General features: G+C 72.8%; 45 protein-coding genes. 16 read left to right on the forward strand and 29 right to left on the reverse strand.

Going from position 1 to position 46,000, the window contains the following annotated elements; genetic code table 11:
* Positions 1–79 precede the first annotated feature (79 nt).
* From trpC to hisI, 6 genes are all read right to left on the reverse strand, one after another.
* Positions 80–886: an indole-3-glycerol phosphate synthase TrpC gene (gene trpC, locus EBN88_RS06930; protein WP_122182927.1), complete on the reverse strand. Its 807-nt coding sequence runs from the start codon at positions 884–886 to the stop codon at positions 80–82.
* A gap of 228 nt (positions 887–1,114) precedes the next feature.
* Complete coding sequence (locus tag EBN88_RS06935; RefSeq protein WP_122182928.1) at positions 1,115–1,528, reverse strand: DUF2752 domain-containing protein; 414 nt, start codon at positions 1,526–1,528, stop codon at positions 1,115–1,117.
* Positions 1,529–1,591: 63 nt separating this feature from the next.
* Entirely contained in the window at positions 1,592–1,894 is a 303-nt protein-coding gene (locus tag EBN88_RS31655; RefSeq protein ID WP_233580508.1) for an HGxxPAAW family protein, read from the reverse strand.
* 126 nt (positions 1,895–2,020) lie between these two features.
* Positions 2,021–2,656: a TIGR02234 family membrane protein gene (locus EBN88_RS06945; RefSeq protein WP_122182929.1), complete on the reverse strand. Its 636-nt coding sequence runs from the start codon at positions 2,654–2,656 to the stop codon at positions 2,021–2,023.
* Positions 2,653–4,206: an anthranilate synthase component I gene (locus EBN88_RS06950; protein ID WP_122182930.1), complete on the reverse strand. Its 1,554-nt coding sequence runs from the start codon at positions 4,204–4,206 to the stop codon at positions 2,653–2,655. Before EBN88_RS06950 ends, EBN88_RS06945 begins: the two co-directional genes overlap by 4 nt.
* 65 nt (positions 4,207–4,271) lie before the next feature.
* Positions 4,272–4,649, reverse strand: coding sequence for a phosphoribosyl-AMP cyclohydrolase (gene hisI, locus EBN88_RS06955; RefSeq protein ID WP_122182931.1), 378 nt, complete (start codon positions 4,647–4,649; stop codon positions 4,272–4,274).
* A gap of 89 nt (positions 4,650–4,738) precedes the next feature.
* Between hisI and EBN88_RS06960 the strand changes: the two genes are divergently transcribed.
* The 3 genes from EBN88_RS06960 (at position 4,739) to EBN88_RS06970 (ending at position 8,064) form a co-directional block, all read left to right on the forward strand.
* Positions 4,739–5,374, forward strand: coding sequence for a TIGR03085 family metal-binding protein (locus EBN88_RS06960; protein ID WP_122182932.1), 636 nt, complete (start codon positions 4,739–4,741; stop codon positions 5,372–5,374).
* Positions 5,374–6,321: an NUDIX hydrolase gene (locus EBN88_RS31660; protein WP_122182933.1), complete on the forward strand. Its 948-nt coding sequence runs from the start codon at positions 5,374–5,376 to the stop codon at positions 6,319–6,321. Before EBN88_RS06960 ends, EBN88_RS31660 begins: the two co-directional genes overlap by 1 nt.
* A gap of 189 nt (positions 6,322–6,510) precedes the next feature.
* Positions 6,511–8,064: a PstS family phosphate ABC transporter substrate-binding protein gene (locus EBN88_RS06970; RefSeq protein ID WP_122182934.1), complete on the forward strand. Its 1,554-nt coding sequence runs from the start codon at positions 6,511–6,513 to the stop codon at positions 8,062–8,064.
* Between the two features lie 171 nt (positions 8,065–8,235).
* Here the strand turns inward: EBN88_RS06970 and EBN88_RS06975 are convergent, their stop codons facing one another.
* Positions 8,236–8,484, reverse strand: coding sequence for a helix-turn-helix domain-containing protein (locus EBN88_RS06975; RefSeq protein WP_122182935.1), 249 nt, complete (start codon positions 8,482–8,484; stop codon positions 8,236–8,238).
* A gap of 393 nt (positions 8,485–8,877) precedes the next feature.
* Here EBN88_RS06975 and EBN88_RS06980 point away from each other — a divergent pair, with 393 nt between their 5' ends.
* From EBN88_RS06980 to EBN88_RS06995, 4 genes are all read left to right on the forward strand, one after another.
* On the forward strand, positions 8,878–10,188 hold the full coding sequence (locus EBN88_RS06980) for an ABC transporter substrate-binding protein (RefSeq protein WP_122182936.1): 1,311 nt from the start codon (positions 8,878–8,880) through the stop codon (positions 10,186–10,188).
* Between the two features lie 121 nt (positions 10,189–10,309).
* Entirely contained in the window at positions 10,310–11,272 is a 963-nt protein-coding gene (locus tag EBN88_RS06985; RefSeq protein WP_122182937.1) for a carbohydrate ABC transporter permease, read from the forward strand.
* The gene (locus EBN88_RS06990; RefSeq protein WP_122182938.1) at positions 11,269–12,177 is read left to right on the forward strand and encodes a carbohydrate ABC transporter permease; all 909 of its coding nucleotides are present in this window, start codon (positions 11,269–11,271) and stop codon (positions 12,175–12,177) included. Before EBN88_RS06985 ends, EBN88_RS06990 begins: the two co-directional genes overlap by 4 nt.
* Before the next feature lie 6 nt (positions 12,178–12,183).
* The gene (locus EBN88_RS06995) at positions 12,184–12,822 is read left to right on the forward strand and encodes a hypothetical protein (RefSeq protein ID WP_147472669.1); all 639 of its coding nucleotides are present in this window, start codon (positions 12,184–12,186) and stop codon (positions 12,820–12,822) included.
* A 19-nt stretch (positions 12,823–12,841) separates the two neighbouring features.
* Here EBN88_RS06995 and EBN88_RS32345 read toward each other — a convergent pair whose 3' ends face one another.
* Together EBN88_RS32345 and EBN88_RS07005 are read right to left on the reverse strand one after the other, a co-directional pair.
* The gene (locus EBN88_RS32345; protein WP_122182940.1) at positions 12,842–13,852 is read right to left on the reverse strand and encodes an LppU/SCO3897 family protein; all 1,011 of its coding nucleotides are present in this window, start codon (positions 13,850–13,852) and stop codon (positions 12,842–12,844) included.
* Positions 13,853–14,063: 211 nt separating this feature from the next.
* The gene (locus EBN88_RS07005; RefSeq protein ID WP_122182941.1) at positions 14,064–15,017 is read right to left on the reverse strand and encodes a LysR family transcriptional regulator; all 954 of its coding nucleotides are present in this window, start codon (positions 15,015–15,017) and stop codon (positions 14,064–14,066) included.
* Between the two features lie 111 nt (positions 15,018–15,128).
* Here EBN88_RS07005 and EBN88_RS07010 point away from each other — a divergent pair, with 111 nt between their 5' ends.
* Genes EBN88_RS07010 through EBN88_RS07020 form a run of 3 tightly spaced genes read left to right on the forward strand, consistent with a single transcriptional unit; the run spans position 15,129 to position 18,591 of the window.
* Complete coding sequence (locus tag EBN88_RS07010; protein ID WP_122182942.1) at positions 15,129–15,833, forward strand: succinate dehydrogenase cytochrome b subunit; 705 nt, start codon at positions 15,129–15,131, stop codon at positions 15,831–15,833.
* A complete protein-coding gene (locus tag EBN88_RS07015; RefSeq protein ID WP_122182943.1) occupies positions 15,830–17,851 on the forward strand; it encodes a fumarate reductase/succinate dehydrogenase flavoprotein subunit in 2,022 nt (673 codons plus the stop codon). The genes EBN88_RS07010 and EBN88_RS07015 overlap by 4 nt, the downstream gene beginning before the upstream one ends.
* A complete protein-coding gene (locus EBN88_RS07020) occupies positions 17,848–18,591 on the forward strand; it encodes a succinate dehydrogenase/fumarate reductase iron-sulfur subunit (protein ID WP_122182944.1) in 744 nt (247 codons plus the stop codon). The genes EBN88_RS07015 and EBN88_RS07020 overlap by 4 nt, the downstream gene beginning before the upstream one ends.
* 41 nt (positions 18,592–18,632) lie before the next feature.
* On the opposite strand, the gene EBN88_RS07025 is transcribed toward EBN88_RS07020, so the two are convergent.
* The 3 genes from EBN88_RS07025 to EBN88_RS07035 are packed head-to-tail and all read right to left on the reverse strand — an operon-like array spanning position 18,633 to position 21,780.
* Positions 18,633–19,547, reverse strand: coding sequence for a carbohydrate ABC transporter permease (locus EBN88_RS07025; RefSeq protein WP_122182945.1), 915 nt, complete (start codon positions 19,545–19,547; stop codon positions 18,633–18,635).
* Positions 19,548–19,552: 5 nt separating this feature from the next.
* Positions 19,553–20,467 carry a carbohydrate ABC transporter permease gene (locus EBN88_RS07030; protein WP_122182946.1) on the reverse strand — a complete coding sequence of 305 codons (915 nt, stop codon included), beginning with the start codon at positions 20,465–20,467 and terminating at the stop codon, positions 19,553–19,555.
* A complete protein-coding gene (locus EBN88_RS07035; RefSeq protein WP_122182947.1) occupies positions 20,464–21,780 on the reverse strand; it encodes an ABC transporter substrate-binding protein in 1,317 nt (438 codons plus the stop codon). Before EBN88_RS07035 ends, EBN88_RS07030 begins: the two co-directional genes overlap by 4 nt.
* 249 nt (positions 21,781–22,029) lie before the next feature.
* Between EBN88_RS07035 and EBN88_RS07040 the strand changes: the two genes are divergently transcribed.
* The gene (locus EBN88_RS07040) at positions 22,030–23,088 is read left to right on the forward strand and encodes a LacI family DNA-binding transcriptional regulator (RefSeq protein WP_122182948.1); all 1,059 of its coding nucleotides are present in this window, start codon (positions 22,030–22,032) and stop codon (positions 23,086–23,088) included.
* A 44-nt stretch (positions 23,089–23,132) separates the two neighbouring features.
* Positions 23,133–25,049, forward strand: coding sequence for a glycoside hydrolase family protein (locus tag EBN88_RS07045; RefSeq protein ID WP_122182949.1), 1,917 nt, complete (start codon positions 23,133–23,135; stop codon positions 25,047–25,049).
* Between the two features lie 200 nt (positions 25,050–25,249).
* On the opposite strand, the gene EBN88_RS07050 is transcribed toward EBN88_RS07045, so the two are convergent.
* The 3 genes from EBN88_RS07050 to EBN88_RS07060 form a co-directional block, all read right to left on the reverse strand.
* Positions 25,250–25,747, reverse strand: a complete 498-nt coding sequence (locus EBN88_RS07050) for a hypothetical protein (protein ID WP_122182950.1) — start codon at positions 25,745–25,747, stop codon at positions 25,250–25,252.
* A 323-nt stretch (positions 25,748–26,070) separates the two neighbouring features.
* Positions 26,071–26,328, reverse strand: coding sequence for a WXG100 family type VII secretion target (locus EBN88_RS07055; RefSeq protein ID WP_147472670.1), 258 nt, complete (start codon positions 26,326–26,328; stop codon positions 26,071–26,073).
* A 130-nt stretch (positions 26,329–26,458) separates the two neighbouring features.
* Entirely contained in the window at positions 26,459–27,304 is an 846-nt protein-coding gene (locus tag EBN88_RS07060) for an NmrA family NAD(P)-binding protein (protein ID WP_122182952.1), read from the reverse strand.
* 101 nt (positions 27,305–27,405) lie between these two features.
* On the opposite strand from EBN88_RS07060, the gene EBN88_RS07065 reads away from it, so the two are divergent.
* Positions 27,406–28,302 (forward strand): AraC family transcriptional regulator, encoded by an 897-nt coding sequence (locus EBN88_RS07065; protein WP_122182953.1) that lies wholly within the window; start codon positions 27,406–27,408, stop codon positions 28,300–28,302.
* Positions 28,303–28,733: 431 nt separating this feature from the next.
* On the opposite strand, the gene hisF is transcribed toward EBN88_RS07065, so the two are convergent.
* The 8 genes from hisF to hisD are packed head-to-tail and all read right to left on the reverse strand — an operon-like array spanning position 28,734 to position 34,524.
* A complete protein-coding gene (gene hisF, locus EBN88_RS07070) occupies positions 28,734–29,504 on the reverse strand; it encodes an imidazole glycerol phosphate synthase subunit HisF (protein WP_122182954.1) in 771 nt (256 codons plus the stop codon).
* Positions 29,504–29,911: a Rid family hydrolase gene (locus EBN88_RS07075; RefSeq protein ID WP_122182955.1), complete on the reverse strand. Its 408-nt coding sequence runs from the start codon at positions 29,909–29,911 to the stop codon at positions 29,504–29,506. Before EBN88_RS07075 ends, hisF begins: the two co-directional genes overlap by 1 nt.
* Entirely contained in the window at positions 29,908–30,675 is a 768-nt protein-coding gene (gene priA / locus EBN88_RS07080) for a bifunctional 1-(5-phosphoribosyl)-5-((5-phosphoribosylamino)methylideneamino)imidazole-4-carboxamide isomerase/phosphoribosylanthranilate isomerase PriA (RefSeq protein ID WP_233580511.1), read from the reverse strand. Before priA ends, EBN88_RS07075 begins: the two co-directional genes overlap by 4 nt.
* A gap of 5 nt (positions 30,676–30,680) precedes the next feature.
* On the reverse strand, positions 30,681–31,328 hold the full coding sequence (hisH, locus tag EBN88_RS07085) for an imidazole glycerol phosphate synthase subunit HisH (protein ID WP_122182956.1): 648 nt from the start codon (positions 31,326–31,328) through the stop codon (positions 30,681–30,683).
* A gap of 4 nt (positions 31,329–31,332) precedes the next feature.
* The gene (locus tag EBN88_RS31170) at positions 31,333–31,491 is read right to left on the reverse strand and encodes a hypothetical protein (protein WP_199742286.1); all 159 of its coding nucleotides are present in this window, start codon (positions 31,489–31,491) and stop codon (positions 31,333–31,335) included.
* Positions 31,488–32,078, reverse strand: coding sequence for an imidazoleglycerol-phosphate dehydratase HisB (gene hisB / locus EBN88_RS07090; protein WP_122182957.1), 591 nt, complete (start codon positions 32,076–32,078; stop codon positions 31,488–31,490). The genes EBN88_RS31170 and hisB overlap by 4 nt, the downstream gene beginning before the upstream one ends.
* The gene (locus EBN88_RS07095; protein ID WP_122182958.1) at positions 32,075–33,190 is read right to left on the reverse strand and encodes a histidinol-phosphate transaminase; all 1,116 of its coding nucleotides are present in this window, start codon (positions 33,188–33,190) and stop codon (positions 32,075–32,077) included. Before EBN88_RS07095 ends, hisB begins: the two co-directional genes overlap by 4 nt.
* On the reverse strand, positions 33,187–34,524 hold the full coding sequence (gene hisD / locus EBN88_RS07100) for a histidinol dehydrogenase (protein ID WP_122182959.1): 1,338 nt from the start codon (positions 34,522–34,524) through the stop codon (positions 33,187–33,189). Before hisD ends, EBN88_RS07095 begins: the two co-directional genes overlap by 4 nt.
* Before the next feature lie 93 nt (positions 34,525–34,617).
* On the opposite strand from hisD, the gene EBN88_RS07105 reads away from it, so the two are divergent.
* Together EBN88_RS07105 and ybaK are read left to right on the forward strand one after the other, a co-directional pair.
* Complete coding sequence (locus EBN88_RS07105) at positions 34,618–35,400, forward strand: LON peptidase substrate-binding domain-containing protein (RefSeq protein WP_122182960.1); 783 nt, start codon at positions 34,618–34,620, stop codon at positions 35,398–35,400.
* A 17-nt stretch (positions 35,401–35,417) separates the two neighbouring features.
* Positions 35,418–35,906 (forward strand): Cys-tRNA(Pro) deacylase, encoded by a 489-nt coding sequence (gene ybaK, locus EBN88_RS07110; protein WP_122182961.1) that lies wholly within the window; start codon positions 35,418–35,420, stop codon positions 35,904–35,906.
* An 896-nt stretch (positions 35,907–36,802) separates the two neighbouring features.
* On the opposite strand, the gene EBN88_RS07115 is transcribed toward ybaK, so the two are convergent.
* From EBN88_RS07115 to dnaE, 6 genes are all read right to left on the reverse strand, one after another.
* Positions 36,803–37,468 carry an ABC transporter permease gene (locus tag EBN88_RS07115; RefSeq protein ID WP_122182962.1) on the reverse strand — a complete coding sequence of 222 codons (666 nt, stop codon included), beginning with the start codon at positions 37,466–37,468 and terminating at the stop codon, positions 36,803–36,805.
* 91 nt (positions 37,469–37,559) lie between these two features.
* Positions 37,560–38,423 carry an ABC transporter permease gene (locus EBN88_RS07120; protein ID WP_122182967.1) on the reverse strand — a complete coding sequence of 288 codons (864 nt, stop codon included), beginning with the start codon at positions 38,421–38,423 and terminating at the stop codon, positions 37,560–37,562.
* A gap of 29 nt (positions 38,424–38,452) precedes the next feature.
* On the reverse strand, positions 38,453–39,469 hold the full coding sequence (locus tag EBN88_RS07125) for an ABC transporter ATP-binding protein (RefSeq protein WP_122182968.1): 1,017 nt from the start codon (positions 39,467–39,469) through the stop codon (positions 38,453–38,455).
* A 108-nt stretch (positions 39,470–39,577) separates the two neighbouring features.
* Positions 39,578–40,783: an NYN domain-containing protein gene (locus EBN88_RS07130; RefSeq protein ID WP_122182963.1), complete on the reverse strand. Its 1,206-nt coding sequence runs from the start codon at positions 40,781–40,783 to the stop codon at positions 39,578–39,580.
* Positions 40,784–41,249: 466 nt separating this feature from the next.
* Positions 41,250–41,483, reverse strand: a complete 234-nt coding sequence (locus tag EBN88_RS07135) for a hypothetical protein (RefSeq protein ID WP_122182964.1) — start codon at positions 41,481–41,483, stop codon at positions 41,250–41,252.
* Positions 41,484–41,603: 120 nt separating this feature from the next.
* Positions 41,604–45,146, reverse strand: a complete 3,543-nt coding sequence (gene dnaE / locus EBN88_RS07140) for a DNA polymerase III subunit alpha (protein WP_122182965.1) — start codon at positions 45,144–45,146, stop codon at positions 41,604–41,606.
* A gap of 371 nt (positions 45,147–45,517) precedes the next feature.
* Here dnaE and EBN88_RS07145 point away from each other — a divergent pair.
* A partial coding sequence (locus EBN88_RS07145) for a hypothetical protein (protein WP_147472671.1) occupies positions 45,518–46,000 on the forward strand: 483 nt, incomplete at its 3' end.

Raw genomic sequence — 46,000 nt, forward strand, 5'->3', positions numbered from 1 at the left:
CGCCGCGCAGCGCGATCCGGCCGACCGCCCGGGCGCGGCGGTCGCGCGGTCCCTCGGCCCGCTCGGGAACCATGGCGCCTCAGCGCCCCTGCCGCAGCGCCGGGTGGGCGCCGGCGGCGACCAGGTCGGCGACGGCGGAGCGCGGGTCGCGCCCGGTGACCAGGGACTCGCCGACGAGCACGGCGTCGGCGCCCTCGTTGGCGTAGGCGATCAGGTCGTGCGGGCCGCGCACCCCGGACTCGGCGACCCGGACGATCCCGCCGGGGATCTCGGGCGCCACCCGCTCGAAGGTGGAGCGGTCCACCTCCAGGGTGCGCAGGTCGCGGGCGTTGACGCCGATGATCCTGGCGCCGGCGTCCACGGCGCGCTCGGCCTCGTCCTCGTCGTGGACCTCGACCAGCGGCGTCAGGCCGATGGACTCGGCGCGCTCCACCAGGGAGACCAGCGCCGGCTGGTCCAGCGCGGCCACGATCAGCAGCACCAGGTCGGCGCCGTGCGCGCGGGCCTCCCACAGCTGGTAGGAGGTGACGATGAAGTCCTTGCGCAGCACCGGGATGTCGACCCGGGCGCGCACCTCGGTGAGGTCGTCGAGCGAGCCGCCGAACCGGCGCCGCTCGGTCAGCACGGAGATCGCGGCGGCGCCGCCCGCCTCGTAGTCGGCGGCCAGCCCGGCCGGGTCGGCGATGGCGGCCAGCGCGCCCTTGGAGGGGCTGGAGCGCTTGACCTCGCAGATGACGGTGACGCTGTCGCCCTTGAGGGCGGCCACCCCGTCCTTCGCCGGCGGGGCCGCGGCGGCGCGCTCCTTGAGCTGGTCCAGGGAGACCCGTGCCTGCCGCTCGGCGAGGTCGACGCGGACTCCCTCGATGATCTCGTCGAGCACACTCACGCGACCGGCCCCTTCCTGTCGGTGTGGGGAGGGCAATCCCCACCGATAGTATCCGCCTCCGGTCACGCCCTCACCACCCGCCCACCGACACCGCACCAACCTGCGCGGACCCGGGAAACCCGCAGGTCAGAGCGGTGGCCACAGCGCGGAGGCGGCGGGTCGTGAACGGCGCCGGCCTGGCCGGAAAGCGACGGTGACGCGCGGGGGCCGGCCTCGCGGGCGGGGCCCTCAGGGGATGAGGAACGCGCCGGGCGGCAGGTTGCGCAGCACGGTGAACGCGGCCACCAGCGCGGCGACGGCCCAGCCCAGCCAGGCGGGGAACGGGAGTTGGGCGGGCAGCCGGCGCCTCGCGCCGGCCAGCGCCGCCGCCAGCCAGACCAGCAGCCCCAGGCCCAGCAGCGCCGCTCCGGCGACCACCAGCGCGTTGGCGTGCCAGGCCGTCGCGAACGCGCCGTGCGCCAGCGCGTGGGTGGCGCGCAGGCCGCCGCAGCCCGGGCAGTGCAGGCCCAGCTCGGTCAGCACCGGGCAGGGCGGGTAACTCCCGGGCACCGTCGGGTCGTTGACCGCGACACAGCCGACCGCCGCGCCCAGCAGGGCGGCGGCGGCCAGAGGGGTTCCCGCGTCGAGGAGGCGTTGCCGCATGTGACCAGTCTCACGGCCGGGCGGCGGGGTCGCGCCCGGGGATGGGCCGGTCGGCGGCCTCGTTCAGCTGGTGGCGGCGGCCTGCCGCTGCTCGCCGGCGGCCGAGGTGGCGGGCTCGTCGGCCGGACCTGGCTGGGCGGCGATGGCCGGCTTGGCGACGCGCACCGGCGCCTGCTCCTGGCCCAGACCCATGGCGCGCATCACGCCACCCACCACGGCCGCCAGCAGCAGCACCACGAAGCTGGCCGCGACGCCCCACGGCTGCGCGACCAGGGTGAAGTAGCTGCCGAGGCCGAACCCGACGAAGGCGATGATCACCGCCGTCCAGGCGGCAGGGGTCTTGCCGTGGTGGTACTGGCCCGCCATGTGCGCTCCTTGAGGAAGAGAGGTCCCGGGGCGCTCACCTTCCGCGCCCGCCGTCCATTGTGACAAACCGTTCCCACTGGTGAGGGTGGGGTGCGTCACCCGGGCCCGGCCGGGGTGAACGGGAGGTCAGGTGGGGTCCTCGCCCCGGTCCAGGGCGCGCCAGATGTCCTCGGGCCGGTCGGGCCCGGGGTCCCCGTCCTCGTCCTCGCCCGCGCGCCGCGTGCCACGCCGGCCGCGCACCTCGCGGCCGCCGCGCTCGTAGCGGCTGGACATCGCCGGCCACTGCCGGCCGTAGCTGAGCGCCAACAGGCCGGCGCAGAGCAGCAGCAGGCCGCCCAGCGCGGAGAACCAGGGCCAGCCGGTGTGACTGACCGAGGTCACCGCCACGTCCGAGATGCCCATCACCTCGGCGGCCGCCCGTTCCAGGGCCTCGGTGTCGCCCGAGCCGAGCAGCGCGGCGCCGATCGCGCCGGCCCCGCTGAGCGCCAGCACGGAGGCCACCACCACCCGGCCGGTGCCGCGCACCGCGAACACCGCGACCAGCGCGGCCAGTCCGACCAGCGCCAGCGCGCTCGGCAGCCCGGAGACGGCGCTGCCGCTGGCCGTCACCGGCAGCTCGGCGCCGCCGCCCTGGGCGTCCCCCTCGCCCCAGGTCTGGCCGGCCGAGATCAGAACGACGGCGGCCCCGGCGGCGCCGCACAGCAGCGCCACGCCGAGTGCGCGGCGCGACGCCCTGGCGCTGTCGGAGGGGTTTCGGGTCACCCTCCCACGCTACCGCGCAGCCTCCCGGCCGTGGCCACCGCCCTGAGGACGGCCGCCGCCTTGTTGGCGCACTCGGTGTCCTCGGCGACCGGGTCGGAGTCGGCGACCACCCCGGCGCCCGCCTGGACATGGGCCACGCCGTCGCGGATCACGGCGGTGCGGATGGCGATCGCGGTGTCCGCGTCGCCGGCGAAGTCGAGGTAGCCGACGCAGCCGCCGTAGACGCCGCGCCGGGTGGGCTCCAGCTCCTCGATGATCTCCATGGCGCGCGGCTTGGGCGCGCCCGACAGCGTGCCGGCCGGGAAGCAGGCGGTGAGGGTGTCGAACGCGGTGCGGCCCTCGGCGAGTTGGCCGGTGACGGTGGAGACGATGTGCATCACGTGGCTGTACCGCTCCACCGACATGAAGTCGACGACCTCGACCGTGCCGGGCGCGCAGACCCGGCCGAGGTCGTTGCGCCCGAGGTCGACCAGCATCAGGTGCTCGGCGCGTTCCTTGGGGTCGGCCAGCAGCTCGGCGCCGAGCGCCGCGTCCTCGCCGGGGGTGGCGCCGCGCGGCCTGGTCCCGGCGATGGGGTGCAGCAGGGCGCGGCCGTCGGTGACCTTCACCAGCGCCTCGGGGCTTGAGCCGACGACGTCGAAGCCGCGCTCGCCCTCCGGACCGTCCTGGCCGCTCTCGCCGTCCTGGCCGGCCAGGCGCAGCAGGTACATGTAGGGGCTCGGGTTGGTGGTGCGCAGCACCCGGTAGACGTCGAGCGCGTCGGCCTCGCAGCGGGTCTCGAACCGCTGGGACGGCACCACCTGGAACGCGTCGCCGGCCCTGATGTACTCCTTGACGGCCTCGACCGCGCCCTGGTACCTCTCGCCGCCGAACCGGGCGGTGAACGGCGGGAGTTCGCTGGGCGGCAGCTCCACCGCGCTCGTCGCGACCGGGCGGGACAGATCGGCGGCCATCCGGTCGAGCCGGGCGACGGCGTCGGCGTGCACCTCGGCCAGCCGCCGGTCGTCGCCGCCGAGCGGCAGGTCGCTGAAGGCGTTGGCGATCAGCAGCACGGTGCCGTCGCGGTGGTCGAGGACGGCGAGGTCGGAGGCGAGCAGCATGGTCAGCTCGGGCAGCCGCAGGTCGTCGACGGTGTCGTCGCCGATGGACTCCAGGCGGCGCACCACGTCGTAGCCGAGGTAGCCGACCAGCCCGCCGGTGAACGGCGGCAGCTCGGGGTCGCGCGGAGTGTGCAGCACACGCAGCGTCTCCCGCAGCACCGCCAGCGGTTCGCCCTCGGTCGGCACGCCGGCGGGCGGCCGGCCCAGCCAGTGCGCCCGCCCGTCGCGGACGGTGAGGGTGGCGGCGCTGCGCACGCCGACGAAGGAGTAACGCGACCAGGTGCGGCCGTTCTCCGCCGACTCCAGCAGGAAGGTGCCGGGGCGGCCGGCGGCCAGCTTGCGGTAGAGCCCGACCGGGGTGTCGCCGTCGGCGAGGAGGCGACGGGTCACGGGGATCACCCGGCGCTCCTTGGCGAGCACCCGGAAGCGGTCGATGTCCTCAGTCGTCATGCCCGGTGAGCCTAGGCGACCCGCGCCGGCCAGGCGACCCGCGCCGACCAGGCGACCCGCGCCGGCTAGGCGACCTGCGCGTTCTCCCCCAGCGGGAGTTGGTCGGCGTCGAAGCAGGTGCGGTCCCCGGTGTGGCAGGCGGCGCCCACCTGGTCGACCCGCACCAGCACGGTGTCGCCGTCGCAGTCCAGGGCCACCGACTTGACGAGCTGGATGTGGCCGGAGGTGTCGCCCTTGGCCCAGTACTCGCGCCGGCTGCGGCTGTAGTAGGTGCAACGGCCGCTGACCAGGGTGCGGCGCAGGGCCTCGTCGTCCATCCAGCCGAGCATCAGCACCTCGCCGGTGTCGTACTGCTGGGCGATGGCGGGAAAGAGCCCGTCGGCGTTCCGCTTGAGCCGCGCGGCGATCCCGGGGTCGAGCCGGGGCGTGGAGGTGCTGGACATGCCCCCATTCTGCCTCCCGTGACGCACCGCTCGGCGGGGCTGCCGCGCGGTTACGCTGCGTTGTCAGTGGGAGGTCCTACTCTGGGGACATGTCTACCCATGCCAAGCGTGAACGCCTGTTGCTCGCCGACCTGTTGGAGTCCTCCGGGCCCGAGGCCCCCACCCTGTGCGCGGGGTGGACCACCCGTGACCTCGCCGCGCACCTGGTGGTGCGGGAGCGGCGGGCCGACGCGGCCGGCGGGATCGTCATCAAGCCGCTGGCCGCCCGGGGCGAGCGGGTGCGCGAGGAGTTCGCCGCCCGCCCCTACGACGAGTTGATCCAGCTGATCAGGACCGGGCCGCCCCGGGTCTCCCCGTTCGCCCTCAAGCAGGTCGACGAGGCGGCGAACACGGTCGAGTTCTTCGTGCACGGCGAGGACGTGCGCCGGGCCCAGCCGGCGTGGAAGCCGCGCTCGTTGGACCCGGTCTTCTCCGACGCGCTGTGGCGGCGGCTGGAGTCCTCGGCCCGGATCATGGGCCGCCGCAGCCCGGTCGGGCTGGTGCTGCGCCGGCCCAACGGGCAGACGGCGGTGGCGCACAAGGGCACCCCGGTGGTGACGGTCACGGGCGAGCCTGGCGAGCTGCTGCTGTTCGCCTTCGGGCGGCAGGACGCGGCGCGCGTGGAGTACGAGGGGGAGGAGGAGGCGGTGGCCCAGGCCGGGTCCGCCCGGCTGGGGCTGGGCTGATGGTCGACCCGGCGCCGGAGCTGGCGGCCGGCGTCACCCTGCCGGTGCCGGAGCCGGGCGAGCGCTGGTGCGTGGGCGCGGTGATCCTGGACGCGGCGGGCCGGGTCTTCGCCCAACGCCGTTCGCCGAGGCGGCGGTTGTTCCCCGACACCTGGGACCTGGTGGGCGGCCATGTGGAGGAGGGCGAGTCGCTGCTGGGCGCGCTCGCCCGCGAGGTGGCCGAGGAGACGGGGTGGCGGCTGCGGCGGGTGGTGCGCTCGCTGGGGGTGTGGACATGGGTCGGGGACGACGGGCGCGGCCCGCGTCACGAGGTGGACTTCGTGGTGGAGGTCGAGGGGGACCTGGGCCGGCCCGCGCTGGAGTGGGAACGGCACCCGGAGTACGGCTGGTTCGGGCCGGCCGAGCTGCACCGGCTCAAGGAGCACAAGGTCTCCGCCGACCAGCTGGTGTACCGGGTGGCGGCGCGCGCCCTGGGCGCTCCCGAACTGCCGCCGGACACCGAGCTGTTGGCGGCGCTGGCCGGGATGGACGCGGCGGGGCGGGCCTGGCTGGCCGGTCCCGGCGGGCTGGACCTCGCGCTGCGACAGGCGCCGCCGGGGCGGCCGGTGCCGCCGGCCGGGCCGCCGTTCGCGGGCCGGGGGGACGGCACGCGGTACCACCTGTCCGGGGGCGCGGTGGTGGCCGTCGCGGCCGACGGGCGGGCGGCGCTGGTGGCCGACACCCTGGGGGAGGCCGTGGAGTTGGCGTTGGGGCTGCCCCACTGGTGGCGGCCCGACGGTGGCGCGAGCCCGCCGGGCGAGGCACCGGTCGGGGCGCCGGGCCGGGCGCCGGTCGGTTGGCTGGGCATCGTGCCGGCGGCGCCGGCGATCCTGCGGGCGCGGCTGGCCGACGCGGTCTCCCGCACGACGCCCGAGCTGGCCGCGGCCGTGGGCGGACGACCGGGGTGAGGCGGGCGCGGGGCTGACGCGGGCGGGGGCGCGCGGCAGGCTTCCGGGAGGGTGACGGGCCGTCTTCTCCTCCGTTCCGACGGGCGGTTGACGCCCCGACCGAGGTCCCGGTTGACGCCCCGGTGAACTCCGGCGGAAGGCTTGCCCACCGGCCCGCACACCCACCGTTTTCGGTCATACGTTTGCCTGGTGGACATCTTCCGGTGGGACGTCACCCTCACCGTCCTCGGTGTGGTGGTCCCCATCTTCGCCGCGCTCTACGAGTTCGTCTTCGTCGGCCGCAAACGCCTCGGCTACCGCGTGCAGATGGACACCGTCGCCAGCGACGAGGTGCACTCCTCCTACGCCGGCGCGCTCCAACGGCTGGAGCGGGACGGCGGCGACCCGTTGCTCGACCCCTCGTTCGTGCTGCTGCGCTTCGAGAACAACGGCGCCACCCACATCGACGAGAGCGACTACGCCGTCCTGGACGACGACCGGGTCGGGATCCGGGTCGTCTTCCCGGGCCGCCGGGTGGCGGGGCTGGTCGTCACCGAGCTGAGCCACGAGTATCTGCGGCCGTCGTTCGAGGGCGACTCGGGGCTCCACGTCAGGGACGGCGTGATCCAGCTGCCCCGGGTCCCGATGAACCGGGGCACGCACTACAAGGTGCTGGCCGCGCTGGAGCGCGAGGAGGGCGAAACCCGGGCGCCAGGAACGGAGTTCGCGCCCCCCAGGGTGATCGGCGGCATCAAGGGCGGCGTCGGCTCCGGCGACATCCCCGAGACCAGGAGCCGCACCGGCATCTCGCTGCCGACCGTGGCGCTGGTCTGCTTCCTGGTGGTCATCATCGTCACCCAGCTCGGCATCTCGCTCTCTGGCGAGGACGAGAACGCCCCGCTGGACTGCGCCTCGGGCGAGTTGACCCTCACCGGCTCCACCGCGTTCGCCCCGGTGCTCAACGAGGCCGCCGACTCCTACGAGTCCACCTGCCCCGATGCCAGGATCACCGTCTCCGCCGGCGGCAGCGCCCAGGGCCTGACCCAACTCGACCGCGCCGGCCGCGAACACCCCGACGGCCACCCGCCGATGCTCGCGTTCTCCGACGGGCCCAAGGACGCGGGCCATCCCCAACTCCTCCCGCGCCCCATCGCGTTCTCCCTGTTCACCCTGGTGGTCAACGAGGAGGCCGGGGTGCTCGACCTCACGCCCGAGCAGCTGCGGGCCGTCTTCGACGGCCAGCTCACCAACTGGACCGAGCTGGGCGGCAACGACGTCCCCATCCGGCTGGTCGGCCGGCACGACGACTCCGGCACCCGCCGGGTCTTCCAACGCCAGGTGCTCGACGGCGACCGCGAGCCGGCCAGCACCTCGGACAACTGCCGGGACCGCGACCCGGGCGCCGACGACCCGGTGATCCGCTGCGAACGGGGCTCCACGGACGACCTGTTGGACGCGGTCGCCGCCACGCCGGGCGCCATCGGCTACGCGGAACTGGGCGCGGCCCTGGACCGCGACGAGCTGCCCCGCGCGCGGATCGCCGGCCACGAGGCGTCCCTGGAGGCGGCCGACCACAGCGCCTACCCGTTCTGGGAGACCGAACTGGCCTACACCTACGGCGAGTTGCCGGCAGACTCGCTGGCCGCGAGCTTCCTGCGCTACCTCACCAACCAGGTCGGCCAGGACCTCATCCGCGCCCACGGCCACCGCCCCTGCGCGGAACTCCAGAACCCGGTCCTGTGCCGACCCCTGACGGACGACTGAGTTCGGGTCACGCCCGAGGAAGCGGGACAACGGTGCACCGGCGCAGTTCCACCACGGACCGCTCGCTGTCAGCCGCTGTCGCGAGAGAGGGCCAACGCCCGTCATGACCGAAGACAGCGCGGCCGGGTCGACCGTTCGACGCCTGGGAATCTCACTCGCCGTGGCCCGCGCTCACTGCCGGTGCCGTTCGTCGTCCGCTGGAGCGGCGAGTCCGCACAGCTCGGGGCGCTGGCGTTCCGCCGGGACGGCCGGGGCATCGGCCACCAGGACGAACGACCTGCGGACCGGGACAGGAACGGTGTGCTGTGGTGCCGTTTCGACGAGGCTCCCGGAAGCGGGGAACCGGTCCCCGGGCGCCAGTTCACCGGAGGTGACTCGGTCCCGCAGCTCGTCGGCGATGCGTCGGGCGCTCTCGGTCATCGCGTTCCTCACTTCCCTAGGGTGGTGGCCGCCGATCACCACCCTCGCACAGCCGCCCGCCGGCTCCCGCGCGGGACGCGACCCGGCGCCGGCGTCCCACCGTTCGATGAAGCGTTTCAGCGAACCGGAACGCCCCGCTCCCCCGCCCGTTCGAGACCCCGGACGAACGGGCCGCCCGGCGGCGCCCCGCGCGGGCCCGCTCGCCGCAGACCTCTTGACGGGAGCGAGTCGACGTTGTCAGACTCCGGGGACCCGAGCGCTCGCCGATACCCAGAGGGCGGGCGCGACGGGGCCCCTTTTCCCATCGCTCAGCCGTGCCTTTTCCCGGCCCTTAAATGAATCGATTCACGGCGGGCCCTTCCCGTTTTGTTCACCGAGCAAGGAGGCTCTTCGATGCCCAACAGGAAGACCGCGCTGAGAGGGCTCGCCGTGGCCCTGGCCGGCGCGCTCACGCTGACCGCCTGTGGTGGCGGCGACGGCGGGAGCGACGACGGCGGAAAGGTCACCCTCCGGTTCACCTGGTGGGGCACCGAGGGACGGGCCGACCGCTACCAGGCGGCGGTTGACCTCTTCGAGGAGCAGAACCCGGACATCACGGTGCAGACCAGCTTCGCCGAGTTCAACGACTACTGGACGCAGCGCAGCACCGACGGCACCTCGGGCGAGCTGCCCGACGTGATGCAGATGGACCTCTCCCGGCTGCTGGAGTACGGCAACGGCGGCCTCCTCTACGACCTCGGCGAGTTCGAGGGCGGGGTGCTGGACACCTCGACCATCGAGGAGGAGCTGCTCGCCTCGGGTCGGGCCAACGAGCAGCTCGTGGCGGTGCCCACCGGCACCAACGCGTTCGCCCTCTTCTACAACCCCGACCTGATCGAGGAGTTGGGCGTCGAACTGCCGGACTGGGACTACACCTGGGAGGAGTACCGGGAGTTCATCCAGGCCGCGAGCGAGGCGGGCGCCGGCCTCGAACCCCGCGTCTACGGCGGCAACGACTACACCATGGTCTGGTGGATGTTCATGCTGCACCTGATCCAGCAGGGCATCGAACCGTTCGCCGAGAACGGCGAGATGAACTTCACCGAGGACGACATGCGCGAGTTCGTCGCGTCGGCCGACCCGCTGCGGCAGCCGGAGAACGTCACCTTCCCGGCCTCCCGCACCGAGCAGCTGCTCCCCAAGAGCGGGTTCACCTCGGGTGAGGTGCCGGTCGAGCTGAACTGGGACAACATGCTCAGCCAGGCGTCCCAGGACGCCGGCAGCGACAACCTCCAGCTGATGCCGCCGCCCTCGGGACCCGACGGTGAGAAGCACCTGTTCTTCAAGCCGACCATGCAGCTGGCGGTCGGGGCGAACAGCGCGCACCCCGAGGAGGCCGCGATGCTGATCGACTTCCTGATCAACTCCCCCGAGGCCGGCGAGATCATCGGCACCGAGCTGGGCATCCCCGCCTCCCAGGAGCGGCTGGACTCGCTCCAGGTCGCGCCGGGCAGCACCGACGAGCGGGTCATCGAGTACGAGCAGCGGCTGCGGGACGAGGGCCATGTCACCGAGTCGGCCCCGTTCCACCCGGAGGGCTTCGGCGCCGTGGAGCAGGAGTACGTGCAGGTGTTGGGCAACGAGTTCGGCTACGGGCGGATGAGCGTGGACGACTTCGTCGAGCGCTGGTTCTCCGAGGCCGGGAACCTGCTGATCACCTCCTGACCCCCCGGCCGCCGGGCCCGCGCCTGGCCCGGCGGCCGCCCGTCCCCCGACGGTTCACGTCCGTCGCCCCCGCCCTCCCGCCGACGTTCTGTCGTCCACGTCATCCGAACGGAAATCGTCCATGTCCCTGACCCAGCAGGCGTCCCGGGCCGCGCCCGGGGCCGGGCCCACGCGCCGGCCCAGCCCGCCCCGATCCCGGCGGCGGGCCGCCGAGACCCGGGCCGGTTACGCCTTCCTCGCGCCCTGGCTGCTGGGCTTCATCGCCCTGACCGCCGGCCCGATGATCGCCTCCCTCTACCTGGCCTTCACCGACTACCACCCGATCAGGGGCGGCAGTTGGATCGGCCTGGACAACTTCGACCGGCTCTTCGACGACCCGCGCTTCCTGGACTCGGTCGAGGTGACGGCGCAGTACGCCGTGATCGGCACGCCCGTCAAGCTGGCCGCCGCGCTGGGCGTCGCGATGCTGCTGAACTCGCGGCGGCGCGGCCAGGGCACCTACCGTTCGCTCTTCTACGCGCCCTCACTGATCGGGGCGAGCGTCTCGGTGGCCATCGTCTGGAAGGCGATGTTCAACGACCAGGGCATCGTCGACGACATCGGCCAGTTCTTCGGGATGCCGGCCGGCGGCTGGGTGGGCAACCCGGACCTGACGCTGCCGATGATGATCCTGCTGGCGGTCTGGCAGTTCGGCGCGCCGATGGTGATCTTCCTGGCGGGGCTCAAGCAGATCCCCAACGAGCTGTACGAGGCGGCGCAGATGGACGGCGCGGGCGCGGTCCGGCAGTTCTTCAGGATCACGCTGCCGATGCTCTCGCCGGTGCTCTTCTTCAACCTGGTGCTGGAGACGATCAACTCGTTCCAGATCTTCGCGTCGGCGTTCATCATCTCCGGCGGGCAGGGCGGCCCGGCCAACTCGACGCTCTTCTACACCCTCTACCTCTACCAGCGCGGATTCGGCCAGGGGCAGCTCGGCTACGCGGCCGCCATGGCCTGGCTGCTGGTGATCGTGGTGGGCATCATCACCCTGATCTTCTTCAGGACCTCCAGGTACTGGGTCCACTACTCGGGGGAGGGCCGATGAGCACGGCGCCGCGACCTGACGGGGCCACCTCATCGGTGGCCCGGAACGAACGCTCCCGGCGGGCGGCGAACCGACGGCGCGGGCGTACCCTCGCCTTCCACCTGGCCTCCTGGGCGCTGGCCGTCGTGGTGCTCTACCCGGGCGTGTGGATGCTGCTGTCCGCGTTCCGGCCGAGCAACCAGATCATCGGGCAGACCGGGTTGATCCCGGACGAGACGACGCTGGACAACTTCCGCAAGGCGTTCGAGGGCATCGGCGGGATCTCGTTCTGGACCTTCTTCGGGAACTCGATGTTCCTGGCGGTGGCCTCGGTGGTCGGCGTCTGCCTGTCCTGCTCGGTCTCCGCCTACGCCTTCGCGCGGATCGAGTTCCCGGGCCGGAAGATCTTCTTCACGCTGATGATCGGCACGCTGCTGCTGCCGTTCCATGTGGTGATCATCCCGCAGTTCATCATGTTCAACGAGATCGGCTGGACGGACTCGTATCTGCCGCTGCTGGTCGGGAAGTTCCTGGCCTGCGACGCGTTCTTCGTCTTTCTGATGGTGCAGTTCATGCGGAACCTGCCCCGGGAGCTGGACGAGTCGGCGCGGATCGACGGCGCCGGGCATCCGAGGATCTTCCTCTCCATCGTGCTGCCGCTGATGCGGCCGGTGTTGGCGACGGCGTCGATCTTCGCGTTCATCTGGAGCTGGAACGACTTCCTGGCCCCGCTGATCTATCTGCGCTCTCCCGACTCCTACCCGCTGCCGCTGATGCTGCGGCAGTACACCGACCAGACCACGGTCTCGGACTACGGCGCGCAGATGGCGGCCGCGGTGCTGGCACTGGTGCCGGTGCTGCTGTTCTTCGTGCTCTTCCAGCGGTACATCGTCGACGGGGTGGCGACCCAGGGGCTCAAGGGCTGAGGCGACGTGACGGATGTGACGGGTGTGACGGCGGTGAACGAGGCGCGGGGCGGGTCCTCCGGCGGCGCGGCCCCCGGCGGGCCGCCGGAGAGGTTCGGGCGGCTGGCGCTCTTCGGCGAGGTGGTGATCGTCGGCGTGGTGGTCGCGGTGCTGGCCGTTCCGCTGGTCACGCTGCTGCCCGCGCTGGCCGCCGGAGTCGCCCATCTGCGGCGCCAGTTGACCGGCCACAGTGTGCGGATGGCCGATCTGGCGCGGGACTTCGCCGTCGCGCTGCGGGAGCTGTGGCCGCTGGCGGCCGGCGCGCTCGGCGGCGCGCTGGTGCTGCTGTGGAACCTGTCCCTGGCCCAGGCCGGGCTGGTGCCGGGGGCCGGCGGGCTGCGGGTGCTGACCTGGGCGCTGCTGCTGGCACTGGCGGTCCTGCTGCTGCGGGTGGCCGCCGCCTGGCGCCCCGGGTGCGAACGGGCGGCGCTGCTGCGGGCGTCGGCGGAGCGCGCGGTGCGCGACCCGGCCGGCTCGACGCTGCTGGCCGTCGGGGTGCTGCTGTGCGGGGTCTTCGTGTGGATGCTGCCGCCGCTGGCGCTGCTGGTGGGCGGCCTGCTGTCCCTGGCGGCGGTGGGCGTCGCGGCCCGGGCGGCGACGGCCTGAGGCCGGGGTGGTCGGGCGGTCAGCCGTTCAGCCAGCGCCAGCAGATCGTGTAGCCGAGGTCGGGGAAGTCCTCGTTCCGCCAGGTCGCCCAGGCGTCCGGGGCGCAGAAGTCCGCGTCCGCGTAGTCGCTGGTGCGGCCGGTGACATAGACGTTGGCCCTCTCGCAGTCGGCGAAAGTGAAGGTGGGTGACTCCACGGAGCCGGTCATCGCGAGGCAGGTGTTGAGGTGGGAACGGCCGGCGTCGTCGGGGTAGTTCATCCGCAGGCAGAGCCGGACGTCCAGCTCGGGCCGCCAGCCGGACACCGTGAAGGAGCGCCCGTAGTACCCCGGCGTCGAACGGTCGCAGTCGTCCCAGGAACTCTCGTTCTCCAGCCGGCCGGCGACCGTGAAGTTGCCCGTCTGGCAGGAGGTCTCCTCCCACCGCGCGTCGTCGCCGGAGCCGCCGTAGACGCAGTCGCCCACGGCGGCGTGGTAGGCGCTGCCCGCGCCGTGCCGGTAGGCCAGACACAGCGTGAGGTCGTAGCCGTCGTAACGGACGGCGCGGTCGAGTTCGGCGCCGTTCACATAGTCCCGGCAGTCCGCGCCGGCCGGGACGACCTCGCGCACCTCGAACACGCCGTCGCCGCAGGTCGCGGGCGCCAGGTCGGGGGCGTCCGGCGTTCCCCCTTCGGCGAGGCAGTCGCCCGGGGCGGCGTCCCTGACGGGGTCGGGCGCCTCGGGCTCGCGGGCGTCGCCGTCCGGGTCGGGCGGCGGGTCCACCGGGTCGGAGGGTGGATCGACGGGGGGCGGAGCGAAGGTCGGGGCGGGCGAAGCGGCGCCGCCGGTGCTGCCTCCCTCGCCGCCCCCGCCGCCCCCGCCGCCCCCGCCGTCCTCGGCGAACGCGGCGAAGATGAGCACCAGGGCGGCGATCAGGGCGATGGCACAGCCGGCACCGCCCCCGTTCGACCGGCGTCGACGGCCCCCTCCCCCGCCGCCTCCCCCGAACAGGCCACCGTCATCGACGAATCCGTCGTCACCACCGTCGCTCACGACCGATCTCCTCCCAGCGCACCCGCGAACTCCCGGGCCCAGCACGGCCGTTAGGCTCCCCCGCTCCATGGTCGCCGCCCTCCACAGGTCCTGTCGAGAGGCGGAGCCTCGGGCCGGCGGACCCGGCCGGGGCTCGCGCCGCCCTCGGCGGCGGGCCGACGTCCGTTCCCGCGACACGTCGCCCCACGCCGCGCCGGGCCGGGGCCGTCCGTCAGGGCCCGGCCGGCCCCAGGCCGCTGTGGGCGAGGATGATCCGCCGCAGCTCGCGGGCCGCCCTGGGCGGGGAGACGTCGCCCCGGTGGGCGAGCGAGATCGTGCGGTTGAGCCCCGGCGGGACGAACCGCGTCGTCCGCAGGCCGGAGCGTTCGGCCACCATGCTGGGCACCACCGCCAGGCCGAGCCCGGCGCGAACGAAGCTCAGCACGGCGTCCATCTCGCCGCCCGCCACGCTGAAGCTCGGCTCGAAGCCGGCCGCGTGGCAGGCCGCCAGCGTCAACTCCCGCAGGTCGTACCCGTGTCGGAACATCACCAGCGGCCGGTCCCGCAGCTCCTCGATCGCGATGGGCCCGTCCGGCAGCGGCCCCCGTTCCACCGCGCCCGCGCCACCCGCACCCGCCGAGCCCGAGCCGGTGGGCGGCACGTCGGCCGGGGGCGAGATCACGACCAGTTCCTCGCGGAGCAGCTCCCGCGTGGCCAGCGCCGGCGCCTGCCCGGTGAGCGGGGTGATCACCAGCGCGAGGTCCAGCTCGCCGGCGGCCAGCGCGCGCACCAGGTCCTGGGAACCGTCCTCGTGCACCAGCAGCTCGATCCCCGGGTAGCGGTCGCGGAAGTCGCGCAGCACGTCGGGCACCAGGCTCGCGCACAGGCTGGGCGGCGCGCCCAGCCGCACCCGCCCGCGCCGCAGCTGCGCGACCTCCTGCACCTCGCGGCGCGCGGTCTCCGTGTCGGCCAGGATGCGGCGGGCCAGCGGCAGCAGCGCCGTCCCGGCGTCGGTGAGCGAGATGTGGCCGCGCGCCCTGTGGAACAGCTCGGCGCCCAACTCCCGTTCCAGCGCCCTGATCTGCTGCGAGAGGGACGGCTGGGAGACATGCTCCCGGCTGGCGGCCCTGGTGAAGTGCCGGGTCTCCGCCACCGCCGTGAAGTACCTGAGCTGCTGGAGCTGCACCCCGACCTCCCTGATCGGCGAGAGACGATCCCTTCGATAGCCGCAGCCTATCGAAAGCACTCGATCTATGTCTTGGACCGATGCCGCCTCCCCTCCCTACCGTCGGGTGCCATGGCACTGGCGACGCGCACCGAACGCCGCCCACCGACCGTGGTGCGGTTGTGGCGTTCCACCATCGGCAAGAAGACGGTGATGGCCGTCAGCGGCGCGATCATGCTGCTGTACCTGGTCTTTCACATGCTGGGGAACCTCAAGGTGTTCTTCGGCCCGGACGAGATGAACGGCTATGCCCACTGGCTGCGCACGATCGGCGAGCCGGTGCTGCACCACGAGTGGTTCCTGTGGCTGGCCAGGGTCGGGCTGCTGGCCGCCGTGCTCGCCCACGGCGTGGCCGCCTACCAGCTGAGCCGCCGCGACCTGGCGGCCCGCCCGGTCGGCTACCGGCACCGGCGGGCCCGGACCAGCTACGCGACCCGCACCATGCGCTGGGGCGGGGTGATCCTCGCGCTGTTCGTGGTCTGGCACATCCTGGACCTGACCACCGGCCATGTGAACCCGAACGGGGAGTCGGGCCGCCCGTACGAGAACGTCGTGGCCACGTTCAACACCTGGTACGGCAACACCATCTACGGCGTGGCGATGGTCGCCGTCGGACTGCACATCCGGCACGGCTTCTTCAGCGCGGCCCAGACGCTGGGCGCCGGCTCGGCCGCCCGGGACCGGGCGCTGCGGCTGACCGCGAACGGGCTGGCGCTGGTGTTGACCCTCGGCTTCCTCGCGGTGCCCGTCGGCGTGATGACCGGAGTCGTGGAATGAGCGGCGGCGCCCGGAGCGGGCCCCACGTGAGAGGACGTGAGACGGTGACCGAGACGACAGGACCCGAGCCCGGCCCCGGCTACGCCGACTACCGGATCGGCGACCCGCTGGTCGACGGGAAGGCGCCCGACGGGCCGATCGAGGAGCGCTGGGCCAGGCGCCGCTTCGAGGCGAAGCTGGTCAACCCGGCCAACCGCCGCAAGCACACGGTGATCGTCGTCGGCACCGGCCTCGCCGGCGGGGCCGCCGGCGCGACGCTGGCCGAACAGGGCTACCGCGTCGTGCAGTTCTGCTACCAGGACTCGCCGCGCCGGGCGCACTCCATCGCGGCCCAGGGCGGGATCAACGCGGCCAAGAACTACCGCAACGACGGCGACTCGGTGCGCCGCCTCTTCTACGACACGGTCAAGGGCGGCGACTTCCGCGCCCGGGAGTCCAACGTGCACCGGCTGGCCGAGGTGTCGGTGGAGATCATCGACCAGTGCGTGGCGCAGGGCGTGCCGTTCGCCCGGGAGTACGGCGGGCTGCTGGACACCCGTTCGTTCGGCGGGGTGCAGGTCTCGCGGACGTTCTACGCCAGGGGGCAGACCGGGCAACAGCTGCTGCTCGGCGCCTACCAGGCGCTCTCCCGGCAGATCGCGGCGGGCAACGTCGAGATGCGTCCGCGCACCGAGATGCTGGACCTGATCGTGGTGGACGGCCGGGCGCGCGGGATCGTGGCCAGGGACCTGGTGACCGGGCGGATCGACACCTACTTCGCCGACGCCGTGGTGCTGGCCACCGGCGGCTACGGCAACGTCTTCTACCTGTCCACCAACGCCAAGAACTCCAACGCCACCGCGATCTGGCGGGCCCACCGGCGCGGCGCCTACTTCGCCAACCCGTGCTTCACCCAGATCCACCCCACCTGCATCCCGCGCTCCGGCGACCACCAGTCGAAGCTGACGCTGATGAGCGAGTCGCTGCGCAACGACGGCCGGATCTGGGTGCCGAAGGAGCCCGGCGACACCCGCGCCCCGGCCGACATCCCGGAGGAGGAGCGGGACTACTACCTGGAGCGGATCTATCCCTCGTTCGGCAACCTGGTGCCGCGCGACATCGCCTCCCGCGCCGCCAAGAACGTCTGCGACGAGGGGCGTGGCGTGGGGCCGGGCGGGCAGGGCGTCTACCTGGACTTCGCCGACGCCATCGCCCGGCTGGGCCGGGACGCCGTCGAGGCCCGCTACGGGAACCTCTTCGAGATGTACCAGCGGATCACCGACGAGGACCCCTACCGGGTGCCGATGCGGATCTACCCGGCGATCCACTACACGATGGGCGGGCTGTGGGTGGACTACGACCTGGCCACCACGGTCCCCGGCCTGTTCGCGATCGGGGAGGCCAACTTCTCCGACCACGGCGCCAACCGGCTGGGCGCCTCCGCGCTGATGCAGGGCCTCGCCGACGGGTACTTCGTGCTGCCGGCGACGCTCGCCGACTTCCTGGCGCGGCACCCGCACGACGAGGTGCCGGCCGACCATCCGGCGGTGACCGACACGGTGGCCGAGGTGACGGACCGGCTGTATCTGCTGCTCTCCAACAACGGGGACCGCTCGCCGGACTCGTTCCACCGGGAGCTGGGCGAGCTGCTGTGGGACGAGTGCGGGATGGCCCGCTCGGAGACGGGGCTGCGCAAGGCGCTGGAGCGGATTCCCGCGCTGCGCGCCGAGTTCTGGCGGCGGGTGCGGGTCCCTGGCAGCGGCGCCTCGCTCAACCAGTCGCTGGAGAAGGCCAACCGGATCGCCGACTATCTGGAGCTGGCCGAGCTGATGTGCCTGGACGCGCTGCACCGCGCCGAGTCCTGCGGCGGCCACTTCAGGGAGGAGAGCCAGACCCCGGACGGCGAGGCGGCCCGCAGGGACGAGGAGTTCTCCTACGCCGCGGCGTGGGAGTTCACCGGCCCCGGCACCCCGCCGGTCCTGCACCGGGAGGCCCTGGAGTTCTCCTACGTCCACCCCACCCAGCGGAGCTACGCGTGAAACTCACCCTGCGCATCTGGCGCCAGTCGGGCCCCGAGGACCCGGGCGCGCTGCGGACCTACGAGGTCGACGGGATCACCCCCGAGATGTCGTTCCTGGAGATGTTGGACACCCTCAACGAGGAGCTGATCGAACGGGGCGAGGAGCCCGTGGCGTTCGACCACGACTGCCGGGAGGGCATCTGTGGGGCGTGCGGGATGGTGATCAACGGCGAGCCGCACGGCCCGGACCGGACCACGACCTGCCAGCTCCACATGCGGCACTTCGAGGACGGCGCGACCGTGGACATCGAGCCCTGGCGGGCGGCGGCGTTCCCGGTGGTGAAGGACCTGGTGGTGGACCGTTCCTCCTTCGACCGGGTGATCGGCTCCGGCGGCTACATCACGGCGCCGACCGGGAGCGCGCCGGAGGCGCACGCCACGCCGGTGCCGAAGGCGGCGGCGGACGCGGCGTTCGAGCACGCGGAGTGCATCGGCTGCGGGGCGTGCGTGGCGGCCTGCCCGAACGGCTCGGCGATGTTGTTCACCTCGGCGAAGGTCGTGCACCTCAACTCCCTTCCGCAGGGCGCCCCGGAGCGGGAGACCCGGGTGCTGGACATGGTGGAGACCATGGACGCCGAGGGCTTCGGCGGCTGCACCAACACCGGCATGTGCACGACGGTCTGCCCGAAGGGCATCCCGCTGTCGTCGATCTCCACCATGAACCGCGAGTATCTGCGCGCCCTGCGCAAGGGCGCGTGACGCCCGGCCGGCGGGACCCCTGTCGCCCCGCCGGCCGGGCGTCAGCCCTTGACCGCGCCGCTGGCCAGCCCCGCGACGTAGAAGCGCTGGAGCGCGACATAGAGCACCACGCACGGCACCATCGCGATCACCGCGCCGGCCGCCAGCAGGCCGAAGTCGACCTGGCCGTAGGTGCCCTGCTGGAGGTTGGCCAGCGTCACCGGCAGGGTGTAGAGGTCCTGGTCGGTGAGGAACGTCAACGCGCCGAGGAACTCCGTCCAGGAGACCAGGAACGCGTAGAGCGCCACGGTGGCCGCGCCCGGGGTGACCAGCGGGCGGAGCACGGAGAGCAGCATCCGCAGGGTGCCGGCGCCGTCCATGTATCCGGAGTCCTCCAACTCCTGGGGCACGGAGGCGAACGCGTTGCGCATCACGAAGACGCCGAACGGCAGGTTGACCGTGGAGTAGAAGAGCACCAGGCCGAACAGCGAGTCGGTCAGGCCCATGGTGTTCATCTGGAGGTAGAGCGGCGTGAGGATGGCCTGGAACGGGACCATCATGGTGAGCACCAGCACGCTGAACAGCCCGCCCCTGCCCCGGAAGGCGAAGCGCGCGAAGCCGTAGCCGGCGAGGGTGGCCAGCAGCGCGGTGAGCGCGGCGGTGGCCAGCGAGACCAGCAGGCTGTTGAGGATGGGGCGGGCCAGCTGGCCCTGGTCGAGCAGGGCGGAGAAGTTCTCCGTCGACCAGTCGAAGAACGTGTCCAGGGTGGGGCGTTCGACGATCACCGCGTTGGACTGGAGCGAGCGGGCCAGCGCGAAGGCCAGCGGCACCAGGAAGACGAGCGCGGCACCGCCCCCGCCCAGCAGGTAGAGGGTCCGCTTCAGCCGGGGCTCGCTGTCCCGACTGACGGCGCGCGGGGAACGTCCGCGCGCGGAACCCGCCCGCGCGGCGGGGCGGTTGGCGACGTTGGTGGTCATGCGGATCAGTCCCTCTCGCGGAACAGCCAGAACTGCACGGCGGTGATGACGGCGATGATCGCCACGAGGATCAGCGACATCGCGGCGGAGGCGCCCAGTTGGAGGTCGATGAAGGCGCGCCGGTAGATGGACATCACCACGGTGGTGGTGTCGGAGCCGGGGCCGCCCTGGGTGAGGATGTAGAACTGGCTGAACGCCAGGAACGAGCCGATCACCGAGATCACCGTGGCCAGCACCAGGGAGCGGCGCACCATGGGGAGGGTGATGTGGCGCTCGGTGCGCCACCAGCCGGCGCCGTCCAGTTCGGCCGACTCGTAGACCTCCCTGGGGATGGCCTGCATGGCCGACATCAGCAGCACCATGGTGAGCCCCGAGGTGCCCCAGACGACCAGGACCACGATCAGCCCGGTGGCCAGCGGCCCGTCGACCAGCCAGGCGGTGCTGCCGTCGGTGATGCCCAGCGCCCGCAGCACCAGGTTGACGCCGCCGCTGTTGGGCTGGGCCTCAAGCAGCATCACGAAGCTGATGGTGGTGAGGCCGATGATGTACGGCAGGAAGAAGATGGTGCGCAGCAGCGTCGAACCGCGCCGGTTGGAGCGCACCAGCACCGCCAGCGTGTAGCCCAGCAGCAGGATCGGGACGGTGACGATCGCGGTGTAGAGCAGGGTGTAGAGGATGGACCGGCCGAACACCGGGTCGGACCAGGCCAGTTCGTAGTTGCGCAGCCCGATGAACTCGTAGTCGCCGATGAGCGGGAAGTCCGTCATCGACATGTAGACGGCGACCACGAGCGGGGTGAAGACGAAGACCACCACGAAGAGCACGGCCGGCAGCACCAGCGCGAGTCCCGTTCTGGCCGGGTGGGTGAGCGATCCGGAGCGGCGCTCCGGCGGTCGGGTCCTGTCGGTGGTGGTACTCACGCGTCCCCCTGTCGCAGGATCTCGTCAAAGCGGGGTTGGGCGGCCGCCAGGGCCCGGTCCACGTTCCCTCCGAAGACGGCCTCGCGGATCATGGCCAGCCAGGGGCCGTCGTTCTGGTTGTAGATGCGGGCGTAGGCAAGGGAGAGCGGGGCGTAGCCGGCGTCCAGTTCCAGCAGCGGGGGCGCCGCCAGCGGGTAGCTCGCGCGGAACTCGTCGGTGGCGGCGTCGGAGCGGACCGGGATGTAGCCGGTCTCGGGGAGGGCGGTCTGCTGCTCCAGTTCCAGGCAGAACCGCACGAACTCCCAGGCGGCGGCCGGGTTGTCGGAGCCGTTGGGCAGGCAGAAGTTGTTGCCGCCGTCGAAGAACGAGCGCCCGCCGTCGGGCCCGGCCAGCAGCCGCACCCCGCACTGGTCGAGGAGTTCCTCCGAGGCGTCGGGGGTGACGATGCCGAAGCCGCAGGGCATCATCCCGATCCGGCCGGCCTGGAACTGGGAGGCCCAGCGGGAGCCGTCGTCGGAGTCGATGGCCGGCGGGGTGAGGCCCTCGTCCCACAGGGCGCGGAGGAACTCCAGGGTGGCGCGCAGCGGTTCGTTGTCCACGATGTTGCCGCGCTGGTCGCCGATCTCGCCGCTGATCAGGTCGGTGCCGGCGGCCCAGACGTGCGGCTGGACGGTGAAGGCCAGCGCGCCGGCGGAGTTGCCGGGGAAGAACCAGCCGTGGATGTCGTCGCCGAGCGAGGAGACCGCGCGGGCCGCCTCAAGATAGCCCTCGAAGGAGCCGGTGACCTGGTCGATGTCCACGCCGGCGCGCTCGAAGAGGCCAACGTTGCACCACAGCGTCGAGTTGTCGCCGAGCGAGGGGGCGCCGAAGTAGCGGCCGTCCCGCTCGACGAGGGCGAGGTGGCCCGGGCTGAGCCGGTCGCGGTACGGCAACTCCTCGATCAGCGGGGTGAGGTCGGCGAAGACGCCACGGTGCACGAAGAGCGCGGAGTTGATGTCGTCGATGTCCACCAGGTCGGGCACCCGGCCGCCCCGGATCGCGGTGGCCAGCTTGGTGACAAACTGTCCGTCCGGAACGGGGGTGAGGTCGACGCGGATGCGGTCCTGGGCGGCGTGGAAGCGGTCGACGATCCGCTGGGCGGTGGGCAACAGGCCGCCGCGCGACCAGAGTTTGACCGTGCCGGACGGCTCGGCCTCGGTGAACTCCGGTCCTGTGACGTCGATCGGCGGTGGCGAGGTGGCGCACGCGCTGAGCAGCGCGCCGGCGGCTCCGGCCCCCATCAGCCTGAGGAACTGTCCCCGGGTGAGCCCCATCGTTGCCCCACTCTCTTCTCCCGGCCGTGTCGTCAGCGATGTCGCCCTGGGCGGCCGAAACCCGCGTCGGTCGGAGACTTCGGAAATTCAGGAAACCGATGTCCGGGACCCTAGGAGCCATCCGCGAACCCCGTCAACCCTCTGTTACGCCCGGATATTAAGGATGTGAACCATCCCGAGACATCCCTGGACAGCGACCATCACCGCACTGCTACTGTTCGAAGGAACGAGCGGAAACTCGGAGGAATCATGAAGCGCGATGCCAGGCCCGAGGCCGGGCGCGACGCCAGGATCGTGCGCATCACCGATGTGGCACGCGCCGCCGGCGTCTCACCGAGCACGGTGTCCAAGGCACTCAACGGCTCAGGCTCGCTGCGGGAGTCCACCCGCGAGCGGGTGCGCGACGCCGCCGAACGGCTCGGCTTCGTCTCGGACGCCGGCGCGCGCGCCCTGTCCATGCGCCGCACGTTCATCGTCGGCCTGCTCTCCACGGACAACGTGGGCCGGTTCAGCCTTCCCGTGATGCTCGGCGCCGAGAACGCGCTCACCGTCGGTCAGATCTCCACCCTGGTGGCCACCGCCCGGAAGGGCTCGGTCCAGGAACAGCACCATCTGCGCACCCTGGTCGCCCGCCGCGTGGACGGCATCATCGTCACCGGCAAGGCGACCGACCACCGGGAGCCCATCTCCGTTCCGGTGCCCGTGGTCTACGCGCTGGCACCGTCAACCGACCCGGACGACATGTCCGTCGTTCCGGACGACGCGGCCGGGATGCGGCTGGTGGTCGACCATCTGCGCACCCTGGGCCACCGCCGGGTCGCCCATGTCGGCGGCCGTCCCGAACACCGCACCTCCCAGGTGCGGTTGGCCTCGCTGCGCGCGGCGCTGGACGAGGCCGGGATGGAGCTGGTCGGCGAGCCGCTCCTCGGCGAGTGGAGCGAGCCGTGGGGGCGGCAGGCCGTCGACGTGCTGCTGCGCGGAGGCGGCGCCGAACGGCCGCCGATGACCGCCGTGGTCTGCGCCTCCGACCAGCTGGCCCGCGCGGTGGGCGACCGGCTGCGGGAGCGCGGCGTCCGCGTTCCGCACGAGGTCGCCGTCACCGGCTATGACAACTGGCAGGTCATGTGGGAGGCCAGCCGGCCGCCGCTGACCACCGTGGACATGGAGCTGGAGACGCTGGGCCGCCGCGCGGCGGAACGGCTGCTCGCCGCGATCACCGCCGATCCGGAGAACCACTCCACCGACCGAGGCATCGAACTCGTCCCACCCCGGCTGGTGGTGCGCGGCTCGTCCATGGCGGACGACTAGCCGCGCACCCCGGCCCCCCTCAACGCGAAGGACTCGATCAGCACATGGGTATCCGTCACACCCCGCTCGCCCTGGGCGAGATCCGGCCCGCCGGCTGGCTGCGCCGCCAACTCCGGCTCCAGGCGGAGGGCCTCACCGGCCGGGTGGAGGAGATCTGGCCCGACCTCGGCCCCGAATCCGGCTGGCTGGGCGGCCCGGGCGAGGACTGGGAACGCGGCCCCTACTACCTCGACGGCCTGGTGCCGCTGGCCCATGTGCTGGACGACGAGGCGCTGCGCGAGAAGGCGTCGAAGTGGATCGAGTGGATACTGGCCAGCCAGCGCGACGACGGCGGGTTCGGGCCCGAGTCCAACGACGACTGGTGGCCCCGGATGGTCGCCCTCAAGGTGCTGGTCCAGCACGCCGACGCCACCGGCGACGAGCGCGTTCCCGGCTTCCTCGCGCGGTACTTCGCCTACCAGTTGGAGCACCTGCCGGGCCGCCCGCTCGCCGAGTGGGGCGCCGTCCGCGCCACCGAGAACGTGCTGGCCGCGCTCTGGCTGCACCGGCGCGACGGCGACCCGCGCTGGCTGGAGCTGAGCGAACTGCTGCTGGAGCAGAACGCCGACTGGGTCGGCTACCTGACGGGCGAGGACCTGATCACCGGGCCCGCCACCGTCTTCGCGCACCTCACCCACGGGCCCAACGTGGCCATGGGCCTGAAGGTGCCCGCCGTCCGCGCCCTCCTCGACGCCGCCGGCCGCTCCGGCACCGGAACCGGAGAACCCGACCGCTCCGGCGCCGCAGCCGGAGAACCCGACCGTTACGCCGAACTCACCGCCAGCCTCGCCGCGTTGGACCGCTGGCACGGCCAGGTGCACGGGATGTTCTCCGGCGACGAGTGGCTCGCCGGCCGGGAGGCGCACCACGGCATCGAGACCTGCCAGGTGATGGAGTACCTGTTCACCCTGGAGCAGTCCGCGCTCGCCTTCGGCGAGGGAACGCTCGGCGACCTCGCGGAGCTGGTCGCGTTCAACCACCTCCCGGCCGCCTTCGATCCGGAGATGCGCTCCCACCAGTACCACCAGCAGGCCAACCAGATCGCCGCCAACATCGCCGAGCGACGCTGGACCCTCAGCTCCGACGACGCCAACATCTTCGGTCTGGAGCCGCACTTCGGCTGCTGCCTCGCCAACATGCACCAGGGCTGGCCCAAGTTCGTCGCCTCCCTGTGGATGCGGTCGACCGAGGACAACGGGCTGACCGCGTTCGCCTACGCGCCCAGCACGCTGCGCACCACGGTGGACGGCACCGAGGTCACCGTCGAGCAGACCACCGACTACCCGTTCGACGAGACCGTCCGACTCGACCTGACCGTCTCGGCGCCGGTCCGCTTCCCGCTGCGGCTGCGCGTGCCCGGCTGGTGCCGCGACGACGCGACCCTCACCGTCGACGGCGAAACGGTCACCCTCTCCGCCGGCGCCGACGGCTACGCCGTTCTCGACCGCACCTGGTCGGGCGGCGAACGGATCGAACTCACCCTCCCCATGCGGCTGCGCAAGGAACGCCGCGAGCGCGGCGCGCTCGGTCTCCGCCTCGGCCCCCTGGTGCTGGTCGCGGCGCTGCCGGAGTCCTGGCGCCCGCTGCCGAACGCACGCGGCCTGGGCGAGTGGGAGGTGCTGCCGCTCTCCTCCTGGAACTACGGCCTCTACCTCGGCGACGGGCTGGAGAACTGGCCGATCGAACGCGCCCCCGTCCCCGAACTGCCCTTCGGCAACAGGGATGTCGCGGTCACCGTGCGCGGCCGGGGCGCGCGGGTCTACTCCTGGCGCGTCGAGGAGAACTCGGCCGCCGTCCCGCCGGACAGCCCCGTTCTCGTCGGCTCCCCCGTCGGCGAGCTGCGCCTGGTCCCCTACGGCTGCGCCCGCATCCGCCTGGCCGAACTCCCCACCGTTTTGCCGGCCAACCTCGACGCGCCCTGACCCCTGGCGCCGGCACCCCGACCGGCGACCATCCCCGGATGACCACCGGCACCCCCGTCGGAAGCCTGTGCACCGTGACCGAACCGGAGACGAGCGAGAACGCGCGAGCCGTCGCGGTCGGTCCCGGTCACGAACGAGCACGCCAAGAAGAAGCAAGACAAGAAGGAGCACCGGAAGCTCCCGGTGACCGACGACGGCGGTCACCGGGAGTCTCTCCCCTGCGGACAGGGCGCCGTCTCCACCACCCGCCCCACCTGCCACCGCGCCTCCTCCCACCGCGCCGCCCGAACATCCTCGGCCGCACCACCGACACAGCGACCAACGGCCCTCCGCGCCTCCCTGGCGACGGAGACACACGAGAGGCGACGACGCATCGTGTGCGACCCGGCAATGCCGGCCTCCGCCAAGAGATCCCAGGAGCTGGCCTCTACGGCCGACCGCACGACGTCTCGCATGTCATCCGACTCCCGCCCACTGGCGACCACAAGCCGGGCATGTTCCCTCCAGGCGGCGATCAACCGTTCGTGCGCCTTCCCCAACGCCAGCGCCTCCGTCAACGCCGCCAGCAGTTCCAGGCAGTGCGGGAGGTTGTCACGATCCGTCCGATCGCCGAACCGCTCCACGACATGCTCCGCGAAATCCAGCGCCAGCAGCCGTTGATGCCTGTCATCGACCTGCGACAACAGGTCGTTGAGCACTTTCAAAACCGGTGCTGCGGATGAGGCCCCGCACCCGGCCGTAGGCCGCCCGCATCCCGTCGCCGAGCGCGGACCGACCGCGCCGGGCAAGACCCAACACCCCGCGCCCCATGCCGCGCAGACCCGTCGTGGCCAGACCTCGCAGCCCTCGGGCGAGGCCGCTCGGCCTCGTCGCCGGCCCGGCCCACCCAGTCCTGCGCGTCGCCCAACGCTGCCTGGGCGCTGACCAGATCCGCCTGCGCGGAGATCGCCCGGTCCAGCGCCCGGTCCGCCATGCCCTGCGCGGTCTGGAGCTTGGGCCAGTAGGTCTGGAGCGCCCGGGATCACAGAGCGTAGGAGTTCTCCAGCTTGGTCAGGTTGTCCGGAACACCGTCGAACTCGCGGCGGAACGCGTCCGCCGAAAGACCCGACCAGTCCAGCAGTGCCCGTTCGCTGGCCAGGCCCCTGATCCCGCCCAGCGCCTTCCCCACGTCGTCGGCGAACTCCTCCAGTTCGTCGGCGAGTTGCCGCATCTCCTCCGGATCACCCGGAGTCGGGTCCCGGTCCATGTCCACCGGAGACCAGTCGGCCGGACGTGCCATGAGCCACCCCCGCTACGCGTATCCCCTGGAGCCGTTCGGCTGCCCCTGGTAACACCAACTGCCCCACGCGGCGCCGCCTCATGCGCCCTGGCGGGCCGGCCGGGGCGGGGCCCGGCCGGCCGATGCGGCGTCAGGCCCAGGCGCCGGCCTTGGCGGCCTCGGTGGCGTAGGACTCGAAGGAGATCGGCTCGCGGCCCAGGACCTCCCGAACCCCGGGGGCGGGTTCCGCGAGGTGGCCGGCGCGCATGACCTCGAAGATCGTGCCGAGTTCGGCGGCCGTCTCCTCCGGCACGCCCTCGGCGCGCAGCTCCGCCTGGTACTCCTCGGGCGTCAGTTCCACGAAACGGATCTCCCGTCCGGCCGCGCCCGCGATGACCGCCACCGCCTCGTCGAAGGTCAACGCCCGTGGCCCGGACACGTCATACGCCCGGCCGTGGTGCCCGTCCTCGGTCAGCAGCGCGGCCGCGACGGCGGCCACGTCCCGGGTGTCGACGAAGGGCTCCGGCACGCCGCCCGTGGGCAGCGCGAGCCGACCGGCCAGCAGGGGCGGGAGCCAGTAGTCCACGTCGAAGTTCTGGTTGAAGTTGTTGGCCCGGATGATCGACCACTCGACGCCCGACTCCCGCACCGCGCGCTCCCCCGCCGCCACCGTGGGAAACATCGAGGCGCCGACCTCGGGCGGGTAGCGGTCCATCCCCCGCCCGGAGAGCGTCACCAGCCGCCGCACCCCCGCGTCCACGGCCAGCCGGACGAAGTCCCGCGTCGCCTCGGAGCCGCCCGGGATCAGATAGACCGCCGTCGCCCCCTTCACCACCGCCGGCCAGGTGTCCCGGTCGGACCAGTCGAACCGCACCTCGCCCGAGCGGGACGCCGGCCGCACCGCGTGCCCTGCGGCGCGCAGGTCGCGCACCAGCCACCGCCCGGTCTTGCCCGTGCCGCCCAACACCACGATCTCGTCGTTCTTCTCGTTCGTCATGGCCCCAAGTCAAGTCGCCCGGTGCGGCTTTGGGCATGGCCGACGGTACGCGGAACATGTCCGCCCGTCCGGCCGTTGACCCCTCCGAGATGGATACTCACGTGGATGCCTACGACGAACTGCTCCGAGGCGTCCGGACGGACCAGGTCCGCTTCCGGCGCGTCGAGCTGACGCCGCCGTGGACGCTGCCGTTCGACGCCGAGGCGTCCCTGACGCTCGTCACGCCGCTGGGCGGGGAGGGCTGGATCGAGGGCGACGGCGCCCCGCGAAGGATCGCCGCCAACGAAACCGTCGTCGTCCGGGGCCCCGGCGGCCTCCGGCTGAGTGACCGCCCCCGGGGCAACGGCGCGCCCGCGCCGGCCGGTCCGCCCGGGCCGACGGCGCTGCTGGTCGGCACCTACCGGGTGTGGGGCCAGGTGTCGCGGCGGCTGCTCGACCTGCTGCCGCCGGTCGTGGTGGTGCCCTGCCAGGACGGCTGCTCCCCGCTGCTGGACCTGTTGAACGCGCGGATCGCCGACGGCCGGCCGGGCCGGGACGCGGTGCTGGACCGGCTCCTCGACTGGCTGCTGGTCTGCGTGCTGCGCGGCTGGTTCGACCAGCCGGCGGCGGCCGACGTCAACTCACCCGCCCTGCTGCGGGCGTTGAGCGACGAGGCGGTGGGCCCGGCGCTGCGGGCCATGCACGCGGCGCCCGCCGAGCCGTGGACGCTGGTCGCGCTCGCGCGGGAGGCGGGCGTCTCGCGGACGACCCTGGCCGGCCGCTTCACCCGGCTGGTGGGCGAGCCGCCGCTGGCCTACCTCACGGAGTGGCGGATGGCGCTGGCCGCCGACCTGCTGACGGAGTCCACGGCACCACTGGCCTCGGTGGCCCAACAGGTTGGCTACGCCGACGCGTTCAGCTTCAGCACGGCGTTCAAACGCCTGCACGGCATGAGCCCCAGCGCCTACCGCGACTGCGTCCGCAGCCCGGAGTGCCACGCGGAGAAGCAGCCCGGTTAGGCCGGAGTAGTGGGCCCGTTCCCCCGGGCCCCTTCCCGGGCCGGGTGCGTTACGGCGACACGCGTCAGTCTCGCTGTGCTGGCCGGCCCCGGAACCGGCTGAGGCCGGCCATGGCAGCCGGCCACGGAGAAGCACTCCACCTCGCGCGGCGGCGCCGGCGCTGCCGGCGGGACGGCGCCGCCGAACCGGACACCCGGCCCGACGCGGCGACGACGCGACGCCACCCGTCGAACGCCCCCGCCGCCAGGGCGGGTTCGGCCGCGCCACCGCCCGTGTACCCGCACGCCGGGCCGAATCCAGGAGCGGACACGGCACCATCCGTGCGACGGCCCCCCGCGACAACCGCGCCGGCGCCACCGGGCGCGACGTCCCGCCGAGCCCGGCCCGCCCCCCGGGCCGGGCCGCCGCCCCGAAGGGCCGGCGGCCAGCGCCTAGCGCACCGCGTGCCCCGCCCCCCGCAGGGTCTGCTTCACCTCGCCGATGCGCAGGTCGCCGAAGTGGAAGACGGACGCCGCCAACACCGCGTCCGCGCCGGCCTCGATGGCCGGCGGGAAGTCCGCCAGCCGCCCGGCGCCGCCGGAGGCGATCACCGGAACGCCGACCCTGGCACGCACCGCCGCTATCAGCTCCGTGTCGTACCCGTCCTTCGTCCCGTCCGCGTCCATCGAGTTCAGCAGGATCTCCCCCGCCCCCAACTCGGCCGCGCGCGCCGCCCAGTCCACCGCGTCGATCCCGGTGCCGCGCCGCCCGCCGTGCGTGGTGACCTCGAAACCGGAGGCTGTCTCCGTGCCCGGCTGGCAGCGCCGGGCGTCGACGGAGAGCACCAACACCTGGCGGCCGAAGCGCTCGGCGATCTCCCGGATCAGCTCCGGCCTGGCCACGGCCGCCGTGTTGACGCCGACCTTGTCGGCGCCGGCTCGCAGCAGCCGGTCCACGTCGTCGGTGGTGCGGACCCCGCCGCCCACCGTCAGCGGGATGAAGACCTGCTCGGCGGTCCGGCGCACCACGTCGTAGGTGGTCTCCCGGTTCCCCGATGAGGCGGTGATGTCCAGGAACGTCAACTCGTCGGCGCCCTCGGCATCATAGACCTTGGCCATCTCCACCGGGTCGCCCGCGTCCCGCAGGTTCTGGAAGTTGACACCCTTGACCACCCGGCCGGCGTCCACGTCGAGACAGGGGATCACCCGCACCGCGACGCCCATCAGGAATCGCCTCCCCGCGCGCCCAGAAACGCCTCCAACTCGACCTGCACCAGCACCCGGGAGTCGGGGAAGCCGACCACCAGCACCGTGCAGACCGGCCGAACCTCGCCGAACACCTCGCGGTGCGCCCGGGTCGCGTCCTCCGCGTCCCGGCCGTGCGCCAGGTACAGGCGGGTCCGCACCACGTCGGCCACGCCCAGCCCGAAGGGCTCCAGCGCGGCCACCGCGTCGGCCAGCGCCGAACGCGTCTGCTCGTACGGGTCCCCCAGCGCGGCGGCGCCGGCCGCCGGCGGCAGCGTGCCGCCGACCAGCACCAGCGGCCCGGCGGCGACCGCCGTCGCGGCGCCCACCGTTCGCTCCCACCCGCCGTCGCCGCCCACGCGGCGCGGCTCCGTCGGCCCGCTCATGCGGCGGCCACCGTCTCCAGCGCCTCCTCCAGCGTGAACGCCCGGGCGTAGAGGGCTTTTCCGACGATGGCGCCCTCCACGCCCAGCGGCACCAGCTCGGCGATGGCCCGAAGGTCCTGGAGCGAGGAGACCCCACCGGAGGCCACCACCGGGCGGTCGGTGGCGGCGCACACGTTCCGCAGCAGGTCGAGGTTGGGGCCCTGGAGGGTGCCGTCCTTGTTGATGTCGGTCACCACATAGCGGGCGCAGCCCTCGGAGTTGAGCCGTTCCAGGGTCTCGTAGAGGTCGCCGCCGTCCCGCGTCCAGCCGCGCCCGCGCAGGGTGGTGCCCCGCACGTCGAGGCCGACGGCGATCCGGTCGCCGTGCTCGGCGATCGCCTTGGCGACCCACTCGGGCGACTCCAGGGCGGCCGTGCCCAGGTTGACCCGGGTACAGCCGGTGGCCAGCGCGGCGGCCAGGGTGTCGTCGTCCCTGATGCCGCCGGACAGCTCGACGTGGATGTCCATGGCGGCGGTGACCTCGGCGATCCTGGCCCGGTTGTCGCCGGTGCCGAACGCCGCGTCCAGGTCCACCAGGTGGAGCCACTCGGCGCCGGCGCTCTGCCAGGCGAGGGCCGCGCTCAACGGGTCGCCGTAGGAGGTCTCGGTGCCGGACTCGCCGTGCACCAGCCGGACCGCCTGCCCGTCGCGAACGTCGACGGCGGGCAGCAGCTCCAGCGAGCGGGGGGTCTTCTCGTTCTCGGTCACGGGGTCCTCGGAGGTCACGGGGCTCACAGGGTATCGATCCAGTTGGTGAGGAGGCGGGCGCCGGCGTCGCCGGACTTCTCCGGGTGGAACTGGGTGGCCCACAGCGGGCCGTTCTCCACGGCCGCGACGAAGGGCCGGCCGTGGGTGGCCCAGCTGACCCTGGGCGGCTCGATGGCGGCGCTGCCGGAGGGCGGCAGCGTGAAGTCGTGGACCGCGTAGGAGTGGACGAAGTAGTACCGCTCCTCGGGGCCCAGCCCGGCGAAGAGCCGGGAGCCCTCGGCGACGTCCACCGTGTTCCACCCCATGTGCGGCACCACGTCGGCCTTCAGCGGGCCGACCGTGCCGGGCCACTCGGCGAGGCCCTCGGTCTCGACGCCGTGCTCGATGCCCCGGGCGAAGAGGATCTGCATCCCGACGCAGATCCCCAACACCGGCCGGCCGCCGGCCAGTCGGCGCTCCACGGCCCAGTCCCCGCGCGCCTCGCGCAGGCCCGTCATGCAGGCAGCGAACGCGCCGACGCCGGGCACCAGCAGCCCGTCGGCGGCCAGCGCGGCGTCCAGGTCGCGGGTGATCTCCACGGACGCGCCGGCGCGCGCGACCGCGCGCTCGGCGGAACGGACGTTGCCGAAGCCGTAGTCGAAGACGACCACGGACTTGCGTGGACCGCTCACCTGCTCACACCTCCAACCGCAGCACGCCCGCCACCAGGCACAGCGCGCTGGCCAGCGCCAGCAGCACGATCACGCCCTTCGGCAGGCCCTGCCTGGCGAACGAGTAGACGCCGGTGCCGAGGAACAGCCCGGCGGCGATCAACAGGGTGGACGTGGCGTTCACAGGGCGCCCTTGGTGGACGGGATGCCGGTCTGCCGGGGGTCGATCTCGCTGGCGTAGCGCAGCGCCCGGGCGAGGGCCTTGAACTGGCACTCCACGATGTGGTGGGCGTTCCTCCCGTAGGGGACCTCGACATGCAGCGCGACCTGCGCCTGGGCCACGAAGGACTCCAGGATGTGGCGGGTCATGGTGGTGTCGTAGGAGCCGATCATGGGCGCCATGCCCGCCGGCTCGGAGTGCACCAGGTACGGGCGGCCCGACAGGTCGACGGTGACCCGCGCGAGGGACTCGTCCAGCGGGACCGAGGCGTTGGCGAACCGGACGATGCCCCGCTTGTCGCCGAGCGCCTGCCGGAACGCGGCGCCCAGCGCCAGCGCGGTGTCCTCGATGGTGTGGTGGCTGTCGATGTGCAGGTCGCCCTCGGTCTTGACGGCCAGGTCGAACAGGCCGTGCCGGCCGAGTTGGTCCAGCATGTGGTCGAAGAAGCCCACCCCGGTGGACACCTCGACCGCGCCCGTGCCGTCCAGGTCGATCTGGACGGTGACCGAGGTCTCCTTGGTGGTGCGTTCCACGCGACCCACGCGGCTCATTCGTTGATCTCCTTAGTGACTGCGCGTACCGCGTCGAGAAACGCGTCGTTCTCCGCCCGGGTGCCGGTGGTGACCCGCAGCCGTCCGGGCACGCCGTTGTCCCGCACCAGCACCCCGTGGTCCAGCAGCCGGCGCCAGACGTCAGCCGCGTCGGCGAACCGGCCGAACTGAACGAAGTTCGCGTCCGACTCGGTCACGTCGAGGCCCATCGCCCGCAACTCCGCGACCACCCGGTCCCGTTCGGTCTTCAGCTCCTCCACATAGCCGAGGAGCGTCTCGGAGAACTCCAGCGCGGCGTGGGCGGTGGCCTGCGTGATCGCCGACAGGTGGTAGGGCAGCCGCACCAGCTGGACCGCGTCCACCACGGCCCGGTCGGCCGCCAGATAGCCCAGCCGCAGGCCGGCCGCGCCGAACGCCTTGGACATGGTGCGGGTGAAGACCAGCGTGGGCCGGCCCTCGATCAGCGGCAGCGTGGAGGGGCGGTGGCTGAACTCCGCGTACGCCTCGTCCACCACCACCAGCGCGCCCCGGCCGCCCTTCGCCTCCTGCGCCGCCTCGTGGAGCGCCAGGATCGTCCCGGCCGGCAGGGCGGTGCCCGTCGGGTTGTTGGGCGAGCAGAGAAAGACCACGTCGGGCCGGTGCTCGCGGACCACCGCGACGGCGGCCTCGACATCGATGTCGAACTCCTCGGTGCGCGGCCCGGAGATCCACTCCGTTCCGGTGCCCCGGGCGATCAGGGCGTGCATCGAGTACGAGGGGTCGAAGCCGAGCGCGGTGCGGCCCGGGCCGCCGAACGCCTGGAGCAGCTGCTGGAGCACCTCGTTGGAGCCGTTGGCCGCCCAGACCTGGGTGGGCTCCAGCGGGTGCCCCGTGGTCTCGGTGAGGTAAGCGGCGAGCTGGGTGCGCAGCACCACCGCGTCCCGGTCCGGGTAGCGGTTGAGCGTGCGGGCGGCGTCGGAGACCCGCTCCGCGATCCGCTGGACGAGGGCCTCGGGCAGCGGGTGCGGGTTCTCGTTGGTGTTGAGCTGAACGGGGACGTTCAACTGGGGCGCGCCATAGGGGGACTTGCCGCGCAGCTCGTCCCTGATGGGCAGATCGTCGATGCGGGTCACTGGCGGGGCGGAACCTTCCACTCGAACCTGGCCTTGACCGCCGAGCCGTGCGCCGGCAGGTCCTCGGCCTCGGCCAGAGTGACGACCTCGGCGGCGACCTCGGCCAACGCCTGGCGGTCGTACTGAACGACGTGGATGCCGCGCAGGAAGGACTGCACGGACAGACCCGAGGAGTGGCAGGCGCAACCCCCGGTCGGCAGCACGTGGTTGGAGCCGGCGCAGTAGTCACCCAGGGAGACCGGGGCGTGCGGGCCGACGAAGACCGCGCCCGCGTTGGTCACCCGGGCGGCGACCTCGGCGGCGCGCTCCGTGTGGATCTCCAGGTGCTCGGCGGCGTAGGCGTCGACCACGGCGAGGCCCTGGTCGAGGTCGGCGACCAGCACGGCGCAGGACTGCCGGCCGGTGAGGGCGGCGGTGATCCGCTCGTGGTGCTTGGCGGCCGCGACCTGGCCGGCCAGCTCGGCGTCGACCGCGTCGACCAACGCCTCGGAGGGGGTGACCAGCACGGCGGCGGCCAGCTCGTCGTGCTCCGCCTGGCTGATCAGGTCGGCGGCGACGAGCGCCGGGTCGGCGGCCGCGTCGGCGAGGATCGCGATCTCGGTGGGTCCCGCCTCGGCGTCGATGCCGATGACGCCCTTGAGCAGGCGCTTGGCGGCGGCCACATAGACGTTGCCCGGGCCGGTGACCAGCTTGGCGGGACGGCACTCCTCGGTGCCGTAGGCGAACATCGCGATCGCCTGGGCGCCGCCGGCCGCGTGCACCTCGTCCACGCCGAGGAGCGCGCAGGCCGCGAGGATCGTCGGGTGCGGCAGGCCGTCGCTCCACTCGACGCCCGGGGTGCGCTGCGGCGGTGAGGTGACGGCCAGCGAACCGACGCCGGCCTCCTGGGCCGGCACCACGTTCATCACCACGGAGGACGGGTAGACGGCCTGGCCGCCAGGGACATAGAGGCCGACCCGCTCGACCGGCACCCAGCGCTCGGTGACCGTGCCGCCGGGAACGACGCGCACCGTGTGGTCCTCGCGGCGCTGCGCGCGGTGCACGAGGCGCGCCCTGCGGATGGACTCCTCCAGGGCGGCGCGGACCGCCGGGTCCAGCTCGTCGAGCGCCCGCCGGAGCGCCTCGGCGGGCACCCTGGTGCGGGTGAGGGAGACGCCGTCGAACCGTCGGGCGTAGTCGATCAGCGCCGCCGTGCCACGATGGCGCACGTCCTCGCAGATGGGCCGCACCTTCTCCAGGGCGGCCTCGACGTCGAGTTCGGCGCGGGGCAACAGCTCGCGGCCTACGGCCTCCGGGGAGGAGGCTTCGGCCCGCAGATCGATTCGGTTCAGCACGCGTCCCAGTCTCGCAGACGGGTCCGACAGCCTCGCGGCACGTTTCACGATGCGGTCCCGGAGGTCCGGGCGCAGCGGATAGGCTGGCCGGTCGTGACGACCACCCGCCTGCCCCTGTTCCCCCTCAACACCGTGCTGTTTCCTGGGCTGGTCCTGCCGCTCAACGTCTTCGAGGCGCGGTACCGCGCGCTGCTGCGGGACCTGCTGGACCTGCCGGAGGGCGAGCCGCGCCCGTTCGGGGTCATCGCCATCAGGGACGGGCACGAGGTGGCGCCGCGCGGCACCGGGCTGCCGGACGAGAAGGACGAGACGCCGCCGGACCCCACGGCCGGGTTCGGGCCCGACCCGATGCGCAGCTTCTACGAGGTGGGCTGTGTCGCGGACGCCTCGACGATCCGGCCGCGCCAGGTGGCGGGCGAGGCGGAGGAGCCGAAGGACCCCGACGAGGGGGTCGCGAGCTACGAGGTGCTGGCGACGGGAACGACCCGCTTCCGGCTGCTCTCGGTGGACAGCAGCGGTCCCTATCTGGTGGGCGAGATCGAGCCGTTGGAGGAACGCTCGGGCGAGGGCGCCGGCGCGTTGGCCTCCGGGGTGCTGCTGGCGTTCCGCCGCTACCAGAAGGCGCTGGCCGGCGCGAACGAGCGGACGCTCGGCCCGGCGCAGGAGCTGCCCGACGACCCGTCGGTGGTCTCCTACCTGGTGGCGGCGGCCACCGTGCTGCACACCGCCGACAAGCAGCGGCTGCTCCAGGCCCCGGACACGGCGACGCGGCTGGCCGAGGAGCTGCGGCTGTTGCGGCAGGAGGCGTCGCTGATCAGCAAGCTGCCCTCGGTGCCGGGCGCGGAGTACACGATCCGGCCGACCAGCCTGAACTGAGCCGGGAGCGGAGCGAGATGGCGAGGAAGCGCGGCGCGGGCGGCACCCCGGCGACGGTGGCGGCCGACCGGGCGGGGGTGGCGTTCACGCTGCACGAGTACCGGCACGACCCGGCGGTGCGGGCCTTCGGCGAGGAGGCGGCGCAGGTGCTGGGGCAGGACCCGGAGCGGGTGTTCAAGACGCTGGTGGCCGAGGTGGACGGGGCGCTGACGGTGGCGCTGGTGCCGGTCTCGGCGTCGCTGTCGCTGAAGGCGCTGGCCTCGGCGGCCGGCGGCAAGCGGGCGACGATGGCCGACCCGGCGGTGGCGGAACGGGCCACCGGCTATGTGCGGGGCGGGATCTCCCCGCTGGGGCAGCGGAAGCGCCTGCCGACGGTCGTGGACGTCTCGGCGGCCCGTCATGCCACCGTGCTGGTGTCGGCGGGCCGCCGTGGCCTGGAGATCGAGCTGTCCCCCGACGACCTGGTGTCCCTGACCGCCGCGACCACGGCCCCGATCACGCGGTGACCGCCGTTCCCCGGCGGGGGCTCGCCTGGCGGCGCGTTCACCCGGCGGCGTGTTCGCCCGGCGGCGGGCCTCGGGAACGGGCCCGCCGGCCCCGGGGTTCGCCTGACGGCGGGGCTCGTTGAACGAGTGCTGGCGAAGGGCCGAACGAGTGCTGGCGAAGGGCAGGTTGCCCCCGGGACGGAACGTGGCGGGCCGGGGAGGGGCGCCTTGCGAGCCCGCCGGGGCCACGGCGGAGAACCTCTCCGACACGGCCCCCGGACGGGGAGGGCGTCTCCGATCCTCCTGCGGCGAGTCGCCCCCACGGCCGGTCCCTCGGCGTTCACGGCCCAATCGGAGAGGCTCTCCCCTTAATGCGAGGTCGCGCGGCGCGGCCGGACGCGGCCCGGCGCGGCCGTTCCTCTTGCCGGAGGGACTCTCCGCTTGACGCGAGATCGCGCGTCGCGGTCGCGGTCGCGGTCGCGCACCACCCACCCTGGACGCAGAGCCGTTCGCATAGGTGGAGATATTCTCCGGTTGAGTCGGGGCCGCGCCCCGCGCACCACCCGGGACCGCCGCCCGGGCGAGGGAGCCGCCAGCCGGCGGAGATGTTCTCCGGTTCGCCCGGCCAACGCAGCCCGCCGGCCGCTCACGGAGCCCCGTCGCCCAGGCGCTCGGCGCCCGTCGGAGCCGTGCGCGAAACCCTGCCCGGGCCGACGCAGCGGAGAGCCTCTCCCCTTCAACACCCGCCCGCGGAGCGCCTCTCCACTCAACATCCGCTTATCGAAGAACCTCTCCGTTTCGCGCGCCCCGGCTTCCCGCCCCCGGGGCCCCGCGCCTCGCCGCCAGCCTCCCCGCCGCCGGCCGTCCCACCTCGCCCGCAGGGCGGGCGCGCGGCCGCCGGCGGAACCCCCGGCGGGTCACGCCCGCGGAGGAGCCCCCCAGTGCGGCGGCCGGTCCGCCGGCCGCGCCCGCTCGTCGCGCGGGCCGAAGCCCGCCACGCACAGCAGATGGATCAGCAGCGCGCCGAAGGGCAGGCCCAACAGCACACTCTTCGCGCTGAGTTCGAGCGGCGCGTCGAAGACCTCGTTCTGCTCCAGCTCGGCGATCCGCCCCACCACGTCGTCGGTCGGCCCCAGCATCATCCCCAGTTGCCAGGCCAGCCAGGCGCCGAGCCCGGCGCCCAGCGCCAGCCCGACCACGACCCCGACACCCCCCGCGCGGCGGACCAGGAACGTCACCAGCCCGGTGACCGCGCCAACCCCCAGACCCAGCAGCAGGAAGACCCCGTCGGCCGCGATGGCCTGCTGCCCCTCGGAGTTGGCCAGCAGCACATCCTCGCCGCGCAGCACCAACGGAACGCGCGGCGCCCGCCAGACCCACAGCAGCCCCAGCGCCACCCCGGTCAGCAGCGCCACCGGCACCGCGACCAGCGCTCCGTCGCGTATCTCGCGCCGCCACTCGCGCCCCCCGTCCGCCGCCGGCCGTGGCCGTGGCGCGGCCCAGGGATCGTGCTGCCCGGCGTGCTGCCCGGCGTGAGGTGCGGCGAGGGAGCGGTGTTCGGGTGCTGGCTGGGGAGAGTCCACCCCGTCATCCTGCCAGGTACGGCCACCTGTTCGGCCCGGGGGACGACCGTTTGGCTGACCATCCCACCGGCCGGCCCCGCGCGGGCGCGGGTCAGGCGCGCGTGGCCCGGCGGTAAGCCCAGGTCGCCAGGGCCAGGGAGGCGACGCCGACCGCGCCACAGACCCCCAGGTGGGCGGCGACCAGCCCGACGTCGGGCACCGGCTCGAACATCTCGGCGAGCGCGTCCACCCCGTAGCTTGAGGGCAGCAGCTCCCGGGTCCAGCGCAGCGGCTCCGGCAGCCTGCCGGCCGGCAGCACGCCCAGCAGCAGCGCCGCCGACATGCCCAACTGACCCGCGAGGGTGGCCAGTTCCGGCCGGGGCGCGAGCAGCCCCAGGGCCGCCCCGAGACCGGCGAGCGCCGCGCCGGCCAGCGGCACCACGGCCAGCACCAGCCAGAGCCCGCCCAGCGGCAGCTGGTAGAGCAGCGCCCCGATGACGGCGGTGGCCGCCACCCCGGGCACGGTGAACGACGCGTAGGCGGCGGCCGTGCCCAGCACCACCGCCGGGGCCGGCACCGGCAGCGTCGCGTAGTGGTCAAGCCCGCCGGCGCGAAGCTGTCCGAAGTACTGGGCGAGGAGGTTGAGCGCGACGAACGCGACCACCAGCACCGCCGAGCCGGCGACCACCGCCCTTGCCTCGTCGCCGGCGCCGCCGTCCACCACGCCCCGCATCAGGACCATGATCCCGACGGACTGGAAGGTGGCGACGAACAGCAGCGGCACCCGGGCCACCCGGGCACGGGAGAGCTGCGCCCGGTAGACGGCGGCGAGCGCGGGCAGCAGCCGGGCCGCCGGCGCCAGGGCCGCCGGCGCGAGCGCCACCGGCTCCGCGTCCCGCGCGGCCTCCGCCACGCCCCGCTCGGACTCGGTCATCTCCGGCACGGTCTCAATCATGTCCTGTGCGGCCTCGGTCATGGTGTGGTCCCGGGCTCGTTCGATCAGGGTCACTGGCGGGTCAGCCCCTCGCCCCGGCCGCCGAGGGCCAGATAGACGTCCTCCAGGCTGGGCGTCGCCAGGGTGAAGTCGTCGAGCGCGGCGAACGCCTCGCCCCCGGTGACGGTGGCGACCACGGCCCTGGCCCGTTCCTGCGGCAGTCGCAGCGTCCAGCGGCGGCCGGTGACGACGGCCTGCCCGCGCAGCCGGTCGATCTCCGGGACCGCCAGCGGCGGTTCGGCGCGCCACACCAGGTCGAGCCGGACATGGGCGTCGACCAGGCTCTTGAGCCCGCTCGGGGTGTCGCAGGCGATGACCCGGCCGGCGTCCAGCACCGCGACCCGGTCGAGCACGGTCTCCGCCTCCAGCACATTGTGGGTGACCAGCAGCACCGTGGTGCCGTGCTCGGCGCGGCGGCGGTCGATCGCGGTCCACACCGCGCGGCGGGCCACCGGGTCCATGCCGGCGGTCGGCTCGTCCAGGACCAGCAGCGGGCGGTCGCCGGCGAGGGCGGCGGCCACGCAGGCCAGCCGCCGTTGCCCACCGGAGAGCCGCTTCAACGGGCGGCCGGCCAGCGGTTCCAGGCCCAGCTCGGCGAGCACCGCGTCGCGCGTCGCGCGGGCCGCCGGCGCGCTCAGGCCGCGCAGCCTGGCCGTGGTCTCGGTGGCCAGCGCGACGGTCAACTCGTCGAGCGCGCCCGCCTCCTGGCCGAGGTAGGCCAGCAACCTGGAGGCCAGCTCCGGATGGCGGACGACGTCGTGGCCGAGCAGCGAGATGCTGCCGGCGTCCGGCCGCAGCAGCCCGGTGAGCTGCCGGACCAGGGTGGTCTTCCCGGCGCCGTTGGGCCCGAGCAGGCCGAAGATCTCGCCGGCCGAGACCCGCAGGTCGATGTCCTCGTTGGCGGGGCGCGGCGCCGGAGCGGCGTTCCTGCGGCGCCAGCCGCCCTCGGCACGGTAGGTCTTACACAGACCACGCACGGTCACCACGGCGGACGGTGTCGCTGGGGAGTCCGGTACGCGCGGTGCCATCGTGGTCTGGGGCCCGGCCCGGCCGTTGGAGGAGGCCACGGGCCCGAGCCTACGTCGCCCCGGCCGCGCGGCGGACGCCGGGGCGGGCTTCGCGGCTGGAACGGAAGATCACGAGGGGGCGCGTTCGGCCCCGGTGCGGCTGTCCACCTCGTGCCAGAAACCGGCCCTGATGGCGTATCTGTCCTGCTCGTCGATCTGGTCGTCCTTGTGCGCCAGCAGCCCGAACCTGGCCGCGTAGCGGAGGAGTTCGCCGTCGATGCGGTGCGGGATGCGCGGGTACTCGGTGGTCAGCTGGCGCAGCGGCGTCTCGCTGGCGAGCCGCTCGGTCCAGCGGCGGGCGAAGACCTGCCCGACCTCGAACGGGTCTCCGCTGACCGCCGTGATGTCCTCCTCGCGGTCGGCCCAGCGCTGCTCGGCCGTGGTCAACTGGGCCAGCGTCGGGAGCGCCGCCGTCTCCGGGGACTCCTCGGGGGCGCCCCGTTCGACCCAGCCCCGGTCGGACGACCAGCGCAGGGTCGCGGTGGCCGGCTGCGGCAGCGGGCGGCCAAGGGAGGCCAGGTCCTTGGGGGTTGGCACGCCCTTGGCGGTGGGCGCGCTGGCCTGTTCGTCCTCCTCGGACGGGCAGGGCGCTGGCGCGGGGGCGGAGCCGTTGGTCTGCTGGGCCCCGGCCGCCTCCGCGTGGTCGGCGGACTCGCGCTTCTCCGGCAGCGGGGCGGAGAGGATGGCGGCGATGTCGGGCCGCGCCAGGCCACCTTCGGCCTGTGGCTCGCTGACCCGGACCGCGCGGGTGATCCACTGCCGGTCCAGGACCCGGCGCTCGTCGGCCTCGGCGACCAGGTCCTCGGACTGGTTGTAGTCGCCGTCGGCGGCCTGCACGGCCCACAGGTGCACGGCGACCCCGTGCTCCTTGGCGGACATCAGCCCGGGCAGCAGGTCCCCGTCGCCGGTCACCAGCACGATGTCGGCGCAGGCCCGGTTGCGCGCCAGCTCGGTCAGCTCGGCGTGCATCGCGGCGTCGACGCCCTTCTGCGCCCAGCGGCCGTCACTCCGGGTCAACGCGCCGAGGCGGACGGTGACTCGGGGCATCACCCGGAGTCTGCGGTGTTCGGGCTGGGGCACGCGGTCGGGGGCGCCGTCGAACCAGTAGATCCGGAGCAAATCGCACCCGGTGTCCGCCTCGGCGCGCTCCCGCAGGCCCTGGATGAGTCTGGCGTGGTCCACGGTGATACGCGGGCGCGCGGGCTCTCCGGCGAGCAGGCTGGCGGCGGCTCCCAACAGGTAGCCCGCGTCCACCAGCACGACGCAGCGGTCCACGTGACACCATCCCTTCGCCGAACGTTTCATTGAGTCTGCCCGACCACGCGCCGGTTAACTGCGCCAACTCGATCTTCGGCGTGGCGAGTCCGGCCGGTCACCACACGAGATGACTTGCCCGAAATGCGAAGTTGGCCGGTTCGTGCCACGCTGGTCCTGCCGCACCTTTCAGGAGGAGGCGACATGGCCAAGGACAAGAACCGCCAACGTCAACGCGAGTCGGAACGACGCGACCAGCCGCAGCCCAGAAGCGAGGCACCGGCGACGGAGGAGCAGAAGACCCGGAAACGGGAAAGGCGATTCGGGCACAACTGAGTTCGAGACGCGCGAGCGAATGCCCGGGACGGTTCCCGTTCCGGGCATTCGCCTGTTTTCCGCCGGCGTCTCCCGACGGACGTTTCCGACGTGTGTTCCCCGGCGGGTGTTTCCGGCAGGTGTTTCCCAACGGGCCACGTCCGGCGGGAACTCAGTCGGTGAAGCCGTGCCGTTCGTGCGCGGCGGCGAACGAGCCGGCGTTGGCGAGCGCCGACGGCGCGGCATGGGCTATCGGGGCGGGGCCGTGCACGATGTCCCACGCCTCGTGGACGCACCGGAGCCGGTCCTCGAAAGCCGCGCCGTGGAAATACCGCGCGAGTGCGTGCACCGCCTCCTCCCGCGAAACACGCACCTCGCGCAACAGAAACACCGCCTTGTCGATCATTCGAGCTTCCACGGAAATCCGCCCCTTCGGCAGGCGATCCCGGTCCGTCGACACCGCCGGGATCTCACTCCCTACCGAAGGTAGCTCCGCGCCTTTCCCGAATCGGTAAAGCCGGCTCCATCATCCCGCCAAACAGGAGGGCCCCAGGAGCGCTTTCAGGTCACCGAAGAGCGCCGGGTCGGCCTGCACGCGGTGCCGGTCGAGCCGGAGCACCGTGGTGGTGCGCGAACCCGCCAGGCGCACCCGTACCTCCGTCGGCCCCCGGTGCTGGCCCAGCACCTCGCCGAGCCGCTCGACCAGCGGCGGGGTGACCTTGACCGTGGGGATGGTGATGGTGACCGGGGCGTTGGCCGATGCCTCGCTGAGGTCCGGCACCATCAGCTCCATCGCCACCAGGCGCGGCACGTCCTCCCGCTTGTCGAGGCGCCCCTTGACGAACACCACGGCGTCCTCGACCAGTTGGGTGGAGACCAGCTGGTAGGAGGCGGGGAAGAACATGCAGTCGATGGAGCCCGCCAGATCCTCCACGGTGGCGATGGCCCACGCGTTGCCCTGCTTGGTCATCTTCCGCTGGAGCCCGGAGATGATGCCGCCGATGGTGACGATCGCGCCGTCCGAGTAGTCGCCGCCGTTGAGCGCCGAGATCGCCGCGTCGGCCTTCTCGTCCAGCACGTGCTCGATGCCGAAGAGCGGGTGGTCGGAGACATAGAGCCCGAGCATCTCCCGCTCCTGGGCCAGCAGATAGGCCTTCTCCCACTCCTCCTCGGAGAAGACCACGTCCATCCCGAAGCCGGGCCCGTCCCGGTCGTCGGCCGCGTCGCCCATCCCGCCGAAGAGGTCGAACTGCCCCTCGGCCTCCTTGCGCTTGACCTGCACCACGTTGTCGATCATCGACTCGAAGTGCTGGGTGAGGCCCTTGCGGGTGTGGTTGAGCGCGTCGAAGGCGCCGGCCTTGATCAGCGACTCGATGGTGCGCTTGTTGCAGACCACGGCCTCGACCTTGTCGAGGAAGTCGGGGAACGAGCTGTACTTCCCCTTGGCCTTGCGGGTGGCCACGATCGAGTCCACCACGTTCTGGCCCACGTTCCTGACCGCCGTCAGGCCGAAGACGATCACGTCGTCCCCACGCGGGGTGAAGTGCGCCTCGGACTCGTTGACGTCCGGCGGCAGCACCCGGATGCCCATCCGGCGGCACTCGTTGAGGTAGACCGCCGACTTGTCCTTGTCGTCGCGGACGGAGGTGAGCAGCGCCGCCATGTACTCGGCCGGGTAGTTGGCCTTGAGGTACGCGGTCCAGTAGGTGACCAGGCCGTAGGCGGAGGAGTGCGCCTTGTTGAACGCGTAACCGGAGAACGGGACCAGAACGTCCCAGACGGCCTGGATCGCCTCGTCCGAGTAGCCGTTCTCCCGCATCCCCTTCTGGAAGGGGACGAACTCCTTGTCGAGGATCTCCTTCTTCTTCTTGCCCATCGCCCGGCGGAGCAGGTCCGCTTGTCCGAGCGAGTAGCCGGCGAGCACCTGGGCGGCCTTCTGCACCTGCTCCTGGTAGACGATCAGGCCGTAGGTGACGTCCAGCACCTCGCGGAGCGGTTCCTCCAGCTCCTTGTGGATCGGGGTGATCTCCTGCTGGCCGTTCTTCCGGAGCGCGTAGTTGATGTGCGAGTTCATGCCCATCGGGCCCGGCCGGTACAGGGCGCCGACGGCGGAGATGTCCTCGAAGTCGGTGGGCTTCATCATCCGCAGCAGCGAGCGCATCGGCCCGCCGTCGAACTGGAAGACGCCCAACGTGTCGCCCCGGCCGAGGAGTTCGAAGGTCTTGGGGTCGTCCAGCGTGAGGTCGAGGAGCTTGATGTCGACGCCCTTGTTCTGCTTGATCAGCTTGACCGCGTCGTCCATGATCGTCAGGTTCCGCAGGCCCAGGAAGTCCATCTTCAGCAGGCCGAGCGACTCGCACGTCGGATAGTCCCACTGCGTGACGACCACGCCGTCGTTCTTCGGCGCGAAGAGCGGAACGTGGTCGACGAGCCGCTCACTTGACATGATCACGCCGGCGGCGTGCATCCCCATCTGCCGGACGAGGCCCTCCAGGCCCTTCGCGGTGTCGATCACCTTCCGCACGTCGGGTTCGTTCTCGTACATCGACCTGACCTCGCCCGCCTCGCTGTAGCGCGGGTGGTCCTTGTCGGTGATGCCGGAGAGCGGGATGCCCTTGCCCAGGACGTCGGCCGGCATCGCCTTGGTGATGCGGTCGCCCATGGCATAGGGGTAGCCGAGCACCCGGGAGGCGTCCTTGATGGCCGCCTTGGCCTTGATGGTGCCGTAGGTGCCGATCATCGAGACCTTGTCGGCGCCGTACTTCTCGGTGACGTAACGGATCACCTCACCCCGCCTGCGCTCGTCGAAGTCGATGTCGACGTCGGGCATGGAGACGCGCTCCGGATTGAGGAACCGCTCGAAGATCAGGCCGTGTTCGAGCGGGTCGAGGTCGGTGATGCCCATGGCGTAGGACACCAGCGAGCCGGCCGCCGAGCCACGGCCCGGGCCCACCGCGATGCCCTGCTGCTTGGCCCACATGATGAAGTCGGCGACCACGAGGAAGTACCCGGGGAACCCCATCTGGATGATGACGCCCATCTCGTACTCGGCCTGCCGCTGCCGGTCCTCCGGCACCCCACCCGGGTAGCGCCTGGCCAGGCCGCGCCTGACCTCCTCCTGGAACCAGGTGACCTCGGTGTACCCCTCGGGGACGTCGAACTTGGGCATCAGGTCGCGCGGCTCGAACCAACCGGAGATGTCGACCTGTTCGGCCACCAGCCGGGTGTTGGCGCAGCCCTGCTGCCAGGCGTCCGAGGAGTCGATCGCGTACATCTCCTCGGGCGACTTCAGGTAGTAGCCGGTGCCGTCGAAGCGGAAGCGGTCGGGGTCGGAGAGGTTCTTCCCGGTCTGCACGCACAGCAGCGCGTCGTGGGCGTCGGCCTCCTGCGCGTAGGTGTAGTGCGAGTCGTTGGTGACCAGCGGCGGGATGCCCAGCTTCCGGCCGATCTCCAGCAGCCCGTCGCGGACCCGGTTCTCGATCTCCAGGCCGTGGTCCATCAGTTCGAGGAAGTAGCGGTCCTTCCCGAAGATGTCCTGGTAGTCGGCCGCCGCCCTGAGCGCCTCCTCGGGCTGGCCGAGCCGCAGCCGGGTCTGCACCTCGCCCGAGGGGCAGCCGGTGGAGGCGATCAGGCCCTCCGAGTACTGGGAGATGGTCTCCTTGTCCATCCGGGGCCACTTGACGAAGAAGCCCTCGGTGTAGGCGTCGGAGGAGAGCCGGAAGAGGTTGTGCAGCCCGGTCGCGTTGGAGGCCCAGATCGTCTTGTGGGTGTAACCACCCGAACCGGAGACGTCGTCCCTCTTCTGGTGCGGCTGGCCCCAGGTCACCCGCCGCTTGTGGCGGCGCGACTCGGGCGCCACATACGCCTCGATCCCGATGATCGGCGTGACGTCGGCCGCCCGCGCCTGTTGGAAGAAGTCGTAGGCGCCGTGCAGGTTGCCGTGGTCGGTGACCGCGATGTGGGACATGCCCATCTCCTGACAGGCCCGGAACATGTCCTTGAGCCGGGCCGCACCGTCCAGCAGCGAGTACTGGGTGTGCACATGCAGGTGGGTGAAGGGCTTGCTCACTCCACGGGCCTTCCGCAGCAGGGTCAGGGTCGTCTGGGGCGCAGGCGCCCGGGACCGACCGGCCGCTCGAAGGGGCGCGCGCCAGGACACCGACCTTACCTCTGGTCCCGCCCGTTGATCCCTCCCTCCCCCGCCCCGCCAGCCCGGGTGTTTCCGCAGGTCACACTGGGTTCCTCGGGCAACGCCCAAGGTCAGCGGCGGTCCCGGAAGGCTTGCGGAAACCGACCGGAAATCGGCCACGGGCACCCTGCGCCACCGCCGTCACACGGTGCGGTCACGGAGCGGTCGAGAGGCCGGGTGCGAGCCGGGTGCGAGCCGGGACTCCCCCGCCCGTATCCAGTCGCCGTCGGCTCGTGGCACACTCGGCAACGATGGGCAGGTCGACTTCCGGTATACGCGTGCTGCGCGCGGCGGTGTTCGCCGCGCTCTGCGTCACGCTCTCCGCCGGGGCCCATGTGCTGCTCTCCGGCCGCCCCCTGCCGACGCCCGCCGTGGCGATGGTCTCGCTGGGCGTGTTCGTGCTGGCGCTGACCCTGGCCGGCGAGCGGGAACGCGGCTTCGCCGCCATCGCCGCGCTGCTGGTGCCCCTGCAACTGGCCGCCGACACCGTCTTCACCGCAGGCCAGGGCGCCTGTTACGGCCCCGGCGCCGCCCCGACCCCCGGCCCGCTGCGGCTCTTCGGCGTCGACGTGGTCTGCGCCGGCGGCGACGTCGGCACCCCGTTGGCGCGGCTGGTCGCCGACGGCCCCCGGCCGCTGGCCGAGGCCCCCGGCCACGCCGCCGGGCCCTGGCTGCTGCTGGCCGCCCATGTCGCGGTCGGCCTGGCCGCCGCCGGCTGGCTGCGCGGCGGCGAG

The sequence above is a fragment of the Streptomyces triticirhizae genome (assembly GCF_003696235.1).
Lineage (GTDB): Bacteria > Actinomycetota > Actinomycetes > Streptomycetales > Streptomycetaceae > Streptomyces > Streptomyces triticirhizae.

Coding starts and splice junctions, on each gene's coding strand:
- EBN88_RS06935 (WP_122182928.1), bottom strand. CDS start 1,528: ATGCGGCAACGCCTCCTCGACGCGGGAACCCCTCTGGCCGCCGCCGCC.
- EBN88_RS07075 (WP_122182955.1), bottom strand. CDS start 29,911: ATGAGCGGGCCGACGGAGCCGCGCCGCGTGGGCGGCGACGGCGGGTGG.
- EBN88_RS07135 (WP_122182964.1), bottom strand. CDS start 41,483: ATGATCGACAAGGCGGTGTTTCTGTTGCGCGAGGTGCGTGTTTCGCGG.
- EBN88_RS06985 (WP_122182937.1), top strand. CDS start 10,310: ATGTCCCTGACCCAGCAGGCGTCCCGGGCCGCGCCCGGGGCCGGGCCC.
- EBN88_RS07040 (WP_122182948.1), top strand. CDS start 22,030: ATGAAGCGCGATGCCAGGCCCGAGGCCGGGCGCGACGCCAGGATCGTG.
- EBN88_RS07125 (WP_122182968.1), bottom strand. CDS start 39,469: ATGGCACCGCGCGTACCGGACTCCCCAGCGACACCGTCCGCCGTGGTG.
- EBN88_RS06950 (WP_122182930.1), bottom strand. CDS start 4,206: ATGACGACTGAGGACATCGACCGCTTCCGGGTGCTCGCCAAGGAGCGC.
- EBN88_RS07120 (WP_122182967.1), bottom strand. CDS start 38,423: ATGACCGAGGCCGCACAGGACATGATTGAGACCGTGCCGGAGATGACC.
- EBN88_RS07045 (WP_122182949.1), top strand. CDS start 23,133: ATGGGTATCCGTCACACCCCGCTCGCCCTGGGCGAGATCCGGCCCGCC.
- EBN88_RS07015 (WP_122182943.1), top strand. CDS start 15,830: ATGAGCGGCGGCGCCCGGAGCGGGCCCCACGTGAGAGGACGTGAGACG.
- hisI (WP_122182931.1), bottom strand. CDS start 4,649: ATGTCCAGCACCTCCACGCCCCGGCTCGACCCCGGGATCGCCGCGCGG.
- EBN88_RS07035 (WP_122182947.1), bottom strand. CDS start 21,780: ATGGGGCTCACCCGGGGACAGTTCCTCAGGCTGATGGGGGCCGGAGCC.
- EBN88_RS31660 (WP_122182933.1), top strand. CDS start 5,374: ATGGTCGACCCGGCGCCGGAGCTGGCGGCCGGCGTCACCCTGCCGGTG.
- hisF (WP_122182954.1), bottom strand. CDS start 29,504: ATGGGCGTCGCGGTGCGGGTGATCCCCTGTCTCGACGTGGACGCCGGC.
- EBN88_RS06990 (WP_122182938.1), top strand. CDS start 11,269: ATGAGCACGGCGCCGCGACCTGACGGGGCCACCTCATCGGTGGCCCGG.
- hisB (WP_122182957.1), bottom strand. CDS start 32,078: ATGAGCCGCGTGGGTCGCGTGGAACGCACCACCAAGGAGACCTCGGTC.
- EBN88_RS31655 (WP_233580508.1), bottom strand. CDS start 1,894: ATGGCGGGCCAGTACCACCACGGCAAGACCCCTGCCGCCTGGACGGCG.
- ybaK (WP_122182961.1), top strand. CDS start 35,418: ATGGCGAGGAAGCGCGGCGCGGGCGGCACCCCGGCGACGGTGGCGGCC.
- EBN88_RS06975 (WP_122182935.1), bottom strand. CDS start 8,484: ATGACCGAGAGCGCCCGACGCATCGCCGACGAGCTGCGGGACCGAGTC.
- EBN88_RS06960 (WP_122182932.1), top strand. CDS start 4,739: ATGTCTACCCATGCCAAGCGTGAACGCCTGTTGCTCGCCGACCTGTTG.
- EBN88_RS07025 (WP_122182945.1), bottom strand. CDS start 19,547: ATGACCACCAACGTCGCCAACCGCCCCGCCGCGCGGGCGGGTTCCGCG.
- EBN88_RS07055 (WP_147472670.1), bottom strand. CDS start 26,328: ATGGCACGTCCGGCCGACTGGTCTCCGGTGGACATGGACCGGGACCCG.
- EBN88_RS06980 (WP_122182936.1), top strand. CDS start 8,878: ATGCCCAACAGGAAGACCGCGCTGAGAGGGCTCGCCGTGGCCCTGGCC.
- EBN88_RS07010 (WP_122182942.1), top strand. CDS start 15,129: ATGGCACTGGCGACGCGCACCGAACGCCGCCCACCGACCGTGGTGCGG.
- EBN88_RS07060 (WP_122182952.1), bottom strand. CDS start 27,304: ATGACGAACGAGAAGAACGACGAGATCGTGGTGTTGGGCGGCACGGGC.